We start from the raw sequence: 57671 nt of genomic DNA, 5'->3' as shown, positions 1-57671 counted from the left end.
GTCGTGCTGCCGCTGATGTTGGCGTGCGTGACAGCGTACATCACGGCTCATACGTTACGCGCGGATTCCGTCTATGCGAAATCGCTGCGCCGCAACCAGGCGACGGGCCGTTGGCTGTCGATGACCGGCGAGGGCAGCGAGATGCGCCTGTCGTCGCTGGCGGTGGACAACGACGCCATCGTCAGCGCCGCCGTGGCGCTCGACGCCCTCGGCGAGCGGTTCATCGCCACTGGTTACCGCAACCTCGTGGTGCGCGCCGAGGACGGCCGTCTCCTCGGAACGCTCGACGCCGCGCGCTGGTGGCGGCGGCAGGCCACCGGCAAACCCGCGTTGTGGACGGAGGCAATCACGCCCTGCAAAGCGCTCGATGGCGAGATGACACTGGTCGTCGCGCTGCGCGCCGTCGGCAAGTTGCACGTCGACTGGGTACCCGTGGCCAACAACGCCGGTGAGTGGTTGGGCGTGGTCTCGCTGCCGGAACTCATCGAGATCGTGACCGAAGAGCGGGGCGGCGAATGAAGCGTCGCACAGGTGCCGGTACCATCAAGCCCGCCGAGCCAGCGACCGACGCGGACGGCCGCCCCTATTCGGCAGCCTTCAACGACGCCTATCACTGCACCGACGACGCGCTCGGTCAGGCACGGCACGTCTTTCTGGGCGGCAACGATCTGCCCGGGCGCTGGCGCCGTCGCGACGCGTTCGTCATCGTCGAGACCGGCTTCGGTCTGGGTCTGAATTTCCTCGCGACGTGGGCCGCCTGGCGGGACGATCCGCAACGGCCTGCGCGGCTGCACTTCGTATCGATAGAAAAGTTTCCGTTCCGAGCGCAGGACCTGCGGCAGATGCTCGAACCGATGCTCGTGCAGCCCGGCATGACGGAACTCGCGCCCCTGGTGCAGAAGCTGTGCGAGGTCTGGCCGCCCCCGGTGGCAGGCTGGCACCGGCTGGAGCCGGCGCCCGGTGTGGTCCTGAGCGTCGGTTTCGGCGACTTCTTCGATCTGATGCCATGGCTGCGGGCGGGCGCGGACGCATTCTTTCTCGATGGCTTCGCGCCCGCAAAAAATCCCGACCTGTGGACACCCACAGTCTTCAAGACGCTTGGCCGCCTGGCGCGCGACGGGGCGACCTTGGCGGCCAATATCGCATCCGAAGCGGTACAGCGCGATCTCATCGCAGCGGGTTTCCGGATGAGGCAGCGTGACGGATACGGTGGCGGACAAGATGTGCTGGCAGGCGCTTACGCGCCGCCTTACCGCATGCGGCGCTACGATCCGCCCGCCGCGCCCCCGCAGCGTTCGCGCGAGGCAATCGTCGTTGGCGCAGGAATGGCAGGCGCGGCGATGGTGCGTCGACTGGTGGCTCGCGGCTGGCGCGTGCGCCTCTTTGAACGGGCGCAGGCGCCGGGGACGGCCGCGTCAGGCAACCCGGCGGGCGTCTTCCATCCGCAGCTCTCCGTCGACGACAACGTGTTGTCACGGCTGACGCGCGCGGGCTTCCTGTATGCACTCTCTCGATGGCGAACGCTGCCGGGCGGGCTGCCCGGACACGCCGACGGCTTGCTCCAGGTTGCCATGGACGATGATCAGGCGCACGTCCTGCAGCAACTGATGGCCGCACACGAGTATCCGCAGACATACGCGAGATGGGTCGACGAGGCACAGGCGTCGGCACTTGCGGGCGAAACGCTCGCCCATGGCGGTATCTGGTACCCGGAGGGCGGCTGGCTGGCACCTGCGATGCTGTGCCGGGCTGAATTGGTCGCCGCCGGACCGTTACTGGATGCGCGCTACGGCGTGAACGTGGAACGGCTCGAACGCTGCGATGGCCCCAACGGCCGCTGGGCCGCGATCGACGAGACGGGCCGCGTGCTGGCGCAGGCCGATGCCGTCGTTGTGACGGCAGCCGACATCTCCCAGAAACTGCTCGCGCCGTACCTTGCGCCAGAGTTCGTGCCCGTCAAACGGGTACGTGGACAATTGACGTTCCTGCCGCCCGGCATGTTGACCGACCTGCGCGTGCCGGTTTGCGGCGACGGCTACGTCGCGCCTTCGCCGCCGGGAGGCACGGGGCCGATCACGGGCGCAACGTATGGTTTCGACGACCCGTCGGAGGCGGTGCGCGTCACCGACCATCAGGCCAATTTGCGCCGCCTGGCCGCGCTACTGCCGGCCCACGCGGATGCGCTCGGCGAGACTGGCCTGGCAAGCGAGCACGCCGCCGCCGAGCTGGGTGGCCGCACGGCGTTTCGCTCGATGGTGCCCGACCGATTGCCGATGGCGGGGCAACTGCCCGACAGGTTTGCGCTCGACGCGCATCGGCAACGGTTGGCCGGTGGTCACCTGCGAGATCTGCCGCGTCTGGACGGCCTGTATGCCAGCTTCGCGTTCGGCTCCCGAGGCCTGGTGTTCGCGTCGTTGTGCGCGGAACTGGTGGCCAGTCAGATCGAGGGCGAACCCTGGCCGATCGGGAGCGACCTGGCCGACGCCATCGACCCGGCCCGATACCTGATGCACTGGCTGCGCAAAAGCTGATAGCGCGCGCCCCCTGCCTACCGTCGTTTTCCGAAAGTATTTGGGGATTCAATAATTCGAATCTGACCCTATAGCGGTCGTCACCCGCCCCCATGCGGGGGCGGCGCCCCTTCGGGGCTTGCCCCCGTATCTCCTGGCCAAAGCGCGATATCGCGCCCGCAAACTGCACAGCTCCCAACGTTAGGCAGGACGGTGAAACCGCGTTGCGGCAGGTCAAACCTGCCGCCGTCGAGACGCCCGTTTGGAAGCGTCGGAAACCGAGTGTGGCAAAATGGGGCCAACCCTTCGGGTTCGTCGTGCATTTGTTCTTAATCTGCAACCCCGCGCACGATTTTCTTTACTTTCCACCACTTGATGCGCCGTCAAGCGGCGCAAAGCGAGCATTAATGACGTCGGAACTGTCCCTCTTTCCGGGCTGGCCGCCGACGCCCGATCCCGTTTTCTTCGCAGGGCTGGCATTGGTTTTTGCCGGTCTGGCGGGGGAAATCTGTTTCCGGAGACTGCGCCTGCCGCGCATCACCGGTTACGCCGTGGTCGGGCTGGTTGGCGGCACCTTGGGTCTTTCCTCAATGCTGGACGCACAGACCAGCGCGGCCATCCGGCTGCTGATCGATCTGGCGCTGGGCCTGCTGCTGTTCGAACTGGGCAGCCGCCTGAACCTGAGATGGATGCGGGCCAACCCCTGGATCATCGTCACCAGCGCGCTCGAGGCCTTGCTGACCTTCGTCGCGGTCTATGCCGTGTTGTGGGTTTTCGGCGTGGCGCCGCTGAGCGCGGTGCTGATTGCCTCGATCAGCATGGCGACTTCGCCAGCTGTCGTCATCCAGCTCAAGAATGAATTGCGCGCCGAAGGTCAGGTCACGGAGCGGTTGCTGGCATTGGCAGCGCTCAATAGCGTGTACGCGGTTGTGGCGGTGAAGCTTGTCTATGGATGGATGCACCAGGCGTACCACTCGAGCGTCTGGGTCGTGCTGTTTCATCCTCTGTACCTGCTCATCGGCTCGATCGTGCTGGCGTTCGTGCTGGCCAAGGCCTGCAATCTGATCTTCCGCAAGTTCGGCAGCCAGGACCAGCACGCCTTCGTGATTCTCATTGGCTTGATCATGCTGATGGTCGCGCTGGTGCACATGCTCAAGCTACCCAACTCGCTCACGCTGTTGCTCGCCGGGATCATCTTCCGGAATCTGGATGAGCGCCCGCAGCTTTGGCCCGCGTACTTCGGCACGGCCGGCTGGCTGCTCGCCGTGGTGCTGTTCGTGCTGACGTCGCTGTCGTTCCGGTGGGAATACGTTGTGATCGGGGGCCTGGCCGCAGCGGCAATCATCGTGGTGCGCAGCGTCGCCAAGGTCGTGGGCACGGTCGCCGTCGCCCATCAGGCCGGAATCAGCTACAAGCAGGCCGTCGCGCTCGGGTTGTCGTTGTGCCCGATGGCCAGTCTCGCGTTCGTACTCGTTGCCGACACGTACGACATCTACCCGCAGTTCGATCCGATGCTCAAGGCCGTGGTGATGTCCGCGGTTGTCGTATTGCAACTGGTCGCGCCCCTGGTGGTCTATTGGGCATTGGCCCTTGTCGGTGAGCGGAAGGATTAACCCATGTCATTAGAAGCATTCATTCCCTCGAAGCCATGCACGTTCGGTGTGGAGCTGGAGATGCAGATCGTCAATCGCCACGATTACGACCTGACGAAGGCTGCTGCCGACCTGATGCGGCTCGTGGCCAAGGAGACCCACCCGGGCGAGATCAAGCCGGAAATGACGGAAAGCATGATCGAGCTGTCCACGGACATCTGCCATCGGCATAGCGATGCCGTCACGCAACTGACCCGCGTTCGCGACGTTCTGGTGGCGGCGAGCGCGCAGCTCAACGTCGGCCTGTGCGGCGGTGGCACCCATGCCTTCCAGCGCTGGAGCGAGCGCACGATCTACGATTCGCCGCGCTTTCACTTCCTCTCCGAGCTGTACGGTTATCTCGCCAAGCAATTCACGGTCTTCGGGCAACACGTGCACATTGGCTGCCCGGATCCGGACAGCGCGTTGTATCTGCTGCACGCGATGTCGCGTTATATCCCTCATTTCATCGCGTTGTCCGCGTCGTCACCGTATGTGCAGGGTGTCGACACGGGCTTCCATTCGGCGCGTCTGAACTCGGTGTTCGCCTTCCCGCTCTCGGGCCGGGCGCCGTTCGTGCTCAAGTGGGAAGACTTCGAGACATATTTCGACAAGATGGTGAAAACCGGCGTGGTCGAAAGCATGAAGGATTTCTACTGGGATATTCGGCCGAAACCGGGTTTTGGGACGATCGAAGTACGAGTGATGGATACCCCCCTATCGGTCGGTCGCGCGGCGGCTATCGCCTGTTATATCCAGTCCCTGGCCCGTTATCTGCTCGAGGAGCGTCCGTTTGTACTGAGCGAGGACGACTACCTTGTCTACACGTTCAATCGCTTCGAGGCTTGCCGTTTTGGTCTGGACGGGGCTTACGTCGACCCCCAGACGGGTGAACGCACCACTTTGGGGCAACATATCACGCAGACGTTGGACATCATCAAGCCGCATGCTGCGGCGCTGGAGGCCGAAGCAGCCTGCGAAGAAATCCGCCAGTTGGTCGCCTCTGGCAAGAACGATGCCGTCTGGTTGCGCGATGTCCATGCGGAAGCCAAGTCGCTCAACGAGATGGTTCGGCAGCAATGTTTGCGATGGGCAGCATGACCTGAGGCCTGCGCCAACGGTCCGTCATCGGCGTCGCTTGTGTTTGGACGCAACCGTTCTTATGCGATCGGTGTGAGAAAACCCCGCCTTGGCGGGGTTTTTTCTTGCCCGCTCGGTTTACAGCAGGAGACCGCAGGCGCTGCAGGCGGCACTCGGCAGGAAACGCTTCCGGTCTGTGCCGCTGACGCGGTCAACCGTTCCTCAGGAGGCTAGATCGTGCATCGCGAGCGATGTGTTCCCCACGCTTCAGGCGAAGCGAGTTTTGCCGGTTTCGCGTCGTCCATAGCAAGGTTTTAAGGTTTTAATAGGTTTACTGTATGTATACATAGTAGTAGTTAACAAAGGCAGCCCTTTCCTGTGGATAACCACAGTTAACGCCGTGTAAACAGAAAGTTGCCCGAATGAGAACTGGATGGAAAGACAGCGGGTATCCCAAGAACAACTCTGAACAGTTTTTGACCCTGTGGAAAGATTTGCAAGTTATCCCGAACCCATGCACACCGAGTCCGATAGGTTATCCATAAAGTTATCCACAGGCGCCTAAATATTGAGCAAGACACCCCTCAAAACGGGGTTTTGTGGATAATTTTGACGTTGTTGTTTTGGCCGAACGGTTCGCGGATACAATCTCGCCACTTTGTTCTGTGGCTTACCGTGAAGTGGTGCAAGAAGTGATGATGTTGGTTTTGCTGGTGGTAACGGGCGAGATCGCCGGTACTGTCAAATTCTTCAAATCACGTATCCCGAAGTGCCTTCAAGCGGACACGTCGATTCATTCTTCCCCTCGGTTATTTACGGAACACTGCTTCGTTGATTGACGATCGGCAGTTGTTTTTAGAATGATTTTCGTTCCGTCATACGCTGGCCAGGAAAGCAGGGACAACGGGGGCGCTCGCGAATGACGCCTGCTGGTGCTGAAACGTCTCGAAAATCGAGTGGTTTTTCTGCTAGTTGTTGCGCGGGCTGGCAGCCGTCGAGAGGGATCAATACGGTCTGCGAGCCATGTCTGGCGAGGCTTTGCGCAGACGAGAGGTGATCGTGCGGGGTGCGAGGCGCTTCCCAAAAGCCGCTGGAGCCCGCCCCGCTGGGATCGACCGGGTAATTGGCATGGGATGCGAAATGTTTTTCCCAATATCGCGGTTCGTACGGCGAGTGCGCAGGACACCAATACTTTGTAAACATCCTGAGTAGGATTTGGGAGATCAGTACAAGAACTGATACGCCAAAATCGAACTCAGAACACACAATGGAATCGTGGTGGGGCGGTGGGTTCAACAGCGACTTGCCGTCGCGTATCGACACGGAAGTGGTTCAGGGTTTCCCCCGGGCGGGGCGCCGGCATGAATGGAATGCAATGACGAGACGTGTGATGCACCGCCCGTGAGTTCATTTGACAAGCTGTATTACTGACGTATAGTTTTTAGAAATCCTAACGAAAATCATGGCTACTCCGACCCCACTAGATGAAGCGCTGCCCAAGCGCGTGACAGCAGGCTTGTTGCGTATGGGCACTGCGTTACGGAGCCACGCCTGGGAGGGCGCGGCAATGGCTGGATTGACGCCGACGCAGGGCGAGATTCTGACGCTCTTGCTCTCGCGCGGCGTGCCGATGCGATTGGGCGAGATTGCGGAGGATGCCGCACTCACATCGGCCACGGTCAGCGAGGCCGTGAGCACGTTGGAAAACAAGGGACTGGTCGAGAAGCGGCGCGATGCCAACGACGGTCGTGCCCTGGCGCTGCGTCTGACGGCGCGCGGCAAGACGGCGGCCAGGAAGGCGTCGCAATGGCCTAACTTCCTGACCACGGCGTCTGAATCGCTCGGCGAGAAGGAATGTGCCCAACTCTACCGCACGCTCGTCAAGCTGATCTTCACGATGCAGGAGCGGGGCGACGTACCGCCGCAACGCATGTGCCTGACGTGCAGCCACTTCGAGATGTCGGCGCGCGGCAAAGGCCAGTACCACTGCGATCACTTCAACGCGACATATGACGATTCGCGCCTGCCGCTGGACTGCAATGCGCACGCGGACGCCGACATCGCCATGCAACGCAAGGTTTGGAAGCTGTACAGCAAAACCTGAGTCACCGACCGGCATGCGTCACGCACAAGCGGCGCGCGCGAAGGGGGGAGAACGTCATCCGGTACCGGGTGACGTTTTTTTTTCGTCAACGCTTGTCACGCACATGAGCGCCGCGTGCCTGTACACTGCGCTTTTTTGCATCCACGAAACCTCGTCGCATAGAGATGGCAGCCAAGCGCAGAATCGAAGTCAGGAAGTCCGGCGTCCACGGTAAGGGGGTGTACGCGCTCAAGCGCCTCAAGAAGGGGGATCGCGTGATCGAGTACAAGGGCGAGATCATTTCGTGGCGTGAGGCCTTGCGCCGCCATCCCCATGACCCGGCGCACCCCACGCACACTTTCTATTTCAGTCTGGAAGACGGCCGGTGTATCGACGGCAAAGTCGACGGCAACAACGCGCGCTGGATCAACCACGCCTGCTCGCCCAACTGCGAGGCGCGCGAGGAGGGCGAACACGTCTATATCTACGCCTTGCGCAACATCGACGTCGGCGAAGAGCTGTTCTATGACTACGGTCTGGTGATCGACGCGCGCTACACAGCGAAACTCAAGCGCGAATACGCTTGCCACTGCGGTACTGAGGCGTGCCGTGGCACGCTGCTTGCGCCAAAGCGCTGAGCGCGTCGGGCGTCTCCCGCGGCAGCAAGCGCGCAGAGGCAGGTCAGCTCGAGGCGCGATCGCCTGCGAACTGGTCGATGGCCAGTGCCAGATCGACGTCGCGTTGGGTCAAGCCATCGGCGTCGTGCGTCGAGAGGGTGATATCGACCCGGTTGTAGACGTTGAACCACTCCGGATGATGGTTCGTCTTTTCGGCCTTGAGCGCGACCTGGGCCATGAAGCCAAAGGCCTCGTTGAAGTCGTGAAACGTGAAGCTGCGCTGGATGGCGTCGCGTCCGACCACCTGGTGCCACTCGGGCAGCACTTCGGTCAGGCTGGCGCGTGCCTCGGAGGAGAGTCGTGTTGTCATGGCATTCCTTTCAAAGCGTTCAGTGCAAATCGGGCCAATGGGCATGCACCAACGCCGGCATGGCGCCAGTGATGGCTGCGTATGGTGTCAGGATGGTTGTCGGCCGGGCCGGACGCAGCGCCCATGAAACGGCGGGGTTGCCGGTTCATGCGACCTATTGTTTCACAGGCGGGCGCCACGTGTGCGTGAGCCCCGTCCTATATCGCGAAGGGCGAGAGAAATAAGACGGGTGCTCAAGGCGTATCGGACGGCCGGTCGCCACGTGGCCCGCAGCAAGCCGGGCCGCGCCATCATGCCGGCAACAGGATGGGCGTGTCGTTGGGGTGACAGGCGTTGGCCTCGAATGCCGGCTGCTCGGCAAACCGCTTGAACAGCGCGGGCAGATCGGCGCGCATGGCGTTGAACAGTTGGGCGAAGTCGTCGATCACGAAGTACGTCTGCTGGAAGGTGTCAATGCGATATTGCGTGCGCAGCACCCGCTCAAGCGAAAATCCGACGCGATTCGGCTCGGGCGAGGCCAGCGAGAATTCGGTTTCACCGCGACTCGAGACGATGCCGGCGCCATAGATGCGCAGCCCGTCGCCATCGCGCATCAAACCGAATTCGACCGTGTACCAGTACAGACGCGCCAGCAATGGCAGCGCCCCGAGCGATTGCGCGACCTTGCCGGCGTTGCCGTAGGCCTGCATGAAGTCAGCGAATACTGGATTCGCGAGCAGCGGCACATGACCGAAAACGTCGTGAAAGCAGTCGGGCTCCTGCAGGTAGTCGAGCTGATCGGGACGGCGCATCCACCAGGTAGCCGGGAAGCGGCGGTTGGCGAGATGGTTGAAGAATACGTCGTCCGGCACGAGGCCGGGCACGGCAACGACTTGCCAGCCGGTCGCGGCCATCAGTTTTTCGTTCAGGCGTTCGAACTCCGGCACGCGGCGCGCGTCCATGTCGAGGGCGCGAATGCCGTCCATGAAGGCATCGCAGACGCGGCCCGGCAGCATTGCCGTCTGACGTTCGTAGAGTTGCTGCCACACCGCATGATCGACCGCGCCGTATTGATCGACAGGTTGTTCGATGGTGAAGTCGGGCCGGGTCGTGAGACCGGCGTCGAATTGCTCTCGGAGCATGGCAGTAAGGGACATGATGCGAACGACTCAATCAAGCGTGGACAATGATTGAAAGTGTAGTGCGCATGGCGTGCGAAATGGGCGCATAATGCGCCTGTGGTGAAAGTCGTTTGCATAAATTTCGCATAAAAATGTGATTTATTGCGGAGAATCGTCATGCTTGTTCTGGATCACTTCGATTTGGCCCTTCTGGACGCGTTGCAGAAGGAAGGACGTGCCACGCATCACCAGTTGGCGGAGCACGTGGCGCTCTCTGCGTCGCAGATCGGCCGCCGCTTGCAGCGGCTCGAGACCGAAGGGGTTATCGAGGGATATCGCGTGGTGCTGCGTCCCGAGGCGTTGGGCCTGGCGGTGACGGCATTCACGACGCTGCGCCTGCAACATCATGGTGATCAGGTCATCGAGCGTTTTCAGGCGGAGATCAATCTGTTGCCAGAAGTGCTCGAATGCCACGCGGTGGTCGGCGAAGCCGATTACCTCCTGCGTATCGTGGTGCCCGATCTGAATGCCCTGTCGTCCTTCGTCATGAAGCGACTGATGCAGGTGCCGGGCGTGGAGAATGTGCGCTCGAACATCGTGCTGAGCGCTTTCAAGCGCAGCAATGCGCTCCCGCTGCACTATCTGACTAAACGGGACGCACCGCGCTGAGCGGGGGCGCCATGGCGCCTCGCCCGGTGGCATGGCCGCATTCCATTTGACGGATTCCGCGGCAACTTTCTGCGCGATGGCGTTAGGCGTCCGACTGTCCGATTGACGGCTACGACGACAAGCCGATGTCGATGCCGTGCACGAGCATCAGTCGGCGGGCATCAGCCAGGGCTTCACGTAGCGCCCGTAGATCAGCGACTCGATGAGCGCCACGGTGGAGCCGATCAGCACTTCAATCACCCGCAGCACGGCAAGACTGAGTTCTTCGTGCAGCCCTTTCCCTTGTCCGCTCAACGCCGCTGACATCAGGATCACGACCGTGGCCGGGCCGAGACGCCAGTTGGCCGGATAGTTCTGCACCACCATCGCGGCCAGGGTGGTCAGCGTGATGCCCACAAGCATGGCCGCGAGCCCCGGTCCGATGACGAGCAAGACGATACAGGCGACGACGGCGCCGGTCATCGTGTTGATCGTGCGCGCTTTGAAGTTGCTGCGTGCCTGCAACGGGTCCGGTTCGGTCACGATGATGAGTGAAATCATCGCCCAGTAAGGCTCTGGAAAGCCTGCGGCGCGAAGGCCGAACCAGACGATCAGCGAGCCGCTGAGAATCTTCACCAGATAGACCAGTGCGTTCTTCTTTGGATGGAGAAAGGCGAGGGACATGAGACGCTAACGTCTTGAACACGGAATGGCGTCAGTGTGACATAGGCGGCCACCGGAACCCAACCCAGATGATTCCGACTCAGCCGCACGGCGAATCCTAAATGATGCTTCCTGCCGTGCATCCGAAGGGAATCGGTTCGAAATGCCAAACACCGCGGGTTAGAATCGCCTGAACTGAACTCGGGAGGAGACCGGCATGCTTAGCCGAACGCAACGCGTGTTTCCGGCCGCGCCGTTGGTGTGGGCGGTGCTGTGTCTTGGCGGGTTGGCCGCGTCGCCGGTGCAGGCGGCACGCGTCATGAGTGTCAGTCCGCAGGGAGAGGTTGCGAGCGTAGACCAGGTGGTGGTCAAGTTCGACGAAGCGATGGTTCCTGCGGGCGATCCGCGTGCGCAGGCGCCTGCCATTGTGAAGTGCTCCGACGCGTCGCTTGCCGGCGAGGGGCATTGGCTCGAACCGAAGATCTGGGTCTATGACTTCAAGTCGTCGCTGCCGCCGGGCGCGAAATGTTCTGTCGAGATGCGCAGCGGGTTGTCCGCGGTGTCTGGCACGGCCCTGTCGGGGACCACGCATTACGCATTCAACACGGGCGGCCCGGCCGTCACGTCCATCCGTCCGTCGTACGGTCCCATTGACGAAAACCAGATTTTCATCCTTGCGCTCAATGGTGCGGCGCAGCCCGCCAGTGTGCAGCAGCACGCCTGGTGCGAGACGGAAGGGGTGGGCGAGCGCATCGGCGTCAAGGGAGTCGAAGGCGACACACGTTTGGCATTGCTCAAGCGTTTCCAACTCGATAAGCAGGCGGCGCGCGTTGTCATGCTGCAATGCAACCGCACGCTTGCGGCAGGCGCCAAGATGCACCTGGTGTGGGGGGCGGGTATTACAACGCCGTCGGGCGTGCCCACGAAGCAGGCGCGACGTTTTGAATACGAGGTACGTGAACCGTTTACGGCCAGCTTCAGTTGTGAGCGCGAGAATGCGAACGCGCCGTGTACGCCGCTGCGCCCACTGCGTCTGACGTTCAACTCGCCGGTCGCGCGCGATATGGCCGCCAAGATTCGCCTGCATGGTGCGGGGGCCGAACGGTCGCCGAAATTCAGCGATTCGGACCGTACGTCCAGTGTGAGCGATGTCACGTTCGACGCGCCGTTCCCCGAGAGGGCCGAGCTGACGATTTCGCTGCCGAAAGGATTTACGGACGACAGTGGCCGAGCGCTCGACAACGCTGGCGAATTCCCGCTGAAGACGAAGACGGCGACGATGCCGCCGCTCGCCAAGTTCGCGGCCGCGCCGTTCGGCATCGTGGAGCGTTTTGCCGAGCCCGGCATGCCGCCGATGCTGCCGGTCACGCTGCGCAAGGTCGAGCCTGCGCTGCAAATCAACGGGTTGGGGGTGGCAGGTGAGGCCGCCAGGACCGGCGAGCGTGGACGTACCCTGCAACTGCGGGTCGACGACGACGCTGAGGTCATGAACTGGATGTCGCGCGTGCGTCGCTTCGACGAAACGACGATGACGCGCAAGCAGATTGCGCAGGAGATGCCGTCGATCCTGACGGCCCCGGCGGCGAACGCGGCGTTTGGGCCGAATGCGGCGGTGATCGTCGAGGGCAAGGTCACGCGTTATGACACGCGCAGCCTGTCATTGTTGTCAGGATGGCCGGGCGTCCAGGCGTTGACCCTGCCCGTGCCCAAGGAGAAGGATCCGCGCCCGTTCGAAGTGGTCGGCATTCCGTTCCAGAAGCCCGGCTTCTATGTCGTGGAGTTGGCCTCGCCGTCGCTCGGAGCGGCGCTGCTGGGCAAGTCGTTGCCGATGTACGTGCGCACGACGGTGCTCGTCACCAATCTCGGTGTGCATTTCAAGATGGGGCGGGAGAACGCCGTCGCATGGGTGACGACGCTGGACAAAGGCCAGCCGGTGGCCAATGCGAAAGTGAGGGTGCTCGATTGCGACGGCAGCGAAGTGGCGAGTGCGGTGACCGACAAGACCGGCGTGGCGAAGATCGACAAGTCGCTCGAGCGATACCGGTACTGCGAGAAGACGATGCGCTCGGGGTACTTCGTGGTCGCTCGCACGCAGGGGAACGATCCCGACATGGCGTTCGTGTCGTCGACGTGGGATCGCGGCATCGAGCCTTGGCGTTTCCATGTGCCGACCGACGGTGGCAGCAGCCCGACGGTACGCGCGCAAACGGTGTTCGACCGGGTGCTGTTCCGCGTCGGCGAGACAGTGTCGATGAAGCACTTCATTCGTCAGGAATCGATGCAGGGGCTGGTGTTGCCCGCGAGCCTGCCATCGCAGTTGACGATCACGCATGAGGGTTCCGGGCAAACCTATACGCAGCCCATCAAGTGGCGCAACGGACGGCTGGCCGAAAACACGTTCCAGATTCCGCAGGGCGCGAAGCTTGGCGAGTATGCGGTGACGCTCGACTATACGGATACGGATTCGCGTCCGAAGTCGTATCCATCGTCGTTGGACGCAGGGCACTTCCGCGTGGCGGCTTTCCGTTTGCCGGTGCTGGCCGGATCGATCGGCGTGCGCGATGCCGCGAAGTCGCCGCTGATCAACAAGACCGAAGCCCCGGTGAATGTGCAGGTGAACTACGTGGCGGGCGGTCCGGCGGGCAACTTGCCGGTGCGTGTTTCGGCGCTGTTGCGCGTGCGCGATATGACGTTCGATGGGTACGACGATTTCAGCTTCACGCCGTACCGCCCGCCGTCGGCGCAGTCGGCGGGCGATGACGAGGATCAGGGCAATGACGAGAGTGCGGCCGCGAACGACCAGAAGCTGGTGGCCGACAAGCAACGGCTTGTGCTCGACCGCAACGGCGCAGGCAATCTGACGCTCAAGGACTTGCCCAAGGTCGACCGTCCGAGCGATCTGGTGCTCGAGGCGAGCTTTGCGGACCCGAACGGCGAGATTCAGACGCTTCGCGGCAATGCAACGCTGTGGCCCGCGAATCTGATTACCGGCGTGCGCAGCGAAAGCTGGGTGTCGGTGACCCACAAGCTTCCGGTCAAGGCACTCGCGCTCGATCTGCAGGGCAAGCCGAAGGTCGGGGTAGCGATGGACGTGCGCGCCGAGGCGCGGATGACCACCAGTAGCCGCAAGCGCATGGTGGGTGGGTTCTATGCCTATGACAACCGCACCGAGGTCAAGGATCTCGGTACCGTGTGCAGCGGCAAGACGGACGAACATGGGCTGCTCGCGTGCGATGTCTCGCTCTCTCAGCCGGGCGAAATTACGCTCGTGGCGCAGGCCAAGGACGACAAAGGCAATCTGAGTACGTCGACGACCAGCGTGTGGGTGACGGGACGCGGCGAGGTCTGGTTTGGCGGCGACAACACCGACCGCATGGACGTGCTACCGGAGCGTCGGGCCTACGAGCCTGGCGAGACGGCCAAGCTCCAGGTGCGCATGCCGTTCCGCTCGGCGACGGCGCTCGTGGCGATCGAGCGCGAGGGTGTGATGCAGACGCGCACGATAGAGATCTCGGGCAAGGATCCGAGCATTTCGCTCAAGGTCGATCCCACCTGGGGGCCCAACGTTTACGTGTCGGTGCTCGCGGTGCGAGGTCGAATTCACGAGGTGCCCTGGTACTCGTTCTTCCAGTGGGGCTGGAAACAGCCCCTGGAGTGGTTCCGGGCCTTTTGGTACGAAGGCCGGGAGTATCAGGCCCCGACAGGACTGGTGGATCTGGGCAAACCGGCCTATCGCTTCGGGTTGGCCGAGTTGCGGGTAGGCACGGCGGCACAGCGTCTGGGCGTGGAGTTGAAGCCGGACGCGACGACGTACCCGGTGCGCGGTCATGCCAAGGTGCGCATCAAGGTCACGCAGCCGGACGGCAAGCCGGTCGCGGCAGGCACCGAGGTTGCCGTTGCGGCTGTCGACGAGGCGTTGCTCGAACTGGCGCCGAACACCAGTTGGAATCTGCTGGATGCCATGTGGCAGCGTCGCAGCTACAGCGTGACGACGGCCACCGCACAGATGGAGATCATCGGACGCCGGCACTATGGTCGCAAGGCGGTGCCGGCCGGCGGCGGCGGTGGCAAGAGCCCGACGCGCGAGCTGTTCGACACGTTGCTGCTCTGGCAACCGCGCGTCGTGCTCGACGACAAAGGCGAGGCGAGCGTGGACGTGCCGCTCAACGACGCCCTGTCCAGCTTCCGCATCGTGGCGGTGGCCGATGACGGCCGGCCCGGTGCGCAGGCGCTTGGCTGGTTCGGCACCGGGGCCGCGACCATACGCACCACGCAGGATCTGCAACTGATCTCGGGATTGCCGCCGCTGGTGCGCGAGGGCGACACCTATCGCGCTCAGTTCACCGTGCGCAACACGACGCAACATGCCATGCAGGTGCAGTTGACCGCGCGAGCCACGCAACTGACGCTGGCACCGCAACGGGTTGACGTACCGGCCGGCGAATCGCGTGAAGTGGCGTGGGACGTGACGGCGCCTGCCGGACTGGCGGACACGCGTGCGCAACGCGTGTTGTGGGAGGTCACGGCACAGGTGCCGGCAACGAGCGCGGCGCCCGCCGCGAGCGACGCGATCAAGGTCGGGCAGGACATCCGGCCGTCGTTGCCTGCGAGCGTCCAGCAGTCGGTGCTCACGCAGGTCGAAGGCAGCCTGACGCTGCCCATGTCACCCCCAGCTGGCGCCGTGACGGACAGCACCGGCAAGTTGCGCGGCGGGGTTCGCATCAGCCTGCAACCGCGTCTGTCTCAGGGACTGCCGGGGGTGAAGCGCTGGTTCGAGGTCTATCCGTATGGCTGTCTCGAGCAACTGGCATCGAAGGCGCTCGGTATGCGCGACGTTGCGCAGTGGAAGCGGGTGATGGGCACGCTGCCGTCGTATCTCGATGACGACGGGCTGGCGAGCTACTTCCCACCGCAAGAGGGCTTTGCCAATCAGGGCAGCGATACGCTCACCGCCTATCTGCTGGCTGTGAGCAGCGAAGCGAAGACCCTCGACGCCGGCTATGTTCTGCCGGACGACGCGCTGGCGCGTATGGAGGACGGCCTGACGGCGTTCGTGGAAGGCCGTCTTACGCGCCGCTTCTGGGCGCCGCGTGACGACCTGACGTTGCGCAAGCTGAGCGCCATCGAAGCGTTGTCCCGGTACGGCCGAGCAAACGCACGGATGCTGAGTTCGCTCACCGGCGCGCCGAACGATTGGCCGACGTCGGCGGTCATCGACTGGTACGCGGTCCTGCAGCGGTTGCCCGACGCGCCACAACGTGCCGAGCGCATGGCACAAGCCGAGCAGATCCTGCGTGCGCGTCTGTCGTATCAGGGCACGCGTGTGGGGTTCTCGACGCAGGCGAGCGACGGGCTCTGGTGGCTGATGGTCGGCCCCGAGACCAACGCGGCGCGGCTGGCGTTGCTGATGAATGCCAACCCGGCGTGGAAGGACGAGATGCCGCGTCTCGTGATCGGCCTGCTGGGGCTGCAATCGCGTGGCGCGTGGTCGACGACCACGGCGAACGTCTGGGGGGGCCTGGCCGTGGATCGATTCTCGGCGCGATTCGAGCGCGACACGCCAACGGGGCAAACGGCCATCCAGTGGCAGCGAGACAATCAAACGAGCGGTAGTGTGCAAACCGTCGACTGGGACAAGCTCAAGGCGGGCACCGTACCGCCGGTTGTCGCACTGCCGTGGTTGAGCAACGCCGCGGCCGGGAAGGACCGGGCGCGCGATGTGTTGCGTCTGGATGAGTCGGGAGCCGGCAAGCCGTGGGCAACAATTCAGAGCCTGGCCGCCGTGCCGCTCAAGGCGCCGTTCTCCGCCGGCTATCGCGTGACGCGCAGCGTTCAGGTGCAGGATGCGGCGGATCGCTCGGGCGAGGCCTTCGTGCGCGGTGCGGTGTTGCGTGTGCGTCTCGATATCGACGCGCAGGCCGACATGCGCTGGGTCGTGGTGAACGATCCGCTGCCGGGCGGGGCCACGGTGCTGGGCGGTGGGCTTGGACGTGATTCGATCATTGCCACGCAGGGCGAGAAGCGCGAAGGCGCCATGCCGGCCTTCGAGGAACGCGCGCAGGACGCCTACCGTGCGTACTTCGATTACCTGCCAAAGGGGCAGCACCGGATCGAGTACACAGTGCGCCTGAACAATGTCGGCAAGTTCGCGACCCCGCCAACGCGCGTCGAAGCGATGTACGAACCGGCCATGTACGGCGAGACGCCCAACCCGCCGGTGCAAGTGGTGCCGGCGAAGTAACGACGAAGGGGGCCCACTGTCATGACGTCGAACTTACTTGCCCCGGCGGCGGCACTGCCACGCGAGGCACGCCGCTTCTGGTGGCTGGCTGCGCTTGCCGGCGCCGCCTATGCGCTGGCGTTGCGCGGCGCACCCTATGCGGACCAGGGCATTGCCAAGGTGATGCTGTGTGCGTTGTTGCTGTTCGCGGCGTTGTATCACCGGGTGCCGCGCGAGCGTATGGGGTTGTGTGCGGCCTTGATCTTTTCGGGCGCGGGCGATGTTCTGCTCGCGTCGCCGACCTTGGCGCAAGGCTTCGTCCTCGGGCTGGGCGCGTTCCTGCTGGCCCATCTCGCATATTTCATGCTGTTCTGGCGCTTGCGCCGCCGGTGGGGGCAGGTGCCCGGCTGGCATCGCGTCGCGATCGTGCTGGTGTGGGCGGCGGCGGCGTTGGCTTACGCGATCTACTGGCCCGGAATGGGCGAACTCAAGGCCGCAGTGGCGTGTTACGTGATCGTACTGGCGATGATGGCATCGGCGGCGCTGCTGGCTGACCTGCCGGGCGAATGGGCGGCCGTCGGCGCGCTGCTCTTCACGGTCTCGGATGCGCTTATCGGTACCACGCGCTTCGTCGGCCCCATCGTGGCGCAGGAATATGCCATCTGGATTCTCTATGCGCTCGCGCAACTGCTGCTCACGGCCGGCATCATGGCCGTGCGTTCGCCAGATCGGTCACAAACGGGTGGGACGTATGCGCGCCGTGACTGAAAATCGCGGTTGGGTCGTTGGCCGTCGGGTCGTGCTGCGCGTCGCGCTGACGCTTGGATGGCTGCTGGCCGCGGTGCCCGCGCACGCCGTCCCGTCGTTTGACGAAGTGCATCGGGACTGGCGCGCGTCGGACTGGATCTTGCTGGATCGTCACGGCGAACCCTTGCAGCGCCTGCGGGCCGACATGCAGGCGCAACGCGGCGATTGGGTGACGCTTGCCGATGTCTCGCCCGCCTTTCGTCAGGCGTTGATTGCCTCCGAGGACAAGCGCTTCTACGAGCACAGTGGCGTCGACTGGCGCGGCGTGGCCGCCGCCGCGTGGGGCAATCTCTGGCACACGCGCACGCGCGGCGCCTCCACGCTGACGATGCAATTGGCGGGGCTCCTCGACGACGATCTGCGCCCGAGCGCCCGCAATCGATCCATATCGCAGAAGATCGGTCAGGCGGCAACGGCGCTGTGGCTGGAACAGCGCTGGCGCAAGGATCAGATTCTCGAGGCGTATCTGAACCTCGTGCCGTTTCGCGGCGAACTCATCGGCATCTCGGCCGTCTCGCAAACGCTGTTCGGAAAATTCCCCAGCGGACTCGACGCCCGCGAGTCGGCGCTGGCCGTTGCGCTGCTGCGTGCGCCGAATGCACCTGCCGCACGTGTGGCGCAGCGGGCGTGCGGCATCTTGCGCGACATGGGGCAGGCGTCCAACTGCAACGGCCTCGACGGTTACGCGCTGCTCGTGTTCTCGCGGCCGGCAAGCGTGATGACGACGCGCGATGCCGTGGGCCTGGCGCCGCATTTCGCGCGTCGCGTGTTCAGCGCGAGTCGTCCGCCCGCGGGCACACGCATTGTCAGCACGCTCGACGCGAAGCTCCAGCGCATGGCCGTGACCACCCTGCGGCAGACGCTGCGCGAACTGGGCACGCCAGGACGTTCGCGCAACGTGCAGGACGGGGCCATTGTCGTCATCGACAACGCGAGCGGCGACATCCTTGCATGGGTCGGTTCCTCGGGACCATTGTCGGCGGCGGCGCAGGTCGATGGCGTCACGTCGCTTCGGCAGGCCGGTTCGACACTCAAGCCGTTCCTGTATGCCCAGGCGATTGCGGAGCATCGCATGACGGCAGCATCGCTCCTCGACGATTCGCCCATCGATCTGCCCACGGGCGGGGGCCTGTACATTCCACAAAACTACGATCGTCACTTCAAGGGGTGGATCAGTGCGCGCACGGCGCTGGCCTCGTCGCTGAACGTGCCGGCCGTGCGCACGCTCGTGATGGTCACGCCGCGCCGGTTCGCCCAGACGCTCGTCTCACTCGGCTTGCCGCTCACGCAAAGCGGCGACTACTACGGTTACAGCCTCGCGCTCGGCAGCGCCGATGTGACGCTGCTCACGCTCGCGAACGCCTATCGCGCACTCGCTAACGGCGGCACCGCCAGCGGTGTGAACGAGCGCATGCCGGACATGGCACGCACGCGCGGTGGTGACGCGACCAAAGCGCGTGGACGTGACATGACGCAAACGGCCGTCTTTTCGCCGCAGGTCAGTTTCATCGTATCGGACATGATCGCCGATCGACAGGCGCGCACTCGCACGTTCGGGCTCGACAGTCCGCTCTCGACACGCTACTGGACCGCCGTGAAGACCGGCACCAGCAAGGACATGCGCGACAACTGGGCCGTCGGATATTCGCGGCACTATACGGTCGGTGTCTGGGTGGGCAACGCCGACGGTGCGCCGATGTGGGATGTGTCCGGGGTATCGGGGGCGGCGCCGATCTGGCACCGCGTCATGGACTATCTGCATCGACGCACGGCGAGCCTGCCGCCCGCGCCGCCGCCCGGCCTCGAGCATGTTGCGGTGCAGTACTCGGCGCACATCGAAGCGGCGCGCGACGAGTGGTTTCTTCCCGGAACATCACAGCGCACGATGACGCTGTCAGCGCTCGCCACCAAAGCGCCAGGCGGGCCGCTCTGGCGAATTGCCGGGCCGCCCGACAGCACCATCGTTGCGTTGGATCCGGATATTCCGCCCGCGAACCAGCGCCTGTGGTTCCAGGTGGCCGCCGCGTGGCCCAAGGGCGCGGCGTGGCGGCTCGACGGCAAACCGCTCGCGGGCCGTGCGCGCGTGGGGTGGTTGCCGTGGCCCGGGCGTCACACGCTCGAACTCGTCGACGCTGCCGGAGCGGTACGTGACCGCGTGCACTTCGAGGTACGCGGTGCGACGCTCGACGACGGTAAGCGCATGCGCAATGCGAGTCGCTGAGCGCATGTGCGCTGTGTCGTGAATAATTTTTGATGCGGCAGACGCGTTCACGCGATGCAAGCTACACTGAAACGAGACCTGCCAATGCGTGACGCAATATGACGGCGACGAGTACGACGCTACCCGCCAATGACGCACGCCCCGGAGCGGAGACATATCGATGATCACGCTGGACGCGCGTCAAACCGCACAGTTGTTGCCGTACCCTCAGTTGGCCGACGGCATCGAGGCCATGCTCATGGAGATGCGCTCGGGCACCGCGCGCGCGCCAGAACGCCTGCATTTCGCGCTGAGTGAACCGGAGCGCGGCCGCCGCGGTGGTGTGCTGCTGGTGATGCCTGCCGCGAATCGCGATGTCGCGATGACCAAGCACATCACGGTGCATCCCGAGAATTGCCGCGTGGGCAAACCGTCCATCATCGGTGAGGTGATGGTGTTCGATCCGCACACCGGGGAGCGATTGATGTTGCTCGATGGGCCGACCATCACCGGTCGTCGCACGGCCGCCGTGACGCTGTTCGCTGCCCGCAAGTTTGCGCCGCGCCCCAAGGGGCCGGTGTTGATCGTTGGGGCCGGGGTGCAGGCGAGGGCGCACCTGGAGGCGTTTGCCGCCGGGATGGGGACGCGTCACTTCATGATCTTTTCGCGCAGCGCGGAGCGCGCCCACGCGCTCGCAGAGCACGCCGCAACGCTCGGTGTGGAAGCGACCGTGGTCGACGCGGTCGAGCCGGTGCTGAGGACCGTGAGCATCGTGATCACGGCGACGACCAGCAGCGACCCTGTGCTGCCCGACAGCGATGTGCTGCGCTGGCGCGACGACATCTTCGTCGCGGGGGTCGGGGCGTTCCGTCCGGATATGCGCGAGTTGCCGCCGCAATTGTGTCGCGACGCCGCTGTGCGCGGCACGCTCATCGTCGATACCTGGGAGGTCAAGCACGAAGCCGGCGATCTGCTGCATGCGGCCATCGACTGGGGACGTGCGGCGCCGTTGCTCGACGCCATCATCACCCCCGATCGCTTCCGTTCGAGCGGGCCGGTGATTTTCAAGAGCGTGGGCTATGCCCTATGGGATCTCGCCGCCGTATTGTGCGCACGTGCCAATCTGGCGAAGGACGGCGTGCCCGCCGCTTGATCGGACGGGTGCCGATGTGTGAACCGCGTGTCGTGTTCAAGCGGGCAGGGCGAAAGGCAGGCCTGCACAAGCGTTCGCGAGCCCTGGGTAACCGGGCCATGTCTCGGGCGTCATCACATGCACGGGTAGGCCGAGCGTTGCCTCGATGAGGTCGGCACGCATCACTTCGCTGGGCGTCCCCGTTGCGAGAATGCGTCCGTTGGCGAGCAACGCCATGCGGTCCGCGTGACGCGCCGCGAGGTTGACGTCGTGCACGATGGCCATCGCACCGAAGCCCCACGTCGCGGCAAGCTCGCGCGTGAGCGAGAGCAGGTGATGCTGATGCGCCAGGTCGAGCGCCGCTGTCGGTTCGTCCAGGAGCAGATAGCGCGGCACCGACGGTGCCAAGCCATCGTCGTCAGGCCATAGTTGCGCAAGCACTCGCGCAAACTGCACCCGCGCCCATTCTCCGCCCGACAGGGTCATCACGTCACGATGCAGCAACGGCAGCGCCCCCGCCCGTTCCAGCGCGCGCGTCGCGATTTCCGTATCGCTCTCGACGGTCTTGCCGAAGGCGTCCCGTCGGCGCGATCTCGGGAAGGGCAGCCGCCCCATCGTCACGATATCGAGTGCGCTGAACGGGAACGCCAATTGCGCCGTTTGCGGCAGCACGGCACGCAGGCGGGCCAGCGCCGCCGGGGCATATTGCCCGAGCGGTGCGCCGTTCAGCGTGATGTCGCCGCGCATGCGCGTGCGCGAGGGCAGCGGCTCGCCGGCCATCGCCTTGAGCAACGTGCTCTTGCCCGCGCCGTTGCGGCCGAGCAGCACGAGCAGTTCGCCGGGACGCACGTCGAGCGACAGGCCGTCGAGCACGGGCGAATCGGTATGGGTAATCGTAAGGTCGTGTGCACTGAGCATAGCAATGTCCTGTTTCGTCAGACCGGATCGATCAGTGTCATAGCCCGAACTGTCCTCGGCGGCGCCACAGCAGCATGAGGAAGAACGGGGCGCCGAGCAGTGCCGTGAGAATGCCCAGCGGCAGCTCGGCCGGTGCCACCCAGGTGCGGGCGACCAGATCGGCGAGCAACGCCAGGATCGCACCGAAGAGCGCCGCCGCCGGGAGCACGGCGCGCGGGTCGGGTCCGACGACCAGACGCACGATATGCGGCGCGATCAGGCCGATGAAGCCGATCATGCCGCTCGACGCGACCAGCGCACCGACGCACAGCGCGCACGCCACCATCACGCGACGCTTGACCGACTGCACGGCGACCCCGAGATGCAATGCCTCCGCTTCGCCCAGCAACAAGGCATTAAGCGAGCGGCACTGCGTGACGAGCGCGACGATCCCGAGCGCGACGGGCCATACGATCACGCCGAGCATTGGCCATTGCGCGCCGCCGAGACTGCCGAGCGTCCAGAAGGTGAGCGTGCGCAGTTGCGTATCGTCGGCGAGGTAGGTGAGCAAACCGATGGCTGCCCCCGAGACGGCATTGATCGCAATTCCCGCGAGCAGTAGCAAGGGCAAGGCGAGGCGGCCGCGCCCTGCGGCCAGACGGTAGACAAGCGTGGTGACGCCAAGCGCCCCGACGAACGCCGCCACCGGTAGCAGCCACAGGCCAAGCGACGCCGCGAGCGCCGCCGGAAGCAGGACGCCGCCGAGGACGATCACCCCTGCCGCGCCCAACGCCGCGCCGCTGGCCACGCCAATCAGACCGGGGTCGGCGAGCGGATTGCGGAAGAGGGCCTGCAGCGCGGCGCCGGCGGCACCGAAGCCCACGCCAACGAGAATACCGAGCACGATGCGCGGCAGGCGGATCTGCAACATGACGTTGCGGGCTTGATCCTGCGCGAGGTCGCCCGTGGCGCCCCGAAACAGCACGGCAATCGCTTCCCCGGGCGCAATGCGATAGGCCCCGCCGCACAGCGCAGCGAGAACTGCCACGGCGAGCAGGGCGCCCAGCGCCGTCATGACAATCCATCGTGGCGGACGGCGACGCACCGCGCTGGCGTGACCCAACACGGCGGGAACGGTCGCGGTGCGCCCTGCGTCGGCACGGTGTGACGGGGACGACTTCGGTATCGGAGGAGCGACTGACATGGTTTGTTGGCTGGCGATTGGCGGATTTCGGGATGGCACCGGCGCGTGCGACATCTCACACAACATCAAGCAACGTCGCACATTGCGCCGCAGCGTAATCAAGCGGCATGCACGCGTCGTGCCAGATCGGCAACCGCCTGCGGCAGACGCGGACCGAAGCCGAGCAGGTACAAGGCGTCGAAACTCACCACGCGTTTGGCGCGTCCGGCGGGCGTGTTCGCGAGCCCGGGTTGGGCGAGTAGCGTTGCGGCGGGATCGGTGGGCGTTGGCCCGGTCGTTGTCGTGAGCAGCACGTCGGGCTGGGCCGCGACCGCCGCTTCCGCCGTGAGCGGCCGGTAGCCGGTGAACCCGCGCAGCGCGTTCTGCGCTCCGGCGTAGGCGAGCATGGCGTGGGCCGCCGTGTCGTGTCCCGCCACCATCACCTGGTTGCCCGTGTGACCGAGGATGAACAGCACGCGCGGGCGGCGCGCGATGCCATACCGTTGTTCGATCTCGTCGCGAGCGCGCAGCCAGTCCGCGGTAAAGCGGCTCGCCACACGCGTGCCGTCGTGGGGCACGCGCAGGGCGGTGGCGACGGCGCGAATGTTGTCGAGCACTCGCTCGGCGGAATAGCCGTGCACGAAGCGCTCGACCGGCACGCCCGCCGCCGCGATCTGCGACAGCACATTGGGCGGGCCCGCCTCCGCGCCTGCGAGCAGCAGGTCCGGACGCAGCGAGAGCACGCCTTCCGCCGACAGGGTGCGCAGGTATCCGATCTTTGGCAGTCGCGTGGCCGCTTCCGGATACAGGCTCGTCAGGTCGTTGGCGATCATGCGATCCTGCGCGCCGAGCGCGTAGACGATTTCGGTGAGTGCGCCGCCCGCCACCACGACGCGCTTCGGCCCGTTCTTCCCCGGCGCGGCAGGCGTCGTCACGTTGGGCTGTGCCACGGCGACTCGCGTGCCCAGCCACGCGCCGGCGGCCAACGCCGTGCTGGTGATCAGCAGTGCGCGCCGCGCCGCGCCGCGTGCGTCGATTGGCCGGTTCACGCCGATGCCTCCATGACGTCTTGCGCGTCCCCCGCGCGCGCCGCATGCCTCACCCGTGTGAGCGTCTCGCGCCAGTCGTCGCGCTCGGCCTGCCCCGGCTTGCGCTCGCCAAAGAACATGGCGATGACCATTCCCGAGGCATCGAGCAGCTCCAGCGACGAGACGATGCCGTCCGCCGTCGGTTTGCGCACGATCCACGCCGAGTGGACGAGGTCTTCGCGCAGATGCAGGTTGAAGCCCGGATCGAGCACGTTGACCCAGGGACCCATCACGCGAATGGCCTTCACCGGGCCTGTATGGATCTGGATCATGCCCGCGTTGCCGACGAAGACCATGATCGGCAGGGCGGCGGCGGCGGCATCGTCGAGCAATGTGCGCACCGATGCCGCGCACACGCGTTGCGCGTGGCCTTCGGGGGCGAGGCGCAACGCTTGCGCGCGCGACACACGGTGACGCTTGAGCAGCTCGAAGAACTGATGCGTGTCGGTCATGGCGAGCCAGTCGCGCTGGAACGCGCCTGCGTCGATGTCGGCGTCGGGCGTCTCGGCCTTCGGCGCGTCGGCCGCGACGACGTGCTGACCCGGCGTCTGGTCGCTCGCGCGAAAGCGGGCGACGATGGCGTCGTACGCGGCCATATCGCTGTGATCGCGCAGGAACATCTTGTGCACCGCGGTGCCGGTTTTGTCGAAGAACTGCAACGAGCGGCGCGCGCCGCTATCTGCTGGCGTTTCGACGGCATATCCGTACGCCCATTGGTGATAGAAGAGGCGCAGGTCGAGGTCTTTACCGAGTCCGAGGCCGATTGTGCCGGTGTGGGAGAGCTTTTCGTACTGTCCATCCTTTTCGTGAACGGCAGCATTGTTGCGTGTGAGCGCCATGACGCGCCCCAGCGCGGGCAATGCCTCGACGATCTCGATGAACTCGGGACGCAACCGCACGACGTGCTCGCCGACGAAAGCGGCGACCGTCTCGCCTTCGGAGACGCCCAGGGCGGCGGCGGCATCGCGATCGCGCAGGTTCCGCTCGGTCTTCACGCGATGAAATTCGCTGCGCAGACGGGAGACGTCGGCGAACGCGGGGAATGCCGGGCGGGCGGCGGCGCTGGCGGAAGGGGTGTTTTGCGTATTCATCATGACGATTCCTTTGTGGCAGGGTGGCTTGCGTTGGCTGGCATGCGCTGGCGGAGATAGGAGAATCCGGGGCGTGTCGCGCCAGCACGACCTTGACGTTCGATGTGGTCGATCAGTACTGCAGCTTCAGGCTCATGGCCACGCTGCGGCCCGGGGCCGAATAGGCGTCCTTGATCGTCGAGTTATCGGCGAGGCTGCGCACGTCCGACCAGTTCCAGTACTGGCGGTCGAACACGTTGTAGACGCCCGCATAGACCGTCGCGAACTTGTTGATGCGATAGCCGCCCGACAGGTCGAGCGCGAGCGCCGACGGTGGCGCCCAACAGTTCTGGTTTTGTCGCGTGCCCGAGGTGCAGGTCTTGGCGATCTGGCTTTCCGACTTCGCGGCCTGGAAGCGCAAGTCGGCTTGTGCGAACCACGTCGTGTTCGGCTCGTAGCGCACGCCGAGCACCATTGAGAACGGATTCACGGTGTTCAGCGGCTGGCTGGCGCCGCCGTTGTCTTGCGTGGTGCCGTGCGTGTAGGCCATGGCGGTGCGCAGTGTCACGCCGCCATGGAGCGCCCACGTGGCACGGCCTTCCCAGCCCTGGATGCGGGCGCGGTTGTAGTTCACGTACTGGTAGATGAGCGGATCGCTCGGGCGGCCCGAGCCACTGATGTTTTGCTGCGAGATGAAGTTGCGGTAGTTGCCCGCGAAGATCGCAGTGCTGTAGGTGACCGGGCCGAGCGTGGTGGCGAGACGACCGCGCAACCCCAGCTCGACGGTGTCGCTGGTCTCGGGCTTGAGGTTCGGGTTTGCGATCGACATGTAGCCGTAGATCGGATTCGAGAAGCCGTTGTTGACCTGGTCGGGCGTTGGCGTGCGAAAGCCACGTGCGTACTGCACGTACGGAATCAGCGACGGTGCGATCTCGTACATGATCGCCAGGCGCGGCGAGAAGGCGCCATCGTTCGACGAAGTCGGTTGAACACGTGTGCCGGACGCCGTCTGCGACACGTACAGCGGATCGTTCTGCTTCGGCGATAGCCAGTAGGCGTCGTAGCGAATGCCGGGCGTGACGGTGAGTGCGCCATAGCGGATCTCGTCCTGGACAAACGCGCCGAAGAGCGTGTAGTCGGTGTCCGGGAACGCCTTGTTGGGGAACGACTCGCCCATGCCCGGCACGGTGCCGTCGCGATAGCTGGTGATGTAGGCGAGGCTCGCATCGGTGCCGTACACGAGCTTGTGGGCGAGCGGGCCGGTCGCAAAGTGGCTTTGCGCTTGCAGCGACCCGCCGACAGTACGCTCCTTGTACGTGTTGTCACGTGTGCGGTCGCCTGCCGTGCGCTGCTCGTACGCGTACTGATTGTTCTTCGCGTCCTGGAAATACAGCAACGCGTGCGCGTTCTGGACGTAGGCTTGCGAGGCGTCGTTGAAGTCGTAATCGAGGCTGACGCGGTGGCGTTCGAGACGGTCGCTCGTGTTCAGGCCCAGCGTCGTTGGCGGATTGACGGCCGACAGGACGTTCGAGTCCACGCGACGGCGCACGGTCTCGCCCGTGAGCTTGAACGTCGAGCGGGGCGTGGCCTTGAAGACCAGTTTGCCGAGTACGGAGTCGCCGTGACTGTCCTGTGGGTTGGCCGTCGTGCGCGAGGTGCTGGCCGAGTTGTTGGTTCCCTTGCTGTCGAGTTCGTGGCCCTTGTTGCCATCGACGATCACCATGCCTTGCCACTGCTCGCCACCCCAGGCGGCCTGCGCCGTCGTGCCGAAGCTACGGTCTATCGAGTTGTAGTAGGGACGCAGCGAGAAGTAGGTCGACTTGCCGAACACATCGAGCAGGTCTTGTGGGTCCTTGGTGAGGAAGTTGACGACGCCGGTGAGTCCGTCGCTGCCATAGAGCGACGAGGCGGGGCCGCGCAGGATTTCGATGCGGCGCAGCACATCCATGCTCATGTAATCGCCGCGCCCGGCTTCGAGCGGGCCGAACGCGTAGGCGGACGGCATGCGGATGCCGTCTTCGAAGAGCGCCACGCGGTTGCCTTCGAGGCCGCGGATGTTGATGCTCGAATTGCCGTCGCGACCGCCGCCGGCGGCGGCCGAGGCGGGACGATACGGCGCGCGGCGCACCGTGACACCGGGCTCGTAGCGCAGCGCTTCCTTGATGTCCTGCGCCTGCTGCTCTTCGAGATCCTGATCGGTGATGACGGAAATGGACGCCGGTGTGCGTTCCGCTTCGGTGGGGGTACGCGTCGCCGTGACGTTCACCTCGCGCAGATTGGCTTCGGCGAGCTGCAACGGTGCGTTGGGCGATCGCTGCGCGAGGTGAATCGTCTGGGCCGGCTTGGCCGGTGGACTTGAACCCTCGGGCGGGGCCTGCTGCGCGACAGCGGCAGGCAACCAGAACGCGGCAATCACCGCGCCGGCAAGCGGGTGCAGACGCCGACGCGGCTCGCACGCCTGTTGGCGTTGCGAGTGTTCGGCGCGAATGCTGTCGCCACGAATGGCGTGGATGGACCCGTTGGCGCCGTATTCCCGGCGCGTGGACATGACAAAAGCGCGGCCCCCGCCGCTTGACGACTGCTTCACTGCTGGCTCCCAGAGCAAGAAAACCCCGTTGCTGGCTGGCAAGCGCTCGTGGCAATGGTCGTGTCCGGCGTATCGTTAGCAACGCTCGGGAACACGCCGGCAGGCGCGGCTGGCGAAAGATTTCGTCCCGCCTGACCGCGAATAATCGGCCTTGGGACGATGATGATAAATAAGAATCATTATCATTGTCGTCGTGGAAATGGTGGCGCGTCAAGTGTGGATGTCGCGCGATGTCAACAAATGGGAAGGCGAGGACAGATTTCCGTCTTACGTTGCGCTGTCCGTCAGCTTCACGGGAACGAAGAGTTGATGCGTCAGACATTTTTTGAGAAATCGCTCTGCATCAATGCTGCACCGGCCGAATACGCAGTACGTCGCCATGAACTCCGCATGTGAGAAGTCTTTGCCTCGCAACGCACGAACAATATCGAAGCCGCTGTCGTTCATCCGGAGAACCGCGAACGCCTTGGGATTGAACAAGCAGCGGTCGAGCGAACGTAGCCGTCGAGCGCGGCTGGTTTAAGCCATCGGCGAAGTTGGTTCAGTGCCCACAGATTTGCTTGCCGTTCGCTAGTCTTGTTAGAAGGCGTTTGCGTGGGCGACGCTCGCAACGTATTCGTTGCGAGATGTCCCAATTCGTGAAGCTTTACGAAGCGGTTCAACGCCCACGGAAGATTGCCATTTGCGATGATGGAGACGCCATCTGCTTCGTGAAAGACAAGCGCGTTCCCCGGCAATTCATCACCGGATTTTGCCGTTTCAGCGCACAAGGTTTCGTCCGTAGCCTCGGAAACTGCGGCGGTGTTTTCGCTCGACATATAGCCCCTCCAAAAGTGAAAAACTTGGGGGGCCGTTATGGGCACTCTCGTACTGAGTGGTTGCTATAGGCTCTTAGAAATCCAGACGTCTTGCAACAGGGAATGTTCCGATTTGCATCGGTGTCTTAGCTGGTCAAATCGGCAGGCTCGTATCGAACTTGATCTCACGCAGCACGACGCTCGTCTTCACGTTGGCCACGGCGGGCAGACGGAAGATGTGTTCGTGCAGGAACGCGTCGTAGGCCTTGATGTCCGGCGCCACGATCTTGAGGATGTAGTCGGCCTCGCCCGTGGTGCTGTAGCACTCCGTCACCTCGGGGCAGGTACGGATCTCGCGCTCGAATTGCTCCGTGCCGCCCTCCGTGTGGCGGGTGAGTTGCACGTGGGCCAGCGCGCATACATGCAGGCCGAGCTTCTCCCGGTCGAGCAGCACCGTATAGCGCTGGATCACGCCGCTTTGCTCCATGTCCTTGATCCGCCGCCAGCACGGCGTTGCCGACAGGCCCACGTTATCGGACAGCTCCTGCGCCGAGCGGCGCGAGTCGATCTGCAACAGACGCAGGATCTGACGGGCAAAATTATCGAGTAATTCCATTTCAAAAAATCGCCTTTTGCGAAATGAACGTTTCTTATTGTGCGCCAAAAGGAGTGAAATAGTAAAAATCTTTCTCCTGCCTCCCCATACACTGCTTGCATACCGACGCGTTGCCGCACGATGCGATCACGACGTCGAGACGAACAGAACAAATGCCCCCGAAGCACGGTCGATGCCGCTCTCAGATGGATCTGGTGCAGGCCGCGGGGATCAGGAGAGACACCATGAATGCCCCCATGCGCGCCGCCCCCGCGACGCCGACGGCCAATCCCCTGGCCCATCCCGACTACCAGCTCTCCGACGCGCTCACGGCGAGTCGCGGTCAGATTTTCCTGACCGGCACGCAGGCGCTCGTGCGCATCCTGTTGATGCAGCATCAACTCGACGCTGCGCGCGGCCTGAACACCGCCGGCTTCATCAGCGGGTATCGCGGTTCGCCGCTCGGCGGCGTGGACCAGCAGTTGTGGAAGGCGACGAAGCTGCTCGATGCGGCCAACGTCAAGTTCCTGCCCGCGATCAACGAAGAGTTGGGCGGCACCGCCGTCATGGGCACGCAGCGCGTGGAGGCTGACCCCGAGCGCACCGTCGAAGGCGTGTTCGGCATGTGGTACGGCAAGGGCCCGGGCGTGGACCGCGCGGGCGATGCGCTCAAGCACGGCAACGCTTACGGCGCGTCGCGCCATGGCGGCGTGCTCGTGGTGGCGGGAGACGACCACGGTTGCGTGTCGTCGTCGATGCCGCATCAGAGCGACTTTACGATGATGTCGTGGAGCATGCCGGTGCTCAATCCGGCCGACATCGGCGAGCTCGTCGAATTCGGTCTCTATGGCTACGCGCTGTCGCGTTTCTCGGGCGCCTGGGCGGGTTTGAAGGCCATCTCCGAGACGGTCGAGTCGCGCGGCACCGTCGACCTCGACAAGATCCGCACGGACTGGGTCGAGCCGCCCGACTACGTCGCGCCCGCAGGCGGCCTGCACAACCGCTGGCCCGATCTGCCGAGCCTGGCGCTCGAAGCGCGCCTGGCCGACAAGCTCGACGCGGTGCGCGCCTTTTCGCGCGTGAACAGCATCGACAAGTGGATTGCCCCGGCCCCGGCGGCCGACATCGGTATCGTGACGTGCGGCAAGGCGCATCTCGACCTGATGGAGACGCTGCGGCGCCTGGACCTGACCATCGACGATCTCGCGGCGGCCGGTGTGCGCATCTACAAGGTGGGCCTGTCGTTCCCGCTCGATATGTCGCGCCTGGACACATTCGTCGCCGGTCTGAAGGAAATCCTCGTGATCGAGGAGAAGGGGCCGGTCGTCGAGCAGCAGATCAAGCAATACCTCTACAACCGCACGACGGGCACGCGCCCGACCGTGCTCGGCAAGTCCGATGCCGACGGCCGCGCGCTGCTCTCCGCGTTGGGCGAGTTGCGTCCGTCGCGCGTGTTGCCGGTGTTCGCCGAGTGGCTCGCGAAGCATCGCCCGGCGCTGGATCGTCGCGAACGTGTGGTTGATCTCGTGGCGCACGACATCCTGTCGAATGCGGCCGACGGTGTGCGCCGCGTGCCGTATTTCTGCTCGGGTTGTCCGCACAACACGTCGACGAAGGTGCCCGAAGGCTCCATCGCGCAGGCCGGTATCGGGTGTCACTTCATGGCGTCGTGGATGGATCGCGACACCACGGGGTTGATCCAGATGGGCGGCGAGGGTGTGGACTGGGCCGCGCACTCGCACTTCACCAAACGTCCGCACGTCTTCCAGAACCTGGGCGACGGCACGTACTTCCACTCCGGCCTGCTCGCGATTCGCCAGGCCGTGGCCTCGAAGGCGAACATCACCTACAAGATTCTCTACAACGATGCCGTGGCGATGACGGGCGGCCAGCCGGTCGATGGGTCGATTTCGGTGCCGCAGATCGCGCGCCAGGTCGAAGCCGAGGGCATTGCGAAACTCGTCGTGGTGAGCGATGAACCGGAGAAGTACATCGGTCACGAAGGCCAGTTCCCGAAGGGCACGACGTTCCATCACCGCAGCGAACTCGACGCCGTGCAGCGCGAGTTGCGCGAGATCGCCGGCACGACCGTGCTCATTTACGACCAGACGTGCGCGGCCGAGAAGCGTCGTCGTCGGAAGAAAAACGAATTCCCGAATCCGGATCGACGTCTGTTCATCAACGAAGCCGTATGCGAGGGCTGCGGCGATTGCGGCGTGGCATCGAACTGCCTGTCGGTCGAGCCGGTGGAGACGGCGCTGGGACGCAAGCGTCGCATCGACCAATCGTCGTGCAACAAGGATTTCTCCTGCGTGAACGGCTTCTGCCCGAGCTTCGTGTCGGTCAAGGGCGCGCAGTTGAAGAAGGCGCTTGCCGCCGCCTTCGACCAGGCGGCCTTCGAAGGACGTCTGAACGCGTTGTCGCAGCCGACTACGCTCGCGGGCGATGCGCCGTTCGACATCATGGTCACGGGCGTGGGCGGCACCGGCGTGGTGACGATCGGTGCGCTCATCACGATGGCGGCGCACCTCGAAGGCAAGAGCGCGTCGGTGCTCGACTTCATGGGCTTCGCGCAGAAGGGCGGCGCCGTGCTGTCTTTCGTGCGCTTCGCCAACACGCCGCAGGCGCTCAACCAGGTGCGTATCGACACGCAGCAGGCCGACGTGCTGCTCGCCTGCGACATGGTCGTGGGGGCGAGTGCCGATGCGTTGCAAACCGTGCGGCGCGACCGTACGCGCGTGGTGGTCAACACACATGCGATTCCGAACGCGACGTTCGTGCAGAACCCTGACGCGAATCTTCACGCCGACGCGCTGCTCGAGAAGATGCGTCACGCGGCAGGCAACGACAAGCTCGATGCCTGCGACGCCCAGGCGCTCGCGCAGCGTTTCCTCGGCGACACGATGGGCGCGAACATCATCATGCTCGGCTTCGCGTGGCAACTGGGGCTGGTGCCGGTGTCGCTGCACGCGCTGCAACGGGCGATCGAATTGAACAACGTGGCGGTGCCGATGAACCAGCTTGCGCTGGCAATCGGGCGGCTGGCGGCCGGGGACCCGACAGCGCTGACGCAGACGGCGGCCAAGGCCACGCCGACGCCGGTACATGCGCCGGTCGCTGACGACATGACGTTCGATGCCCTCGTCGCGCATCGCGTGGCGTTGCTGACGCAGTACCAGAGCGCGGCGTATGCGGCGCAGTTCGCAGGTTTCGTGAAGCAGGTGGCCGATGCGGAAACGCGAGTGGCGGGCGCGCCTGGCCGCTTGTCACGTGCCGTAGCGCAGCAGCTCTCGCGCCTGATGGCCTACAAGGACGAGTACGAAGTGGCGCGACTGTATGCGCAAACCGATTTCGCCGACGCGTTGGGCGAGACCTTCGAGGGCAAGCCGGGGCGCGACTTCCGTGTCGAGTTCCATATGGCGCCGCCGCTGGTCGCGCGCGGCAAGGACGGTGCGGTGCCGAAGAAGGTGACCATTGGGCCGTGGCTGTGGCCGGTGCTGCGCGGCATGGCGAAGCTGCGTGGCTTGCGCGGCGGTGCGCTCGACGTCTTCGGTTACACGCTGGAGCGCCGCATGGAGCGTCAGTTGATCGCAGACTATCGCGCGACGCTGGAACGCGCGTTGGCAGGCCTGTCGGCCGACACGTTGGCCGATGTGATCGCGCTGGCCGAAGCGCCGGCGAAGATTCGCGGCTACGGTCATGTGAAGCTGGCGAACCTGGCGATGGCCAAGCGCGTCGAGGCCACGATTGCGGCGCGGCTGAACGTGACACCCGCTACGGGCGATGCCGTCGAGCAGGCGCTGGCGCACGCACGCAGCAGCGGCAAGTCGCTCAAGGGCATTCCGGTGGTGACGGCGCGCTGAGCGAAACCCACCGGTTTGCACCGGCGTTGACGTACCCAAACGGGGGCTTCGGCCCTCGTTTTTTCTGGGCACGCCAAATGTCGTTGCGCCTTGCGACGGGGCCGTTTCTGTGCCGCCGCTGCGCCGACGCGCTACCATTCGGGGTTACGGCTGACGCAATAGGGTGAACCGGATGCCGACGGCGGCGTTGCGACGGGAAGCCGTCCACCGCGCGCGGGGCATCGGGGCTCGCCATAAGTGATTGATTACGGAGAGGAAAATGAGTGTTTCGAAGGCGCCTGCGGATCGCAAGGTGATCCTCACGGGTGACCGCCCGACGGGGCCGCTGCATCTGGGCCACTATGTCGGCAGTCTGAAGAACCGCGTGGCGTATCAGCATGAGTACACGCAATTCGTTCTGGTCGCCGACGCCCAGGCGTTGACCGATAACACCGACGATCGCGGCAAAGTGCATCGCAACGTCTCGGAAGTGGCGCTCGACTATCTCGCCGTCGGTATCGACCCCGACGTGACCACGATCTGCGTGCAGACCTGGTTGCCCGAACTGACCGAACTCACGTTCTATTACCTGAACCTCGTGACCGTGGCGCGCCTGGAGCGCAATCCCACCGTCAAGCAGGAGATCGGCCTGCGCAACTTCGAGCGCGATATCCCGGCCGGCTTCCTCACGTATCCGGTGAGCCAGGCGGCCGACATCACGGCATTCCGGGCAACGCTCGTGCCGGTCGGCGAAGACCAGTTGCCGATGATCGAGCAGACCAACGAAATCGTGCGCCGCCTGAATCGTCTGGCCGATCGCGAGATCCTGGTCGAAGCGAAGGCGCTGGTGCCGCCGATCGGGCGTCTGCCGGGCATCGACGGCAAGGCCAAGATGAGCAAGTCGCTGGGTAACGTGATCAACATTTCGTCAACGCCGGACGAGATCCGCGCTGCCGTCAAGAAGTGCTACACGGACCCGCTGCATCTGAAGGTGGAGGATCCGGGGCATCTGGAAGGCAACGTGGCATTCGCCTACCTCGACGCCTTCGACGAAGACAAGGAAGGCTTGCAGGCGCTCAAGGATCACTACGTGCGCGGCGGTCTGGCCGACTCGAAGGTGAAGGCGCGTCTGGAGGAGCGGTTGCAGGAGATGCTGCGTCCGATGCGTGAGCGTCGCGAGGCATTCGCGAAGAACCCGGAGTATGTGTGGGACATGCTGCGCGCCGGTACGGAGCGTGCGCGCGAGACGGTCTCGCAAACGCTCGAGGACGTGCGCTCTGTCTTTGTTACGCCCGGGTGGAAGAAGTAACGTCGCTCGGGCGATATTGCCAGGCGTAAGCAAGCAGCCCGAAGGTGGGCTGCTTTTTCATCGCCGTGGGATCATTGCGGCTGCTTTGCGATCTTCCCGTCCTTGAAGACCCAGCGAATGCTTTCGCCCTGGCCCGTCAGCACATCGATGGATTCGAGCGGATTCCCATCGACGACCAGCACGTCGGCCAGCGCGCCCGGTGCGATCACACCCAGCTCGCCCGCGCGATTCAGAATCTCCGCGCCGATGACCGTCGCCGAGCGAAGCGTCTCGGCGGCACCCAGTACGTCGGCACGGATCGTCAGTTCGTCGGACTGGTACTTATGCATGTCGCCGAGCAGGTCGGAGCCGAAGCCCATCTTCACGCCCGCGTCGCGATAGATCGAGAGCGATTCGCGACCGGCGCGCTGCACGCTCTCCACCTTCGCCACGGACTCGGGCGGCAGGCCCAGCGACGCGCCGTCTTTTGCCAGCGCATCGTAGGTGACCAGCGTCGGCACGACATAGGCCCCTTTCTCGGCCATGAGCGTCGCGGTCTCGGCGTCGCACAGATTGCCATGCTCGATGGTGCGCACGCCGCAGCGCACCGCGCGGGCTATTGCCCGCGGGGTGTAGGCGTGGGCCATCACGTAGGTTTGCGCCGCTTCGGCTTCGGCGACCGCCGCACGGATCTCGTCTTCCGAATATTGGGTGTTGGCAATGGGATCGACCGGCGACGCCACGCCTCCCGAGGCCATCAGCTTGATCTGCGTCGCGCCCTTCTGAATCTCTTCGCGCACGGCGAGGCGGATCGGATCGACGCCATCGACGACGCGCCCGATCGCACCCGCGCGAAACGCGCACGAGCACGGCTCCAGTATGTCGCTGCGGGGGCGGAAGTCGCCGTGCCCGCCCGTCTGCGAGAGCGCCTTGCCCGACGGGAAAATGCGCGGCCCCGGAATCACACCCTGCTCGATGGCCTGTTGCAGCGCCCAGTCGGCGCCGCCGGCATCACGCACGGTCGTGAAGCCGCGATTGAGCATGCCCTGCATGATCGGCAGCGACTTGAGCACGGTGAGCACGTTCGGCTGGCTGGCGTTCGTGCCGAGGTTCGGATGCGAGGCGAGCACGTGCACGTGGCAGTCGATCATGCCGGGCATGACGGTCTTGCCGGTGACGTCGATCACCGTCGCGCCGTCGATGTCGAGCGGCGTCGCGCTAAGGGCCGTAATGCGATCACCGTCGATAACGACATCGTGACGCTCGAGCAGACGGCCGGCGGCTGCATCGAGCACATTGCCGCCGCGAAGCAGGGTAACGGACATGGGGGGATTCCTTGAAAAATGCAAAAGGCGCGCCGGTGAGGGCGCGCCTTGACAACAGGGGACTCAGGCCTTGGGCAGCGGCTTCACGAAGCACGTGCCGACGAGGCTGATGGCCGCCGCGACGATCACGTAGATGGCCGGTGCCATGTTGCTGCCCGTGCGGGCAATCAGCCACGTGATGATGAGCGCGGCAAAGCCGCCGAAGATCGTCACCGCGAAGTTGTACGCCACCGACAGCCCCGTCGAGAGCACCTTCGCCGGGAACAGCTCGGAGAACGCCGCGAGAATCGGACCGGTATAGCAAGCGATGAGCAGGCCGAACACGATCTGGAACGTCAGCAGCGAGTGCAGGCCCGGCGCGACGTTCAGGTACGTGAACATCGGCCACGCGAGCAGCAGGATCAGCAGGGCCGAGCCCGACAGGAACGGCCGACGGCCGTAGCGATCTGCCAGACGTCCCACGACCGGTGCGAACACGAGGATCATCGCACCGCCGACCATGCCGGCCGTGAAGCCCTCGGACGCCTGCAGCTTGAGCACGCGCTGGGCATACGTCGGCATGTAGAACAGCAGCACGTAGGTGCAGATCGTCCACAGCACGACCATGGAGAAGCTGGCGAGGGTCTCGCGCGGATACTGCGAGAACACGTCGCGCAACGGCGTATCGGACTTCTCGGCATGCTGGAACGTCGGCGTTTCGTCGATCTTGCTACGGATGTAGAAGCCGACCGGTCCGATGAGCATGCCGACGAGGAACGGCACACGCCAGCCCCACGACACGAGCGACGCGTGATCCAGCTCGGTGGTCACGAACGTGCCCACGGCGGCGCCAAGCAACACGGCAAAGCCAATGCTCGACTGGATCCAGGCCGAATAGTAGGCGCGCTGGTTGGCGGGCGCGTATTCGGTCAGGAAGGCCGTTGCGCCGCCCATTTCACCACCGGCCGAGAAGCCTTGCAGCAAACGCGCCAGCACGATGATGAGGGGGGCTGCCAGACCGATCTGATCATAGGTCGGGGCCAGCCCGATCATCGCGGTGCCGGCGGCCATGAGCAAAATGGTGAGCGACAGGGCCGCCTTGCGGCCCACGCGGTCGGAATAGATGCCGAGCACGATGCCGCCGACCGGGCGCATGAAGAAGCCCACGCCGAACGTTGCCACGGCCAGCAGGAACGACGACAGGTCGTCGCCGGTGGGGAAGAATTGTTTCGCGATGATGGCCGCGAAGAAACTGTAGACGGTGAAGTCGAACCACTCGAGACCATTGCCGATTACCGTCGCCACGATCGCGTGACGGCGCTGGCGGGCCAGGTTCTGTTGAGGCACTGCTAAGGTCGCCTGCATCTGAGTCTCCCGGAGAATGGGTGGCGTCCGTTGCGTGCCTTGCGACCACGTCATGCCGGTAATACGCCTGCTTTTATGTCGGATCACGTCAGCGCTCCCGTCGGGACCGGCAAACGTGCGCGGATAGGACACAAAGTAGTTCAGACAAAATGACAGGCCAAACGAAAATTCCGCATGTTGTCATGCGTGCAGCGCATGGCAACTTCCGACAAGTCACCTAATCGCTATGAAGGGAAACGAGATTCCGCGTAGATCCAGTTGCGGAAAATTCGCGCTGCGGCATGCTCATGGCGATCGGCAGGCCACACGAGGTAGTAGCCGCCGCCCAGGCTGGCGGACGCATTGCAGGCGGGCACGAGCAGGCCGGCATCGAGGCAGGAATCGATCATGTGACGCCAGCCCATGACCAGCCCGCCGCCCGCGATGGCCATCTGCACGAGTAGCGGATAGTAATTCGCGCTCACCATGCGCGGAAACTTCGGCGTGTTGACCCCTTGCAGCTCGAACCAGTCGGGCCATGACATCCACTTGCGCTGGCCGTCTTCGATGAAGAGTAGCGTCTCGCTGACGAGATCGGCCGGCGTGAGCTGGCGTCCGCGCAGATAGGCGGGGGAGCACACGGGAAATACTTCCTCGTCGAAGAGCCGTCGACCGGCGAAGTCCGGGGGCAGGTCGTTACGCACGTAATACACACCGAGATCGAACTCCGACGCGGACAGCGACGTAATGCCGTCTTTCACGATCACGCGGATCTTGATATCCGGGTGCGCGGCGCGAAATCGCGTGAGTTGCGGTGTCATCCACAACACGGCGACGCCCGACGAGCAGGCCACGGTGAGTTCCAGGTCGCCGCGCCGTTTCATCAGGTCGGCGGTGGCTTCGGCGCACTCGCCGAGCAGACGCTGGATCTGTTCCGCGTAGCGTTGCCCGGCCACCGTCAGGCGCAGCGTGCGATGCTCGCGCGTGAACAACGCGCGCCCGAGGAATTCCTCGAGCTGCGCGATTTGCCGGCTGACGGCGCTCTGCGTGAGATTGAGCTCGACCGCGGCCCGGGTGAAGCTCGCGTGCCGCACGGCAGCGTCGAAAGCAATCAGGCAATGCAGCGGCGGCAACGGCGAGATGGGCATGCGCGGCGACGAGGTGAAGGGTGAGGGCTCGCGCGCAATCAGCGCTTGCCGACCATCTGCTCGGGGCGAACCCAGGCGTCGAACTGCTCGGCCGTGACGTGGCCCAGCGCGAGGGCGGCGACCTTGAGCGTGGTGCCTTCCTTGTGCGCCTTCTTGGCGATCTGCGCGGCCTTGTCGTAGCCGATGTGCGGGTTGAGCGCGGTCACCAGCATCAGCGACGCTTCGAGCAGCGAGCCGATGCGCTCGCGGTTCGGTTCGATGCCGATGGCGCAGTTGTCGTTGAAGCTCACTGCGCCGTCGGCCAGCACGCGCACGCTTTGCAGGAAGTTGTGGACGAGCATCGGCTTGAACACGTTCAGCTCGAAGTTGCCCATCGAGCCGCCGATGTTGATCGCCACGTCGTTGCCCAGCACCTGGGCGCACAGCATCGTCATCGCCTCGCACTGGGTCGGGTTGACCTTGCCCGGCATGATCGAGCTGCCCGGTTCGTTTTCCGGGATCATCAGCTCGCCAATGCCGCATCGCGGGCCGCTGGCCAGCCAGCGCACATCGTTGGCGATCTTCATCAGGCTGGCGGCGAGCGTCTTGAGCGTGCCGTGCGCGTTGACGAGGGCGTCGTTGGCCGCCAGCGCTTCGAACTTGTTCGGCGCGGTGACGAACGGCAGGCCGGTGTCGCGCGCGAGCGCGTCAGCCACTTGCTTCGCGAATGCCGGATGCGCGTTCAGGCCCGTGCCCACCGCCGTGCCGCCAAGCGCGAGTTCCGCCACATGGGGCAGGGCGGCGTCGACGTGTTTCAGGCCGTGGTCGATCTGCGCGACCCAGCCCGAGATCTCCTGGCCGAGCGTGAGCGGCGTGGCGTCCTGGAGGTGCGTGCGGCCGATCTTGACGATGTCGTCATAGGCGCGCGCCTTGGCGGCGAGCGTGTCGCGCAGTTGGCCGATGCTCGGCTTGAGATGGTTGACGAGGGCGTCGAGGGCGGCGACGCTCATGGCCGTCGGGAACACGTCGTTCGACGACTGGCCTTTGTTCACGTCGTCGTTGGGATGCACGAGACGCGTTTCGCCGCGTACACCGCCGAGCAGTTCGCTGGCGCGGTTCGCGAGCACTTCGTTCATGTTCATGTTCGACTGCGTGCCCGAGCCGGTTTGCCACACGGCCAGCGGGAATTCGTCGTCATGCTGGCCGGCGATGACTTCGTCGGCGGCCTGGATGATGGCGTCGGCTTTCGTGGCGTCGAGCACGCCCAGGCCCTTGTTGACCTCGGCGGCGGCGCGCTTCACGCGAGCGAGCGCGCGCACGAGTTCGCGCGGCATCTTCTCGGTGGAAATCTTGAAGTTCTGCAGCGAGCGCTGCGTTTGCGCACCCCAGAGACGATCGGCGGGCACCGCAATTTCGCCGAAGGTATCGCGTTCCATTCTCACAGACATGATCGACTCCTCGAAGACAGACTTGAATTCTAGGGCTTTCGCAAACCTCTGGCAGGGCAGCATGTGCCGCGATGCGCCACGGCGCGGGAATGCCTGGCGGAGGTGGGGCATTTCGATGATCTGGTGCCCGAACGCCCTGGGCCTGAATTATGCGCCATCGCGCAAACCGGGGGCTTCGCGCGATGGCATGCCGCGGCCGGCGCTCAGGCCCATACCGCCGCCACCAATTGCAATGCGGCGGCGATGGCAGGTTCGTCACGTCGCGAGGCCAGCACGACGAACGTGAGTTCGGTTGGCACGGTCACGCCATCGGCGATCACCAGGCCGTGGGCGTGCGCCTCGCGCAACGCGATGGAGTCGCGCACGAGCGACAGTCCGACGCCGGACTTCACCAGATCGAGCATCGACGGCTCCTGATCCACTTCCGCGACCTTCGTGGGCGACACCCCCAATGCGCCGAACTGTGCCGAGAGCAGGCGGTTGTGGGCCGATTCGGGGGGTGTCCAGATCCACGGCAGCGCGGCGAGTTCACGCCACCCACGCCGGGCCACGCGCTCGCGCCAGCCGGCCGGCGCCAGCACCTGATACGAGAACGGTGTGAGCGTGATGGCGTGAAAGCGCTCGGGGTCGGGTAGGCCAAGATAGAAGCCGACATCGAGCTCGCCGCGCCCCAGTTGTTGCAGCACCGAACCGGACATGCCTTGATGCAGGGCCGTCTCGATCTGCGGATACGACTCGACCAGGCGCTTGAGAAAAGCGCCCAGCCGGGTGAATTCGGGATCGAGAATCGTGCCGATGCGCAGCCGTCCGCGCACCGTGTCGCGCATCGCACCGGCCGCCTGCTGAAGATCGGCCAGCGCGGCGAGTATGCGCTCGGCCAGCGGCAACAGGGCCTGTGCGTCGCGCGTGAGCGTCAGCCCCTGCGCCGTGCGCGTGAAGAGCGTCAGCCGCAACGCTTCCTGGAGCGCCTTGACCTGCAGGCTGACCGCCGGTTGCGTCAGGTGCAGGCGCTGCGCCGCCCGCGTGAGGTTGCCCTCGTGGGCGATGGCGACGAAAGCGCGAAGATGCGCGAGTTCCATGTTTGACCCCTCTCGGGCGATGCCCGCTGCGTGTGTTCTCGGGATAGGGAGCATTACATAAGCAGATCTTATATTGCTTTTGATAATTTCTCATTGGATTGCGCAGGGACGGCGCAGTACGCTAAGGCCTTAACGTGGCGTGAGCCGTGGGCGAGCGTTTGGCGAAACAGGGGAGTGGCCGTGTCGCGGACTTGGCTGGATTCCGGGGAGATAAACATGAGCAATGCTGATATTCCGACGGTGCAACACTTCATCAACGGTCGGCGTGTGGCGGGCGACGGCGAGCGTTTTGGCGACGTCTTCGATCCGGCGCAAGGCGTCGTGAGTGCGCGCGTGGCACTGGCCGGCGTCAACGACGTGAATGCCGCCGTGGCGGCGGCCAAGGCGGCGCTGCCCGCGTGGGCGGAGACGGCGCCGCTCAAGCGCGCTCGCGTGCTCTTCAAGTTCAAGGCGTTGCTCGACGAGCATCAGGACGAACTGGCGCGCATCATCACGCGCGAACACGGCAAGGTGTTCTCCGACGCGCGCGGCGAAGTCACGCGCGGCATCGAAGTCGTTGAGTACGCCTGCGGTGCGCCGGCGCTGCTCATGGGCAAGCACAGCGACAACATTGGCGGCGGTATCGACAACTGGCACCTGCGTCAGCCCGTTGGGGTGTGTGCCGGCATCACGCCGTTCAACTTCCCCGTGATGGTGCCGATGTGGATGTTCCCGATGGCGCTGGCCTGCGGCAACACGTTTGTGCTCAAGCCGTCCGAGCGCGACCCGTCGGCCAGTCTGTTGATGGCCGAGTTGCTGCGCGAAGCGGGGCTGCCCGATGGCGTGTTCAACGTGGTGCAGGGCGACAAGGTCGCGGTCGATGCGCTGTTGGCGCATCCGGACGTCGACGCCCTGTCGTTCGTCGGCTCGACGCCGATAGCGGAGTACATCTATACCGAAGGCACGCGTCACGGCAAGCGGGTGCAGGCGCTGGGCGGTGCGAAGAATCATCTCGTGGTGATGCCCGACGCGAATCTCGATCAGGCGGTCGACGCGCTGATCGGTGCGGCCTACGGGTCGGCTGGCGAGCGCTGCATGGCGATTTCGGTGGCGGTGGCCGTGGGCCAGGTGGCGGATCGTCTCGTCGATGCGCTGGTGCCGCGCGTGAAGGGGTTGCGCGTGGGGCCGGGGGTCGACGAGGCATCGGAAATGGGGCCGGTCGTCACCGGCGCGCACAAGGCGAAGATCGAGGGCTATATTGCCGATGGGGTGAGCGCAGGCGCCACGCTGCTGGTCGACGGCCGCGGATTGCAGGTGCCGGGCCACGCGCAGGGCTTCTTCCTCGGCGGGACGCTGTTCGATCACGTTACGCCCGAGATGACGATCTATCGCGAAGAGATCTTCGGGCCGGTGCTGGCGGTGGTGCGTGTGCCGGACCTGGCGGCGGCCATCGAACTGGTCAATGGGCACGAGTACGGCAATGGCGTCTCGTGCTTCACCAGCGACGGTGGCGTGGCGCGCGCGTTCTCGCGTCAGGTGAAGGTCGGCATGGTGGGCATCAACGTGCCGATTCCGGTGCCGATGGCGTGGCAGTCGTTCGGTGGCTGGAAACGTTCGCTCTTCGGCGACCATCACGCGTATGGCGAGGAAGGCGTTCGGTTCTACACGCGCTTCAAGAGCGTGATGCAGCGCTGGCCCGACAGCATCGCCAAGGGGGCGGAGTTCACGATGCCGGTGGCGAAGTAAGCAAGTGTCATGCGTTCCGGCGCGCCCGAGGGGCTGCGCCGGGTGATGGACCTGACGACAAAAATGAACCCGGCGCGGGTGGCAACAGTCCACCCCACTCGGGTGCCGCACCAGCGTTGGCACCGCACCATGGCGAGTGCTGCGCCATCGACGGAGACAGGCGGGAATGAACAAGCAGGCAGCGAAGCCGGAGCGCTTCGATTACATCATCGTGGGGGCCGGTTCAGCCGGCTGCGTGTTGGCCAATCGCCTCACGCAGGATCCCGACGTCACCGTGCTGCTGCTCGAAGCAGGCGGCAAGGACGACTATCACTGGATTCACATCCCCGTCGGCTACCTCTATTGCATCGGCAATCCGCGCACCGACTGGCTGTATCGCACCCAGGCCGAGGCGGGGCTGAACGGACGTTCGCTCGCGTATCCGCGCGGGCGGGTGCTGGGCGGCAGTTCGTCGATCAACGGCATGATCTACATGCGCGGGCAGCGCGAGGATTACGACGTTTGGGCCGACGCGACCGGTGACGACGGCTGGCGGTGGGACAACGTGCTGCCGCTTTTCAGGCGCAGCGAGGATCACTACAAGGGTGGCACCGAGTTTCACGGCAGCGGGGGCGAGTGGCGAGTCGAGAAGCAGCGCCTGTCGTGGCGCGTGCTCGATTCATTTGCCGATGCCGCCGAGCAGGTTGGCATTCCCAAGACGGACGACTTCAATCGCGGCGACAACTTCGGCATCGGCTATTTCGAAGTGAACCAGCGACGCGGTGTGCGCTGGAGCGCGGCGAAGGGTTTCTTGCGTCCGGCGTCGCAGCGGCCGAACCTGACGATCATCACGGGCGCGAGTGTGAGTCGCTTGCTGTTCGAGGGCACGCGTTGTACTGGCGTGGCGTATCGCGGCGGCAATGAAGATTTCACGGTGCAGGCGCGCGCCGAAGTGATTCTCGCGGCGGGGGCAGTGAATTCGCCTCACCTGCTGGAGGTTTCGGGCATTGGCGAGGGTGAACGTCTGCGCGGTTTCGGCATCGACGTCGTCTCGGATTTGCCGGGCGTGGGCGAGAACCTGCAAGACCATCTGCAATTGCGCACGGTGTACAAGCTGCGCGGGGTGACGACGCTCAATCTCACGGCCAATAGTCTGTTCGGCAAGCTGAAGATCGGCATGCAATACGCGTTTGCGCAGCGTGGGCCGATGAGCATGGCGCCGTCGCAACTGGGAGCGTTCGCGCGAAGTCGCGAGGATGTGGCGCGCCCCGATCTCGAATATCACGTGCAGCCGTTGTCGCTTGAGCGCTTTGGCGAGCCGCTGCACAAGTTCAATGCGTTCACGGCGTCGGTGTGCAATCTGCGGCCGACGTCGCGCGGTCACGTGCATCTGACGTCACCAGACGCGCGTGTTGCCCCGAGCATCGCGCCGCATTATCTGTCGACGGAGGGGGACTTGCGCGTGGCGGCCGAGGCGATCAAGTTGACGCGTCGCATCGTAGGCGCACCCGCGTTCGCGCGTTATGAACCGCGTGAGTATCTGCCGGGGCCGTCATTCCAGAGCGACGCGGAGTTGATGCGCGCGGCGGGTGACATCGGCACGACGATCTTCCATCCAGTGGGCACATGTCGCATGGGTCGCGCCAACGATCCCCAGGCGGTCGTCGATGCGCAGTTGCGGGTGCGCGGCGTGCAGAACCTGCGCGTGGTCGACGCGTCGGTCATGCCGGTGATCACGTCGGGCAACACGAACTCGCCGACGATCATGATTGCCGAGCGCGCGAGCGACATGATTCGCGCGGCGCGTAAAGCAGGGCGGTGAGCGAGCACGCGATCAGCACGCTGGCGAGCCAAAGGACTTGCGCGCTAAGCATTTCGAACCTCTTTCGGCGAAAGCGTTCGATGCTGTCACGAAGCGACGCGGCGTAGTTGGGCGAAAATCCGATGATGCCGGCGTCCGCCACGCTTTCCGGATTTCCGGATATTTACCCTATAACTTACGTAGTAATACCTAATGTTGGTGGCGCGAACGACGGCGGGGCATCGCGAAATGCGGCCGGAGGCGAATTTGCGAGCGCGGCAAAAGCCTTATGCCACAAGGGGTTCGGGACGTGCGCGCGACAGGATCGAAGGGTCTCCAAAGCGAGTGCGCATGCGCGTCTCGACAGGCGCGAAGCCTAGTGCAAATCCCAATGATCGCGTTGCAGCAAACCACACACAATAACGGTTCTCGCAGCGCGAACGGACCAAGAATTCGGAGACACGCGCGGGACGCGAGGTACTTCGCCGACGACGCCACCCACAGCGTGTCGGCCTGCCTTGCGGTTGTCACAGACGATGGTGCCGAGGCGGTTGGCAATTGCCCAGCCTCGCACCGCCAACCAGGAATGTGGCAGGAGACATGGCGAACAACGATTACATTCTCGAAACCCGCGGACTCACGAAAGAGTTCCGTGGCTTCACCGCCGTGAACGGTGTCGACCTGCGCGTCGCGCGCGGCACCATTCATGCACTCATCGGGCCGAACGGCGCCGGCAAGACCACCTGCTTCAACCTGCTCACCAAGTTCCTCGTGCCCAGCGCCGGCGCCATCACGTTCAACGGCGAAGACATCACCCGGGAAGCCCCCGCGGAAATCGCGCGCCGCGGCATCATCCGGTCGTTCCAGATCTCTGCCGTGTTCCCGCACCTCACGGTGCTAGAGAACGTGCGCATCGGACTGCAACGCAACCTCGGCACCGCGTTCCACTTCTGGCGAAGCAGCCGCTCGCTGCACCAGCTCGATGTCCGTGCGATGGAACTGCTCGGCGAAGTCGGCCTGACCGAATTCGCCGACACCCTGACCGTGGAGCTGCCCTACGGGCGCAAGCGTGCCCTCGAAATCGCCACCACGCTTGCTATGGAACCCGAACTGATGCTGCTCGACGAGCCCACGCAAGGCATGGGCCATGAAGACGTCGATCGTGTGACCGCACTCATCAAGAAAGTATCGGCGGGTCGCACGATCCTGATGGTCGAGCACAACATGAACGTGGTCGCGGGGATTTGCGACACCATCACCGTGCTCCAGCGCGGCGAGGTGCTCGCCGAAGGTCCGTATCAGGAAGTCTCGAAGAATCCGCAGGTGATGGAAGCCTATATGGGCACCGCGGACGGCGAATTGCAGGGAGCGCACGGGTGAGGACGTCTATGTACGGCAATGGCGGCGGTAACGGTGGCGCGAATGTGCCCGCACTCGAAATCGAAGGTTTGCAGGCCTGGTACGGCGAATCGCACATCCTGCACGGCGTGGATCTGACGGTCGGCCGTGGCGAGGTCGTCACGCTGCTGGGACGCAACGGCGCGGGACGCACCACTACGCTGCGCGCGATCATGGGCCTGACCGGGCAGCGTCAGGGATCGATTCGCATCGGCGGTGAAGAGACCATTCACCTGCCGACCTACAAGGTTGCGCACCGCGGCGTAGGCTACTGCCCCGAGGAGCGGGGCATTTTCGCGAGCCTGTCGTGCGAGGAAAACCTGCTGCTGCCGCCATACATCGGCATGCGCGGCAATCGTCGCGATGACGGCGGGCGCGGGATGTCGCTCGACGAAATCTACGACATGTTCCCGAACCTGAAGGAGCGCCGCCACAGTCCCGGCACGCGACTGTCCGGCGGCGAACAGCAGATGCTGGCGGTGGCGCGCATTCTGCGCACCGGCGCAAACCTGCTGCTGCTCGACGAGATCTCCGAAGGTCTCGCGCCGGTGATCGTGCAGACATTGGCACGCATGATCACCACGCTCAAGGCGCGGGGCTACACCATCGTGATGGTGGAACAGAATTTCCGTTTTGCGGCTCCGCTGGCCGATCGCTTCTATGTCATGGAGCACGGCAAGATCGTGGAGCGCTTCGGCGCTCCGGAGCTGGAAACGAAGATGCCGGTGCTGCACGAGTTGTTGGGCGTATGAGGTGAGTTTTCCGGCGCGCGGGCGTGCCGGGCGATGCATCCAGACGATCAAATCCACGAAGGAGACAAAGATGACAATGCGGATGAAGGCGTTGGCCGTTGCGGCTGCGTTTGGTTTTGCGGCCATGGCCTCGCAGGCCCATGCTGATGGCAATGCCGTGAAGATCGGTTTCATTACCGATATGTCGGGCCTATACACCGACATCGACGGGCCGGGCGGGGCGGAAGCCATCAAGATGGCCATCGCCGACTTCGGTGGCAAGGTCCTCGGCAAGCCGATCGAGCTGGTCACGGCCGATCACCAGAACAAGGCGGACGTCGCGGCGTCGAAGGCGCGCGAATGGTTCGACCGTGACGGTGTCGACATGCTGATCGGCGGCACGAATTCGGGAACCGGCCTGGCGATGAACAAGGTCTCGGCCGAGAAGAAGCGTGTCTACATCAACGTCGGCGCCGGCTCGGATGCCCTCACCAACGCCCAGTGCCAGCCCTATGGCGTGCACTATGCCTATGACACCGTTGCGCTGGCGCGCGGCACCGGCTCGGCCGTCGTGAAGGCCGGCGGCAAGTCATGGTTCTTCCTGACGGCCGACTATGCGTTCGGCCACGCGCTGGAGAAGGCCACGGCCGATGTGGTCAAGGCCAACGGCGGCACGGTGAAGGGCGAGGTGCGCCATCCGCTCTCAGCCTCGGACTTCTCCTCGTATCTGCTCCAGGCGCAGTCGTCGGGCGCGCAGGTGCTGGGTCTGGCCAATGCCGGCGGCGACACGGTCAACGCCATCAAGGCGGCGAAGGAATTCGGCATCAAGGGCAAGATGCAGATCGCCGGTCTGCTCGTGTTCATCAACGACATTCACTCGCTGGGGCTGGATAACACCGCGGGCATGTACCTGACCGATAGCTGGTATTGGGACAAGAACGATAAGACGCGCGCCTTCTCCAAGCGCTACTTCGCCAAGATGAAGAAGATGCCGTCGAGCCTGCAGGCCGGCGACTATTCGGCCACGATGACCTATCTGAAGGCGGTGCAGGCCGCAGGCACCACCGACGCCGACAAGGTGATGGACGAACTGCACAAGATCAAGATCGACGACATGTTCAGCAAGGGCTACATCCGCAAGGACGGCACCATGATCCACGACATGTACTTGATGCAGGTCAAGACGAAGCAGGAATCGAAGGCGCCGTGGGACTACTACAAGATCGTTGCCACGATTCCGGGTGACAAGGCATTCACCACGCCGCAAGAATCGACCTGTCCGCTTTTTAAGAAGTAAGCAGCGTTAGCACGATGCACCGAAAGCGGCGGGACAAGTGTCCCGTCGCGACCTTTCTCGCAGAGAATCGATTTCGATGGAATTACTAGGCATCCCCCTGCCGGCGCTGTTGAGCCAACTGCTGCTGGGACTGGTGAACGGCTCGTTTTATGCCATGCTGAGCCTCGGCCTGGCGGTGATTTTCGGCCTGCTCAACGTGATCAACTTCGCGCACGGCGCGTTGTTCATGCTGGGCGCCATGCTTGCCTGGATGGGCGGCAACTATCTCGGGCTCAATTACTGGGCCATGCTGATCCTCGCCCCCGTCGCGGTGGGCATCATCGGTATCGTGATCGAGCGCACCATGCTGCGCTGGATCTACAAGCTCGATCACCTGTACGGCCTGTTGCTGACGTTCGGCATCACGCTCGTGCTCGAGGGCGTCTTCCGGTCGATCTACGGCGTATCGGGTCAGCCCTTCGACGCCCCCGACGTGCTCTCCGGCGCGACGAATCTCGGCTTCATGTTCATGCCGAACTATCGTGCGTGGGTGGTGGTGGCCTCGCTCATCGTGTGCTTCTCCACATGGTTCGTGATCGAGAAGACCAAGATCGGCGCATACCTGCGCGCAGGCACCGAGAACCCGAAGCTGGTGGAAGCGTTCGGTGTGAACGTCCCGCTCATGATCACGCTGACGTATGGCTTCGGGGTGGCGCTTGCCGCGTTCGCGGGGGTGCTCGCCGCGCCCGTCATCCAGATCTCGCCGCTCATGGGGCAGTCGATGATCATCACCGTGTTCGCGGTGGTCGTGATCGGTGGCATGGGCTCCATCATGGGCTCGATTCTCACCGGTCTGATGCTCGGCATCGTCGAGGGCTTTACTAAGGTGTTCTATCCGGAAGCGTCCGCGACCGTGGTGTTCGTCATCATGGTGATCGTGTTGCTGCTGCGCCCAGCAGGGCTGTTCGGCAAACAAAAGTGAGGGGCAGAATCATGCAACAAGAGACGCAACAACGGGTGCTTTATTCCCTTCTGCTGCTTGCGCTGATCGCCGCGCCGTTCGCCGGCGCGTATCCGGTGTTCATCATGAAGGTGCTGTGCTTCGCACTGTTCGCCTGTGCCTTCAACCTGCTGCTGGGCTTTACGGGACTGCTGTCGTTCGGTCATGCGGCGTTCTTCGGCAGCGCGGGCTACGTGACAGGCTATGTGGTGCGCAATCTGGGATTCACGCCGGAAGTCGGCATTCTCGCGGGCGTGGCGGCCGGCGCGGTGCTGGGCCTGGTCATCGGTTTGCTGGCGATCCGGCGCCAGGGCATCTACTTCGCGATGATTACGCTGGCTTTGGCGCAAATGCTGTACTTCTTGTGCCTGCAAGCCCCGTTTACCGGAGGGGAGGACGGCCTGCAAGGCGTGCCGCGAGGTAGTCTCTTCGGCATGTTGCCGCTCGATTCCGACCTCACGCTGTACTACGTGGTGCTGGCCATTTGCGCGCTGGGCTTCCTGCTCATCATGCGTATCGTGCATTCGCCGTTCGGTCAGGTGCTCAAAGCGATCAAGGAGAACGAGCCGCGCGCGATTTCGCTTGGCTACGACGTCGATCGCTTCAAGCTGATGGCGTTCGTACTGTCGGCCACGCTCGCCGCACTGGCCGGTTCGACCAAGACGTTAGTGCTCGGCTTCGAGACGCTGACCGACGTGCACTGGACGATGTCGGGCATGGTCATCCTGATGACGCTCGTGGGCGGGCTCGGTACGATGTTCGGGCCGGTGGTCGGTGCTGTGATCATCGTCGTGCTCGAGAACAAGCTCGGCGACATCGGCGACTGGCTCGCGACGGCCACGGGGGTGACCTGGTTCCAGACGCTCGGCGAGTCGGTGACGATCGTCATCGGTGCGATTTTCATCATCTGCGTGCTGTCCTTCCGGCGCGGACTGGTGGGCGAACTGGTGGCGCGAAGCCGGCTATTCCGTACCACGCGCACGACGGCGCAACCTTCTTGACGGGGTGTGCGGGTGCACCGGCCTGGGGCGCCCGTACATCACCCTGGCGCACGCATGTCGGAAAATGCCTAATTCGTAGGGGTAAATGCTGACTTGTGGTGCATCGGGGGCTCCTTTATTCTCTCCTACAGTTCGCGTCACGGCAGGATATAGGGGCGAGGATCGAGGAGACAATAAGCGCGAAAACGCGCACCGCCAAAAGGAAGCGCTGTTGGAGAAAACTCCAACAGCGCTTTTTATATTGGGCTTCGCCGTTGCGCGAGGCCGTCATCCGCCGATGCCCCGCCGATGCCCGATTCTTGCCGTCTGACAATGCGGGTCGCATGTCTTGCCACCGTCACGTCCCCGTATTCCGCACTTTCACGCGCCCTGGCCGGGAATTTCACCCTGCCGACCGGTGCACGTCCCCCCCAAACACCTGAACGCCTGATCGCCGACAAGGGGACGGAATGTTGACGAGCTGGACGTTGACCGATTTGCTGATGCTCGCGGGCGGGGCGTTCCTGGCTGGCCTGGTCGACGCAGTGGTCGGGGGCGGCGGGCTGATCTCCGTGCCGACGCTTTTCGCTGTCTTCCCGAACGCGTCGCCGCCCTTGCTGTTCGGCACCAACAAGTTGGCCGGCATCTGGGGCACGGCGTCGGCCGCGCTGCGCTACGCACGCGGCATTCGGCTGCGCTGGACCATTCTGCTGCCGGCGACCGTTGCTGCCTTCGTGTTTTCGTTTTGCGGCGCATATGCCGTCACCTACATGCCGGCCGACGTGCTTCGCAAGCTGCTGCCGTTCGTGCTGGCGGGCGTGGCCATCTACACACTGCGCAAAAAGGATTTCGGGACCGTTCACGCCCCTGTGAGGGGCGGGGCAGGGGTGACCCTCATGGCCATTGGCGTGGGCGGTGCCATCGGCTTCTACGATGGTTTCTTCGGCCCCGGCACGGGCAGCTTCCTTGTCTTCGTGTTTGTCCGGTGGTTCGGGCAGGACTTCGTCAACGCCTCGGCATCGGCGAAAATCGTGAACGTGGCGACCAACCTGGCCGCGCTATGGCTGTTCGGCATGGGAGGGCACGTCGCGTGGCAGGTGGGGCTGGGCATGGCGGTCATGAACGTGCTGGGCAGCCAGGTCGGCAGCCGGCTTGCCCTCACGTATGGCGTCGGTTTCGTGCGACGGATGTTCCTGGGTGTGCTCGCCGTGCTGATCGTGAAGACCGGCTATGACGCGTTTTTGCGCGGCTGACGAGCGCCCGGGCAGGGGAACGCGCTCGCGGCTGAAGGCGACGCCAAGGCGCTGTGTGGGGGTGGTCCGTTGGGATCGAAGCCACAGGTGGGGAAACCGCACTTTACGAGAAGGCGCCGGTGCCCGTAAGATGGGCGACAATTTGCCGACTGCGCGGTCGGTTAATGTCGGGCCAAAGAGTTGAGCAATGGTCAGAACAACGAATTCAACATTTTTGTGAGGAGACCCAAATGAAACTGAAGTTGCTGTGCGTGGCGTCGGCGATGATGCTGGCCACGGGCCTGGCGAGCGCCCAGGTGAAGATTGGCGTGTCGCTATCGGCGACCGGTCCGGCGGCTTCGCTGGGCATTCCCGAGAAGAACACCATTTCGCTGTTGCCGAAGACGATTGCGGGTCAGTCGGTGCAGTACATCCTGCTCGACGACGCGACCGACACGACGACCGCTGTCAAGAACATGCGCAAGCTGATCAGCGAAGATCACGTTGACGCCGTGCTCGGCTCGACGGTCACGCCGAACTCCCTGGCGATGGTCGATGTGGCCGCGGAGACGCATACCCCGATGATCTCGATGGCGGCGGGCGCTGCCATCGTCGAACCGGTGGATGCCAAGCGTGCCTGGTCGTTCAAGACGCCGCAGAACGACATCCTGATGGCCACCGCCATCGCCAAGCACATGGCCGACAACGGCGTGAAGACGGTCGCCTTCATCGGCTTCTCGGACGCTTACGGCGAGGGCTGGTACCGGGAGTTCCAGAAGGCGGCCGATCTGAAAAAGGTCAAGATCGTGGCCAATGAGCGTTTCAATCGTGCCGACACCTCGGTGACGGGCCAGGCGCTCAAGATCATGGCGGCGAACCCGGATGCCGTACTGATCGCCGGTTCGGGCACGCCGGCTGCGCTGCCGCAACGTACGCTCAAGGAGCGCGGCTACAAGGGCAAGCTGTATCAGACCCACGGGGTGGCCAACAACGACTTCCTGCGCGTTTGCGGCAAGGACTGCGAGGGCACGTACTTGCCTGCCGGCCCGCTGCTCGTCGTCGATCAACTGCCCGCCGACAATCCGGTGAAGAAGTCGGCTGCCGCCTACAAGGCCGTTTATGAGAAGGCCTACGGTGCGGGTTCGATCTCGACCTTCGGTGGTCACGCCTGGGACGCCGGTTTGCTGCTGCAGCACGCCATTCCGGTCGCGCTGAAGAAGGCCAAGCCGGGCACGGCCGAATTCCGTGCCGCATTGCGCGAGGCACTGGAGAACGTCAAGGACATGCCCGGTACCGCCGGTATCTTCAATATGAGCGCGAAGGACCACAACGGTCTGGACCAGCGTTCGCGCGTGATGGTGGAAATCGTCAACGGCAAGTGGAAATTGGCGAACTGATGTGCGCCGGGGCTGCCTATAGCACGCAGGCATGCCCCGCTGTCACCTCCGATGGATCTGCGGTATCTGCGCCCGGTTGGACCGACCGGGCCGGAAGAACGGGCGTTCGCGCCCGTTTTTTTTGAGCGTGGTAGTTTCGCGCTTCGCGAAGAGACGGCAGGACATGCATTTGCGGGCGGTACCTGAGAGGCCGCATTGTCCCAACCTGATCGCCGCCGCGGGGGCTGGCCGGTCGATCCTTTCGAGCGTAAATCCATGACGGGTGAATTCGAACACCGCAACCTATCCCTGGTCCTGTTACAGACGCGTGAAGCGGTGATGGGCCTGTTCCGGCCGTTGCTCAATCGGTACGACATCACTGAGCAGCAATGGCGTGTCATACGGGCCATCAATGATAGCGAATCCGGGGAAATGGAAATCGGGCAGGTCGCGCGGGAGTGCTGCATTCTCAGTCCGAGCCTGTCCGGCATGCTTGAACGGATGGAGGTGGCCGGCCTCATCATGCGCCGCCGGGTGGCTGTCGATCAGCGCCGCGTGATGGTGTCGCTCACGCCATCGAGCCGCGCGCTGTGCAAGAAGTTCGGTCCGTTGGTCGAGGCGCGCTACCGCTATCTGGAAGACAAGGTCGGGCACGACACGCTGGCCGAGATCTACCGGCTGCTCGATATCGTGCGCGAAGCGCTGCCGCCGGAGGTACTGGCCGATGCGCCGTCCTTGCCGGCCAAGCCGCGGCGCCGCCGAAAGGCAGGCGAATGACGTCTCAGTAGTCGCCCGGGTTTTACCAATGCATAATCATTTATACAATTCATAATTCTTAACGCTGCCGCACGGGAATTGCGGGGGGTTATCGAAGCGAAGGGGAACGGGGTGGCAGCGCGCTGCGCCGTGCATCACACCGGCTGTCTCGCCAGCCGGTTCAAGAAGTACTCAAACGAAGTGAGAGGAGCATGGATCTTTCGATTGCAGCCATCCTGGCGCAGGACGGCATCACCACGGGTGCGATTTATGCCTTGCTGGCATTGGCGCTTGTGCTGGTGTTCTCCGTCACCCGCGTCATCTTCATTCCGCAGGGCGAGTTCGTGTCGTACGGTGCGCTTACGCTGGCGGCACTGCAAACCCAGAAGTTTCCGCTCACGAGCTGGCTGCTCGTGGCGATGGGCGTGTGCACGTTCATCGTGGAGACGGCTGGCGTCTTGCGTCATAGCGAGCGTCGCAAGCTGGCGGGCCGCCTTTTGCCGGTGCTGGCGGGCAAGTATCTGGTGTTTCCCATTGCGGCGTTCTTCGTCGTCAGGGCGCTGACACCGATGAATCTGCCGATGCTCGTGCAGATTGCACTCACGCTGCTGCTCGTCGTGCCGTTGGGGCCGATGCTCTATCGTCTCGCATACCAGCCGCTGGCGGAGGCGAGCACGTTGTTGCTGCTGATCGTGTCGGTGGGGGTGCACTTTGCGCTGACGGGGCTGGGGCTGGTGATGTTCGGGGCGGAAGGCTCGCGCACGCAGGCGTTCTCCGACGCCAACTTCAACATCGGTTCCGTGATGGTGTCCGGCCAGAGCCTGTGGGTGGTGGGCGTGTCGGTCGTCATGATCCTGGCGTTGTACTTCTACTTCGACCGCTCGCTCTCGGGCAAGGCGCTGCGTGCGACCGCGGTGAACCGGCTCGGGGCGCGGCTCGTGGGCATCGGCACGGTGCAGGCGGGGCGCCTGGCGTTCACGCTGGCGGCCGTGCTGGGGGTGCTGTGCGGCATCCTGATCGCGCCGATCACGACGATCTATTACGAATCGGGCTTCCTGATCGGCCTGAAGGGCTTCGTGGGCGCGATCATCGGCGGTCTGGTGAGCTATCCGGTCGCGGCGCTGGGCGCCATCCTGGTGGGCCTGCTGGAGTCTTACTCGTCGTTCTGGGCGAGTGCGTACAAGGAGGTCATCGTCTTCACGCTGATCCTTCCCGTGCTGCTGTGGCTGTCGCTGACCAGCAAGCACGTAGAAGAAGACGAGGAATAAGCCGGGGCGGACCACAGAATGAAAAACAAATACTTCCTGATTTTCCTGGTCGTACTGGCCGTGTTGCCGGTGCTGCCTGCCCCCGTGCGTTTGCCTGAATATTGGGTCACGCTGCTCAACTACATTGGCCTGTACAGCATTGTGGCCATTGGGCTCGTGCTGCTCACGGGCGTAGCGGGGATGACATCGTTCGGACAGGCCGCATTTGTCGGCCTGGGCGCCTACGCGACCGCCTATCTGACGACCGCCTATGGCGCGTCGCCATGGCTCGGCCTGGTCGTCGGTGTGGTGATCACGGCGGCGGCGGCACTCGTCATCGGCGCGATCACCATGCGCCTGTCCGGCCACTTCCTGCCGCTGGGCACCATTGCGTGGGGTCTGGCACTGTACTACCTGTTCGGCAACCTCGAGTTCCTGGGCAAGTACGACGGTCTGAACGACATCCCGACCATCAGCCTGTTTGGGATGGAATTGGCGAGTGGGCGCCAGATGTTCTACCTGATCTGGATCGTGGTGGTGCTGGCGGTGGTGTCGGTCAAGAACCTGCTCGATTCGCGTCCGGGCCGCGCCATTCGCGCGCTCAAGGGCGGTGGCGTAATGGCCGAGGCGATGGGGGTGAACACCGCGTGGATGAAAGTCGTGGTGTTCGTGTACGCCGCCGTACTTGCCTCCATTTCGGGCTGGTTGTACGCGCATCTGCAACGCGCGGTGAACCCGACGCCGTTCAACCTGAACCACGGTATCGAATACCTGTTCATGGCGGTGGTGGGGGGCGTCTCGCATGTATGGGGTGCGGTGCTCGGTGCGGCGATCCTGACCGTGCTCAAGGACTACCTCCAGAACATTCTGCCGATGTTGCTGGGAGCGAACGGCAATTTCGAGACCATCGTCTTCGGGGTGTTGCTGGTGTTGCTGCTGCAATACGCGCGCGACGGCGTGTGGCCGTTCCTGGGCAAGATCTTCCCGGCGCGTCGTGTGGCGAAGGCGCCGGAGCAGGCCGAAGCGTTGGGCCATCGCGCGAAGCCGGCGGTGGGCGAAGTGGTGCTGACGCTGGACAAGGCGCGCAAGGAGTTTGGCGGTCTCGTGGCGGTCAACGACGTCTCGTTCCAGGTCAAAGCCGGCGAGATCGTGGGCCTGATCGGGCCGAACGGCGCGGGCAAATCGACCACCTTCAACCTCGTGACCGGTGTCTTGCAGGCCACCCGCGGCGAGATCTCCTTCCTTGGCGAGCGAATCGATCGGCTGCCGTCGCGCGAGATCGTCAAGCGCGGAATTGGCCGGACGTTCCAGCACGTGCGCTTGATGCCACAGATGAGTGTGCTCGAGAACGTGGCGATCGGCGCCTATCTGCGAGACAAGAACGGGCTGCGCCGGCGCCCTCAGGGCGGCGTGTGGTCCAGCGTGCTGCGTCTCGATCGTCAGGAAGAAGCGATGCTGCTGCACGAAGCCAAGCGGCAGATCGAGCGCGTGGGTCTCGGGGCGCACATGTACGACGAGGCGGGTAGTCTGGCGCTGGGCCAGCAACGTATCCTGGAAATTGCACGGGCATTGGCTTGCGATCCCACGTTGCTGTTGCTTGACGAGCCGGCGGCCGGTCTGCGCTACAAGGAAAAACAGGCGCTGGGCGATCTGCTCAAGAAACTCAAGGACGAAGGGATGAGCGTGCTGCTCGTCGAGCACGACATGGACTTCGTGATGAACCTGACCGATCACCTCGTCGTGATGGAGTTCGGCACCAAGATCGCCGAGGGCCTGCCGGAAGACGTGCAGAAGAACCCGGCGGTGCTCGAGGCGTACCTGGGAGGAGTGGAGTGATGGCAGACGCGATTCTGGAGGTCAAGGACCTCGCCGTGGCGTACGGCAAAGTCGAAGCGGTGCATGGTGCGCATCTGCGCGTAGGGGCGGGCCAGATCGTCACCGTGATCGGTCCGAACGGTGCGGGCAAGTCGTCCATGCTCAACGCCATCATGGGGGCGTTGCCGCACAACGGCTCCAGCCGTGGGAGCGTGGCCTATCTCGGTCACGAGATGTCGGCGCTGGGCATCGAAGCCCGCGTGGCACGCGGGATGTGCCTGGTGCCGGAAAAGCGCGAGTTGTTCTCGACAATGACCGTTGAAGACAACCTGCTGCTGGGGGCCTACCGCCGCAAGCGGGCGGGGGAGAAGAACTTCCTGGACCAAATGGAAGTCGTGTACGCGCTGTTCCCGCGCCTCAAGGAGCGCCGCGGGCAGCAGGCGGGGACCCTGTCGGGCGGCGAGCGCCAGATGCTCGCCGTGGGCCGTGCGTTGATGGCCAAGCCGCAGTTGCTGATGCTCGACGAGCCGAGCCTGGGGCTGGCGCCGCTGATCGTCAAGGAAATCTTCCATATCATCAGCGACTTGCGGAAAACCGGCGTTGCTACGCTGCTGATTGAGCAGAACGCTCGCGCGGCGTTGCAGGTGGCCGATTACGGCTACGTGATCGAGACCGGCGAGCTGGCGTTGGAAGGGCCGGCGCAAGAGCTTGCCAGCAATCCCAAGGTCATCGAAACGTATCTCGGGTTGGCGAAGAAAGCTGCCTGACGGGCGTTGCCTGCTGGGTTCGTGTCGTACGGGAAGGCCCGCCAGTTTGGCGGGCTTTTTTGTTGCGCGGGGGTTCGCACATGTCGGCCATCCGGTGGTATCTGCCCCCTATTTCTTTGGACGGGGAGAGGGCACCATCGGTGACATTGGCGGAGCCACTTATTCACAGTTGCTTGTGGATATTTGCGATGACACAAAATCTATGGCGCACCGCCGCAATAAGGGGTTCCGCGATATTTTCGAGAATCTCGAGGAAATGACATTTGAGGTTATCCACAGAAAAGCAAATTCCCGAAATGGAATCCGTGGGGAGACGGATGCATGTGGATAATCTGCCTGCAATGCTGGCGACGCGGCCGCCGCTTTCGATTTCGTAGAGCAGTTTTCGTTTCGCGTAGAAGGTGAGGGGAACGGGATAGGCAGAAACGGCACGTCCTTGCAATCAGGTGTCGTGCGCTCATCCGTCCATGCAGTGGGGCGTGGCGGTACACCCTGATTGCGCTCGACCGACAAGTCGCTCCGTCCGGGCACCGCCAATCTCCGCCGCCGCTACATTCGACTTCCCGCCCCAGCCGGCATTAACGTCGTTGCGAGCGACGTAGCGATAGACGGCGGACGATACATTTCCCAAGACGATCAGATGAGAGCAACCACATAACGTTTCACGTGAAACACCCCCGAAGACTGCGCGATGGTTTTTCGGGCGAATCGCCACCACGGCGATGAATCGAAGAGGGGGGCGATCCGACCCAACAACGTTTCACGTGAAACACGCTCGGCGACTGCGCGAGGGTTTTGCTCGGGCAATGGATTGGCGGAGATTGCCGGTACCCTGACGGAGCGACTTTCAAGTGGAGCGCAGTCGGGGTGCCGGTGAT

Annotated in this window: 43 protein-coding genes (1 of these 43 running past the window's edge); 26 read left to right on the top strand and 17 right to left on the bottom strand. The window is 64.1% G+C overall.

All coding sequences use genetic code 11. From position 1 onward, the window contains the following. The 6 genes from PTE31013_RS00210 to PTE31013_RS00185 all read left to right on the top strand — a co-directional run. Positions 1–519: the end of a ClcB-like voltage-gated chloride channel protein gene (locus tag PTE31013_RS00210; RefSeq protein ID WP_425495519.1), read on the top strand. 1257 nt of this gene lie to the left of the window's left edge; 519 of the gene's 1776 nt are visible here — the last part of the coding sequence; its start codon lies off the left edge, out of view; its stop codon occupies positions 517–519. Continuing rightward, the gene (gene mnmC / locus PTE31013_RS00205; protein WP_150610836.1) at positions 516–2531 is read left to right on the top strand and encodes a bifunctional tRNA (5-methylaminomethyl-2-thiouridine)(34)-methyltransferase MnmC2/FAD-dependent 5-carboxymethylaminomethyl-2-thiouridine(34) oxidoreductase MnmC1; all 2016 of its coding nucleotides are present in this window, start codon (positions 516–518) and stop codon (positions 2529–2531) included. The genes PTE31013_RS00210 and mnmC overlap by 4 nt, the downstream gene beginning before the upstream one ends. A 386-nt stretch (positions 2532–2917) precedes the next feature. Next, entirely contained in the window at positions 2918–4123 is a 1206-nt protein-coding gene (locus PTE31013_RS00200; RefSeq protein WP_150610835.1) for a cation:proton antiporter, read from the top strand. Between the two features lie 3 nt (positions 4124–4126). Beyond that, complete coding sequence (locus PTE31013_RS00195) at positions 4127–5242, top strand: YbdK family carboxylate-amine ligase (protein WP_150610834.1); 1116 nt, start codon at positions 4127–4129, stop codon at positions 5240–5242. 1441 nt (positions 5243–6683) lie between these two features. Beyond that, positions 6684–7325: a MarR family winged helix-turn-helix transcriptional regulator gene (locus tag PTE31013_RS00190; protein WP_174978379.1), complete on the top strand. Its 642-nt coding sequence runs from the start codon at positions 6684–6686 to the stop codon at positions 7323–7325. Between the two features lie 164 nt (positions 7326–7489). After that, on the top strand, positions 7490–7942 hold the full coding sequence (locus tag PTE31013_RS00185) for an SET domain-containing protein (protein WP_150610833.1): 453 nt from the start codon (positions 7490–7492) through the stop codon (positions 7940–7942). 43 nt (positions 7943–7985) lie between these two features. On the opposite strand, the gene PTE31013_RS00180 is transcribed toward PTE31013_RS00185, so the two are convergent. Both PTE31013_RS00180 and phhA read right to left on the bottom strand, forming a co-directional pair. After that, on the bottom strand, positions 7986–8291 hold the full coding sequence (locus tag PTE31013_RS00180; RefSeq protein ID WP_150610832.1) for a 4a-hydroxytetrahydrobiopterin dehydratase: 306 nt from the start codon (positions 8289–8291) through the stop codon (positions 7986–7988). Between the two features lie 290 nt (positions 8292–8581). Continuing rightward, positions 8582–9427 (bottom strand): phenylalanine 4-monooxygenase, encoded by an 846-nt coding sequence (gene phhA, locus PTE31013_RS00175; RefSeq protein ID WP_150610831.1) that lies wholly within the window; start codon positions 9425–9427, stop codon positions 8582–8584. 141 nt (positions 9428–9568) lie between these two features. Here phhA and PTE31013_RS00170 point away from each other — a divergent pair, with 141 nt between their 5' ends. Beyond that, complete coding sequence (locus PTE31013_RS00170) at positions 9569–10060, top strand: Lrp/AsnC family transcriptional regulator (RefSeq protein WP_150610830.1); 492 nt, start codon at positions 9569–9571, stop codon at positions 10058–10060. A gap of 147 nt (positions 10061–10207) precedes the next feature. Here PTE31013_RS00170 and PTE31013_RS00165 read toward each other — a convergent pair whose 3' ends face one another. After that, positions 10208–10723: an FUSC family protein gene (locus PTE31013_RS00165; RefSeq protein WP_150610829.1), complete on the bottom strand. Its 516-nt coding sequence runs from the start codon at positions 10721–10723 to the stop codon at positions 10208–10210. 196 nt (positions 10724–10919) lie between these two features. On the opposite strand from PTE31013_RS00165, the gene PTE31013_RS00160 reads away from it, so the two are divergent. The 4 genes from PTE31013_RS00160 (at position 10920) to PTE31013_RS00145 (ending at position 21082) form a co-directional block, all read left to right on the top strand. Then, entirely contained in the window at positions 10920–16943 is a 6024-nt protein-coding gene (locus PTE31013_RS00160; RefSeq protein ID WP_150610828.1) for an alpha-2-macroglobulin family protein, read from the top strand. A 21-nt stretch (positions 16944–16964) separates the two neighbouring features. Continuing rightward, a complete protein-coding gene (locus PTE31013_RS00155) occupies positions 16965–17690 on the top strand; it encodes a lysoplasmalogenase (protein WP_150610827.1) in 726 nt (241 codons plus the stop codon). Next, the gene (pbpC, locus tag PTE31013_RS00150) at positions 17674–19950 is read left to right on the top strand and encodes a penicillin-binding protein 1C (protein WP_150610826.1); all 2277 of its coding nucleotides are present in this window, start codon (positions 17674–17676) and stop codon (positions 19948–19950) included. The genes PTE31013_RS00155 and pbpC overlap by 17 nt, the downstream gene beginning before the upstream one ends. A gap of 160 nt (positions 19951–20110) precedes the next feature. Further along, positions 20111–21082, top strand: a complete 972-nt coding sequence (locus PTE31013_RS00145; protein ID WP_150610825.1) for a delta(1)-pyrroline-2-carboxylate reductase family protein — start codon at positions 20111–20113, stop codon at positions 21080–21082. 36 nt (positions 21083–21118) lie between these two features. On the opposite strand, the gene PTE31013_RS00140 is transcribed toward PTE31013_RS00145, so the two are convergent. The 7 genes from PTE31013_RS00140 to PTE31013_RS00110 form a co-directional block, all read right to left on the bottom strand. After that, positions 21119–21979, bottom strand: coding sequence for a heme ABC transporter ATP-binding protein (locus PTE31013_RS00140; RefSeq protein ID WP_150610824.1), 861 nt, complete (start codon positions 21977–21979; stop codon positions 21119–21121). A 37-nt stretch (positions 21980–22016) separates the two neighbouring features. Beyond that, positions 22017–23162 carry a FecCD family ABC transporter permease gene (locus tag PTE31013_RS00135; RefSeq protein ID WP_246173838.1) on the bottom strand — a complete coding sequence of 382 codons (1146 nt, stop codon included), beginning with the start codon at positions 23160–23162 and terminating at the stop codon, positions 22017–22019. Between the two features lie 98 nt (positions 23163–23260). Further along, positions 23261–24190: a heme/hemin ABC transporter substrate-binding protein gene (locus tag PTE31013_RS00130; RefSeq protein WP_150610822.1), complete on the bottom strand. Its 930-nt coding sequence runs from the start codon at positions 24188–24190 to the stop codon at positions 23261–23263. Continuing rightward, positions 24187–25323, bottom strand: a complete 1137-nt coding sequence (locus tag PTE31013_RS00125; protein WP_150610821.1) for a hemin-degrading factor — start codon at positions 25321–25323, stop codon at positions 24187–24189. Before PTE31013_RS00125 ends, PTE31013_RS00130 begins: the two co-directional genes overlap by 4 nt. Positions 25324–25432: 109 nt before the next feature. Beyond that, a complete protein-coding gene (locus PTE31013_RS00120; protein ID WP_246173836.1) occupies positions 25433–27847 on the bottom strand; it encodes a TonB-dependent hemoglobin/transferrin/lactoferrin family receptor in 2415 nt (804 codons plus the stop codon). 482 nt (positions 27848–28329) lie between these two features. Then, positions 28330–28704: an ImmA/IrrE family metallo-endopeptidase gene (locus PTE31013_RS00115; protein ID WP_150610820.1), complete on the bottom strand. Its 375-nt coding sequence runs from the start codon at positions 28702–28704 to the stop codon at positions 28330–28332. A 133-nt stretch (positions 28705–28837) separates the two neighbouring features. Further along, positions 28838–29299, bottom strand: coding sequence for an Lrp/AsnC family transcriptional regulator (locus PTE31013_RS00110; protein WP_130027606.1), 462 nt, complete (start codon positions 29297–29299; stop codon positions 28838–28840). A gap of 224 nt (positions 29300–29523) precedes the next feature. Here PTE31013_RS00110 and PTE31013_RS00105 point away from each other — a divergent pair, with 224 nt between their 5' ends. Beyond that, positions 29524–33141, top strand: coding sequence for an indolepyruvate ferredoxin oxidoreductase family protein (locus PTE31013_RS00105; RefSeq protein WP_150610819.1), 3618 nt, complete (start codon positions 29524–29526; stop codon positions 33139–33141). Between the two features lie 259 nt (positions 33142–33400). Then, a complete protein-coding gene (gene trpS, locus PTE31013_RS00100) occupies positions 33401–34429 on the top strand; it encodes a tryptophan--tRNA ligase (protein ID WP_150610818.1) in 1029 nt (342 codons plus the stop codon). A 71-nt stretch (positions 34430–34500) separates the two neighbouring features. Here the strand turns inward: trpS and PTE31013_RS00095 are convergent, their stop codons facing one another. From PTE31013_RS00095 to PTE31013_RS00075, 5 genes are all read right to left on the bottom strand, one after another. Next, the gene (locus PTE31013_RS00095) at positions 34501–35733 is read right to left on the bottom strand and encodes a metal-dependent hydrolase family protein (RefSeq protein WP_150610817.1); all 1233 of its coding nucleotides are present in this window, start codon (positions 35731–35733) and stop codon (positions 34501–34503) included. 63 nt (positions 35734–35796) lie between these two features. Further along, entirely contained in the window at positions 35797–37077 is a 1281-nt protein-coding gene (locus PTE31013_RS00090; protein ID WP_150610816.1) for an MFS transporter, read from the bottom strand. A 224-nt stretch (positions 37078–37301) separates the two neighbouring features. Then, on the bottom strand, positions 37302–38204 hold the full coding sequence (locus PTE31013_RS00085; RefSeq protein ID WP_150610815.1) for a LysR substrate-binding domain-containing protein: 903 nt from the start codon (positions 38202–38204) through the stop codon (positions 37302–37304). A 38-nt stretch (positions 38205–38242) separates the two neighbouring features. Continuing rightward, positions 38243–39619, bottom strand: a complete 1377-nt coding sequence (fumC, locus tag PTE31013_RS00080) for a class II fumarate hydratase (RefSeq protein ID WP_150611537.1) — start codon at positions 39617–39619, stop codon at positions 38243–38245. 215 nt (positions 39620–39834) lie between these two features. Continuing rightward, a complete protein-coding gene (locus PTE31013_RS00075; RefSeq protein WP_150610814.1) occupies positions 39835–40710 on the bottom strand; it encodes a LysR family transcriptional regulator in 876 nt (291 codons plus the stop codon). 216 nt (positions 40711–40926) lie between these two features. Here PTE31013_RS00075 and PTE31013_RS00070 point away from each other — a divergent pair, with 216 nt between their 5' ends. From PTE31013_RS00070 to PTE31013_RS00010, 13 genes are all read left to right on the top strand, one after another. Beyond that, a complete protein-coding gene (locus PTE31013_RS00070) occupies positions 40927–42435 on the top strand; it encodes a CoA-acylating methylmalonate-semialdehyde dehydrogenase (protein ID WP_150610813.1) in 1509 nt (502 codons plus the stop codon). A gap of 166 nt (positions 42436–42601) precedes the next feature. Continuing rightward, entirely contained in the window at positions 42602–44236 is a 1635-nt protein-coding gene (locus PTE31013_RS00065; RefSeq protein WP_150610812.1) for a GMC family oxidoreductase, read from the top strand. Positions 44237–44815: 579 nt separating this feature from the next. Continuing rightward, positions 44816–45595, top strand: coding sequence for an ABC transporter ATP-binding protein (locus tag PTE31013_RS00060; protein WP_150610811.1), 780 nt, complete (start codon positions 44816–44818; stop codon positions 45593–45595). 8 nt (positions 45596–45603) lie between these two features. After that, complete coding sequence (locus PTE31013_RS00055; protein WP_150610810.1) at positions 45604–46365, top strand: ABC transporter ATP-binding protein; 762 nt, start codon at positions 45604–45606, stop codon at positions 46363–46365. 76 nt (positions 46366–46441) lie between these two features. Then, positions 46442–47641: an ABC transporter substrate-binding protein gene (locus PTE31013_RS00050; protein WP_150611536.1), complete on the top strand. Its 1200-nt coding sequence runs from the start codon at positions 46442–46444 to the stop codon at positions 47639–47641. A 76-nt stretch (positions 47642–47717) separates the two neighbouring features. After that, a complete protein-coding gene (locus PTE31013_RS00045) occupies positions 47718–48602 on the top strand; it encodes a branched-chain amino acid ABC transporter permease (RefSeq protein ID WP_150610809.1) in 885 nt (294 codons plus the stop codon). Between the two features lie 11 nt (positions 48603–48613). Next, positions 48614–49621 (top strand): branched-chain amino acid ABC transporter permease, encoded by a 1008-nt coding sequence (locus tag PTE31013_RS00040; protein WP_150610808.1) that lies wholly within the window; start codon positions 48614–48616, stop codon positions 49619–49621. A gap of 449 nt (positions 49622–50070) precedes the next feature. Further along, positions 50071–50853, top strand: coding sequence for a TSUP family transporter (locus tag PTE31013_RS00035; RefSeq protein WP_150610807.1), 783 nt, complete (start codon positions 50071–50073; stop codon positions 50851–50853). 230 nt (positions 50854–51083) lie between these two features. After that, the gene (locus PTE31013_RS00030) at positions 51084–52229 is read left to right on the top strand and encodes an ABC transporter substrate-binding protein (protein WP_150610806.1); all 1146 of its coding nucleotides are present in this window, start codon (positions 51084–51086) and stop codon (positions 52227–52229) included. A 255-nt stretch (positions 52230–52484) separates the two neighbouring features. After that, on the top strand, positions 52485–52985 hold the full coding sequence (gene hpaR, locus PTE31013_RS00025) for a homoprotocatechuate degradation operon regulator HpaR (RefSeq protein WP_150610805.1): 501 nt from the start codon (positions 52485–52487) through the stop codon (positions 52983–52985). 191 nt (positions 52986–53176) lie between these two features. Continuing rightward, positions 53177–54232, top strand: a complete 1056-nt coding sequence (locus PTE31013_RS00020) for a branched-chain amino acid ABC transporter permease (RefSeq protein WP_150610804.1) — start codon at positions 53177–53179, stop codon at positions 54230–54232. Between the two features lie 18 nt (positions 54233–54250). Further along, entirely contained in the window at positions 54251–56047 is a 1797-nt protein-coding gene (locus tag PTE31013_RS00015) for a branched-chain amino acid ABC transporter ATP-binding protein/permease (RefSeq protein ID WP_150610803.1), read from the top strand. Continuing rightward, positions 56047–56793, top strand: coding sequence for an ABC transporter ATP-binding protein (locus PTE31013_RS00010; protein ID WP_150610802.1), 747 nt, complete (start codon positions 56047–56049; stop codon positions 56791–56793). Before PTE31013_RS00015 ends, PTE31013_RS00010 begins: the two co-directional genes overlap by 1 nt. Positions 56794–56956: 163 nt before the next feature. Here PTE31013_RS00010 and PTE31013_RS00005 read toward each other — a convergent pair whose 3' ends face one another. Further along, complete coding sequence (locus PTE31013_RS00005; RefSeq protein ID WP_150610801.1) at positions 56957–57235, bottom strand: hypothetical protein; 279 nt, start codon at positions 57233–57235, stop codon at positions 56957–56959. A gap of 194 nt (positions 57236–57429) precedes the next feature. After that, positions 57430–57671: hypothetical protein (locus PTE31013_RS24990; RefSeq protein WP_217426209.1), on the bottom strand; the 242-nt coding region annotated here is incomplete at its 5' end.

The organism is Pandoraea terrigena (genome assembly GCF_902459705.1).
GTDB classification, from domain to species: Bacteria; Pseudomonadota; Gammaproteobacteria; order Burkholderiales; family Burkholderiaceae; genus Pandoraea; species Pandoraea terrigena.
This window is presented reverse-complemented; position numbering and strand designations above follow the sequence as displayed.

Coding starts and splice junctions, on each gene's coding strand:
- PTE31013_RS00045 (WP_150610809.1), top strand. CDS start 47,718: ATGGAATTACTAGGCATCCCCCTGCCGGCGCTGTTGAGCCAACTGCTG.
- PTE31013_RS00115 (WP_150610820.1), bottom strand. CDS start 28,704: ATGTCGAGCGAAAACACCGCCGCAGTTTCCGAGGCTACGGACGAAACC.
- PTE31013_RS00135 (WP_246173838.1), bottom strand. CDS start 23,162: ATGTCAGTCGCTCCTCCGATACCGAAGTCGTCCCCGTCACACCGTGCC.
- PTE31013_RS00030 (WP_150610806.1), top strand. CDS start 51,084: ATGAAACTGAAGTTGCTGTGCGTGGCGTCGGCGATGATGCTGGCCACG.
- mnmC (WP_150610836.1), top strand. CDS start 516: ATGAAGCGTCGCACAGGTGCCGGTACCATCAAGCCCGCCGAGCCAGCG.
- phhA (WP_150610831.1), bottom strand. CDS start 9,427: ATGTCCCTTACTGCCATGCTCCGAGAGCAATTCGACGCCGGTCTCACG.
- PTE31013_RS00020 (WP_150610804.1), top strand. CDS start 53,177: ATGGATCTTTCGATTGCAGCCATCCTGGCGCAGGACGGCATCACCACG.
- PTE31013_RS00180 (WP_150610832.1), bottom strand. CDS start 8,291: ATGACAACACGACTCTCCTCCGAGGCACGCGCCAGCCTGACCGAAGTG.
- PTE31013_RS00095 (WP_150610817.1), bottom strand. CDS start 35,733: ATGTCCGTTACCCTGCTTCGCGGCGGCAATGTGCTCGATGCAGCCGCC.
- hpaR (WP_150610805.1), top strand. CDS start 52,485: ATGACGGGTGAATTCGAACACCGCAACCTATCCCTGGTCCTGTTACAG.
- PTE31013_RS00015 (WP_150610803.1), top strand. CDS start 54,251: ATGAAAAACAAATACTTCCTGATTTTCCTGGTCGTACTGGCCGTGTTG.
- PTE31013_RS00125 (WP_150610821.1), bottom strand. CDS start 25,323: ATGATGAATACGCAAAACACCCCTTCCGCCAGCGCCGCCGCCCGCCCG.
- PTE31013_RS00200 (WP_150610835.1), top strand. CDS start 2,918: ATGACGTCGGAACTGTCCCTCTTTCCGGGCTGGCCGCCGACGCCCGAT.
- fumC (WP_150611537.1), bottom strand. CDS start 39,619: ATGGAACGCGATACCTTCGGCGAAATTGCGGTGCCCGCCGATCGTCTC.
- PTE31013_RS00110 (WP_130027606.1), bottom strand. CDS start 29,299: ATGGAATTACTCGATAATTTTGCCCGTCAGATCCTGCGTCTGTTGCAG.
- PTE31013_RS00185 (WP_150610833.1), top strand. CDS start 7,490: ATGGCAGCCAAGCGCAGAATCGAAGTCAGGAAGTCCGGCGTCCACGGT.
- trpS (WP_150610818.1), top strand. CDS start 33,401: ATGAGTGTTTCGAAGGCGCCTGCGGATCGCAAGGTGATCCTCACGGGT.
- PTE31013_RS00170 (WP_150610830.1), top strand. CDS start 9,569: ATGCTTGTTCTGGATCACTTCGATTTGGCCCTTCTGGACGCGTTGCAG.
- PTE31013_RS00070 (WP_150610813.1), top strand. CDS start 40,927: ATGAGCAATGCTGATATTCCGACGGTGCAACACTTCATCAACGGTCGG.
- PTE31013_RS00120 (WP_246173836.1), bottom strand. CDS start 27,847: ATGTCCACGCGCCGGGAATACGGCGCCAACGGGTCCATCCACGCCATT.
- PTE31013_RS00055 (WP_150610810.1), top strand. CDS start 45,604: ATGTACGGCAATGGCGGCGGTAACGGTGGCGCGAATGTGCCCGCACTC.
- PTE31013_RS00050 (WP_150611536.1), top strand. CDS start 46,442: ATGCGGATGAAGGCGTTGGCCGTTGCGGCTGCGTTTGGTTTTGCGGCC.
- PTE31013_RS00065 (WP_150610812.1), top strand. CDS start 42,602: ATGAACAAGCAGGCAGCGAAGCCGGAGCGCTTCGATTACATCATCGTG.
- PTE31013_RS00155 (WP_150610827.1), top strand. CDS start 16,965: ATGACGTCGAACTTACTTGCCCCGGCGGCGGCACTGCCACGCGAGGCA.
- PTE31013_RS00090 (WP_150610816.1), bottom strand. CDS start 37,077: ATGCAGGCGACCTTAGCAGTGCCTCAACAGAACCTGGCCCGCCAGCGC.
- PTE31013_RS00085 (WP_150610815.1), bottom strand. CDS start 38,204: ATGCCCATCTCGCCGTTGCCGCCGCTGCATTGCCTGATTGCTTTCGAC.
- PTE31013_RS00060 (WP_150610811.1), top strand. CDS start 44,816: ATGGCGAACAACGATTACATTCTCGAAACCCGCGGACTCACGAAAGAG.
- PTE31013_RS00195 (WP_150610834.1), top strand. CDS start 4,127: ATGTCATTAGAAGCATTCATTCCCTCGAAGCCATGCACGTTCGGTGTG.
- PTE31013_RS00010 (WP_150610802.1), top strand. CDS start 56,047: ATGGCAGACGCGATTCTGGAGGTCAAGGACCTCGCCGTGGCGTACGGC.
- PTE31013_RS00165 (WP_150610829.1), bottom strand. CDS start 10,723: ATGTCCCTCGCCTTTCTCCATCCAAAGAAGAACGCACTGGTCTATCTG.
- PTE31013_RS00145 (WP_150610825.1), top strand. CDS start 20,111: ATGATCACGCTGGACGCGCGTCAAACCGCACAGTTGTTGCCGTACCCT.
- PTE31013_RS00160 (WP_150610828.1), top strand. CDS start 10,920: ATGCTTAGCCGAACGCAACGCGTGTTTCCGGCCGCGCCGTTGGTGTGG.
- PTE31013_RS00035 (WP_150610807.1), top strand. CDS start 50,071: ATGTTGACGAGCTGGACGTTGACCGATTTGCTGATGCTCGCGGGCGGG.
- pbpC (WP_150610826.1), top strand. CDS start 17,674: ATGCGCGCCGTGACTGAAAATCGCGGTTGGGTCGTTGGCCGTCGGGTC.
- PTE31013_RS00075 (WP_150610814.1), bottom strand. CDS start 40,710: ATGGAACTCGCGCATCTTCGCGCTTTCGTCGCCATCGCCCACGAGGGC.
- PTE31013_RS00105 (WP_150610819.1), top strand. CDS start 29,524: ATGAATGCCCCCATGCGCGCCGCCCCCGCGACGCCGACGGCCAATCCC.
- PTE31013_RS00040 (WP_150610808.1), top strand. CDS start 48,614: ATGCAACAAGAGACGCAACAACGGGTGCTTTATTCCCTTCTGCTGCTT.
- PTE31013_RS00140 (WP_150610824.1), bottom strand. CDS start 21,979: ATGCTCAGTGCACACGACCTTACGATTACCCATACCGATTCGCCCGTG.
- PTE31013_RS00190 (WP_174978379.1), top strand. CDS start 6,684: ATGGCTACTCCGACCCCACTAGATGAAGCGCTGCCCAAGCGCGTGACA.